This window comes from Xylophilus sp. (assembly GCA_009914555.1).
Taxonomy (GTDB): domain Bacteria; phylum Pseudomonadota; class Gammaproteobacteria; order Burkholderiales; family Burkholderiaceae_C; genus WNDY01.
In genome coordinates this window covers 1-47,544 of sequence record WNDY01000035.1, presented here as the reverse complement: position 1 = coordinate 47,544, position 47,544 = coordinate 1, and the positions used below count along the sequence as shown (strand labels likewise).

At 68.8% G+C, this 47,544-nt stretch carries 43 protein-coding genes, 2 rRNA genes and 2 pseudogenes; 31 read left to right on the top strand and 16 right to left on the bottom strand.

From position 1 onward, the window contains the following. From GAK38_RS15470 to GAK38_RS15445, 6 genes are all read left to right on the top strand, one after another. Positions 1-403: ribosomal RNA gene (locus GAK38_RS15470) — 23S ribosomal RNA — on the top strand; the annotation flags it as partial. A gap of 149 nt (positions 404-552) precedes the next feature. Then, positions 553-665: ribosomal RNA gene (rrf, locus tag GAK38_RS15465) — 5S ribosomal RNA — on the top strand. Between the two features lie 170 nt (positions 666-835). Continuing rightward, the gene (gene mutS, locus GAK38_RS15460) at positions 836-3,469 is read left to right on the top strand and encodes a DNA mismatch repair protein MutS (RefSeq protein WP_325345630.1); all 2,634 of its coding nucleotides are present in this window, start codon (positions 836-838) and stop codon (positions 3,467-3,469) included. Further along, on the top strand, positions 3,466-4,293 hold the full coding sequence (locus tag GAK38_RS15455) for a proteasome-type protease (RefSeq protein WP_325345618.1): 828 nt from the start codon (positions 3,466-3,468) through the stop codon (positions 4,291-4,293). Before mutS ends, GAK38_RS15455 begins: the two co-directional genes overlap by 4 nt. 81 nt (positions 4,294-4,374) lie before the next feature. Continuing rightward, positions 4,375-5,814, top strand: coding sequence for a 23S rRNA (uracil(1939)-C(5))-methyltransferase RlmD (gene rlmD / locus GAK38_RS15450; RefSeq protein ID WP_325345617.1), 1,440 nt, complete (start codon positions 4,375-4,377; stop codon positions 5,812-5,814). Positions 5,815-6,165: 351 nt separating this feature from the next. Continuing rightward, positions 6,166-6,402 (top strand): hypothetical protein, encoded by a 237-nt coding sequence (locus tag GAK38_RS15445; protein WP_325345615.1) that lies wholly within the window; start codon positions 6,166-6,168, stop codon positions 6,400-6,402. A gap of 66 nt (positions 6,403-6,468) precedes the next feature. Here GAK38_RS15445 and GAK38_RS15440 read toward each other — a convergent pair whose 3' ends face one another. From GAK38_RS15440 to GAK38_RS15430, 3 genes are read right to left on the bottom strand one after another with little or no spacing between them, the layout of a single operon-like run. Continuing rightward, on the bottom strand, positions 6,469-6,870 hold the full coding sequence (locus GAK38_RS15440) for an RNA-binding S4 domain-containing protein (protein ID WP_325345613.1): 402 nt from the start codon (positions 6,868-6,870) through the stop codon (positions 6,469-6,471). 29 nt (positions 6,871-6,899) lie between these two features. Further along, complete coding sequence (locus tag GAK38_RS15435; protein ID WP_325345611.1) at positions 6,900-8,327, bottom strand: sensor histidine kinase; 1,428 nt, start codon at positions 8,325-8,327, stop codon at positions 6,900-6,902. Continuing rightward, positions 8,324-8,992, bottom strand: coding sequence for a response regulator transcription factor (locus GAK38_RS15430; protein ID WP_325345609.1), 669 nt, complete (start codon positions 8,990-8,992; stop codon positions 8,324-8,326). The genes GAK38_RS15435 and GAK38_RS15430 overlap by 4 nt, the downstream gene beginning before the upstream one ends. 131 nt (positions 8,993-9,123) lie before the next feature. Between GAK38_RS15430 and GAK38_RS15425 the strand changes: the two genes are divergently transcribed. The 8 genes and pseudogenes from GAK38_RS15425 (at position 9,124) to GAK38_RS15390 (ending at position 16,894) form a co-directional block, all read left to right on the top strand. Continuing rightward, positions 9,124-10,086 (top strand): Bug family tripartite tricarboxylate transporter substrate binding protein, encoded by a 963-nt coding sequence (locus tag GAK38_RS15425; RefSeq protein ID WP_325345628.1) that lies wholly within the window; start codon positions 9,124-9,126, stop codon positions 10,084-10,086. Positions 10,087-10,162: 76 nt separating this feature from the next. Continuing rightward, positions 10,163-10,705, top strand: coding sequence for a tripartite tricarboxylate transporter TctB family protein (locus GAK38_RS15420; RefSeq protein WP_325345607.1), 543 nt, complete (start codon positions 10,163-10,165; stop codon positions 10,703-10,705). Positions 10,706-10,721: 16 nt separating this feature from the next. Then, complete coding sequence (locus GAK38_RS15415; RefSeq protein ID WP_325345626.1) at positions 10,722-12,236, top strand: tripartite tricarboxylate transporter permease; 1,515 nt, start codon at positions 10,722-10,724, stop codon at positions 12,234-12,236. Positions 12,237-12,558: 322 nt separating this feature from the next. After that, a complete protein-coding gene (gene fabI, locus GAK38_RS15410; protein WP_325345605.1) occupies positions 12,559-13,335 on the top strand; it encodes an enoyl-ACP reductase FabI in 777 nt (258 codons plus the stop codon). Positions 13,336-13,533: 198 nt separating this feature from the next. Then, positions 13,534-13,740 (top strand): annotated as a pseudogene (locus GAK38_RS15405) (hypothetical protein); the annotation flags it as partial. A 67-nt stretch (positions 13,741-13,807) separates the two neighbouring features. Further along, positions 13,808-14,314, top strand: a complete 507-nt coding sequence (locus GAK38_RS15400; RefSeq protein ID WP_325345601.1) for a hypothetical protein — start codon at positions 13,808-13,810, stop codon at positions 14,312-14,314. After that, positions 14,268-15,662, top strand: a complete 1,395-nt coding sequence (locus GAK38_RS15395) for a bifunctional enoyl-CoA hydratase/phosphate acetyltransferase (RefSeq protein ID WP_325345624.1) — start codon at positions 14,268-14,270, stop codon at positions 15,660-15,662. Before GAK38_RS15400 ends, GAK38_RS15395 begins: the two co-directional genes overlap by 47 nt. Continuing rightward, the gene (locus GAK38_RS15390; protein ID WP_325345600.1) at positions 15,659-16,894 is read left to right on the top strand and encodes an acetate/propionate family kinase; all 1,236 of its coding nucleotides are present in this window, start codon (positions 15,659-15,661) and stop codon (positions 16,892-16,894) included. Before GAK38_RS15395 ends, GAK38_RS15390 begins: the two co-directional genes overlap by 4 nt. A 33-nt stretch (positions 16,895-16,927) precedes the next feature. On the opposite strand, the gene GAK38_RS15385 is transcribed toward GAK38_RS15390, so the two are convergent. Continuing rightward, entirely contained in the window at positions 16,928-17,395 is a 468-nt protein-coding gene (locus tag GAK38_RS15385; protein WP_325345598.1) for an Lrp/AsnC ligand binding domain-containing protein, read from the bottom strand. Between the two features lie 127 nt (positions 17,396-17,522). On the opposite strand from GAK38_RS15385, the gene GAK38_RS15380 reads away from it, so the two are divergent. The 8 genes from GAK38_RS15380 (at position 17,523) to GAK38_RS15345 (ending at position 25,254) form a co-directional block, all read left to right on the top strand. Beyond that, positions 17,523-18,818 carry a D-amino acid dehydrogenase gene (locus tag GAK38_RS15380; RefSeq protein ID WP_325345596.1) on the top strand — a complete coding sequence of 432 codons (1,296 nt, stop codon included), beginning with the start codon at positions 17,523-17,525 and terminating at the stop codon, positions 18,816-18,818. Next, positions 18,815-19,885 (top strand): alanine racemase, encoded by a 1,071-nt coding sequence (alr, locus tag GAK38_RS15375; RefSeq protein ID WP_325345594.1) that lies wholly within the window; start codon positions 18,815-18,817, stop codon positions 19,883-19,885. Before GAK38_RS15380 ends, alr begins: the two co-directional genes overlap by 4 nt. A 59-nt stretch (positions 19,886-19,944) precedes the next feature. Next, positions 19,945-20,874, top strand: coding sequence for a LysR family transcriptional regulator (locus GAK38_RS15370; protein ID WP_325345592.1), 930 nt, complete (start codon positions 19,945-19,947; stop codon positions 20,872-20,874). 91 nt (positions 20,875-20,965) lie between these two features. Next, positions 20,966-21,913, top strand: coding sequence for a Bug family tripartite tricarboxylate transporter substrate binding protein (locus GAK38_RS15365; protein ID WP_325345590.1), 948 nt, complete (start codon positions 20,966-20,968; stop codon positions 21,911-21,913). 91 nt (positions 21,914-22,004) lie between these two features. Then, positions 22,005-23,141, top strand: coding sequence for an NAD(P)/FAD-dependent oxidoreductase (locus tag GAK38_RS15360; protein ID WP_325345588.1), 1,137 nt, complete (start codon positions 22,005-22,007; stop codon positions 23,139-23,141). After that, on the top strand, positions 23,131-23,475 hold the full coding sequence (locus GAK38_RS15355) for a (2Fe-2S)-binding protein (protein ID WP_325345586.1): 345 nt from the start codon (positions 23,131-23,133) through the stop codon (positions 23,473-23,475). The genes GAK38_RS15360 and GAK38_RS15355 overlap by 11 nt, the downstream gene beginning before the upstream one ends. A gap of 1 nt (position 23,476) precedes the next feature. Continuing rightward, positions 23,477-24,868, top strand: coding sequence for an NAD(P)/FAD-dependent oxidoreductase (locus tag GAK38_RS15350; RefSeq protein WP_325345584.1), 1,392 nt, complete (start codon positions 23,477-23,479; stop codon positions 24,866-24,868). A 32-nt stretch (positions 24,869-24,900) separates the two neighbouring features. Then, positions 24,901-25,254: a RidA family protein gene (locus GAK38_RS15345; RefSeq protein ID WP_325345582.1), complete on the top strand. Its 354-nt coding sequence runs from the start codon at positions 24,901-24,903 to the stop codon at positions 25,252-25,254. Positions 25,255-25,277: 23 nt separating this feature from the next. On the opposite strand, the gene clsB is transcribed toward GAK38_RS15345, so the two are convergent. The 3 genes from clsB to GAK38_RS15330 form a co-directional block, all read right to left on the bottom strand. Then, positions 25,278-26,492 (bottom strand): cardiolipin synthase ClsB, encoded by a 1,215-nt coding sequence (gene clsB / locus GAK38_RS15340; protein WP_325345580.1) that lies wholly within the window; start codon positions 26,490-26,492, stop codon positions 25,278-25,280. Positions 26,493-26,511: 19 nt separating this feature from the next. Then, entirely contained in the window at positions 26,512-27,297 is a 786-nt protein-coding gene (locus GAK38_RS15335) for an endonuclease/exonuclease/phosphatase family protein (protein ID WP_443089228.1), read from the bottom strand. Positions 27,298-27,583: 286 nt separating this feature from the next. Then, positions 27,584-28,417: an IclR family transcriptional regulator gene (locus tag GAK38_RS15330; RefSeq protein ID WP_325345578.1), complete on the bottom strand. Its 834-nt coding sequence runs from the start codon at positions 28,415-28,417 to the stop codon at positions 27,584-27,586. A 213-nt stretch (positions 28,418-28,630) separates the two neighbouring features. Here GAK38_RS15330 and GAK38_RS15325 point away from each other — a divergent pair, with 213 nt between their 5' ends. The 8 genes from GAK38_RS15325 to maiA all read left to right on the top strand — a co-directional run bounded on the left by GAK38_RS15325 (position 28,631) and on the right by maiA (position 36,983). After that, on the top strand, positions 28,631-29,599 hold the full coding sequence (locus tag GAK38_RS15325; protein ID WP_325345577.1) for an MBL fold metallo-hydrolase: 969 nt from the start codon (positions 28,631-28,633) through the stop codon (positions 29,597-29,599). Positions 29,600-29,633: 34 nt separating this feature from the next. Next, positions 29,634-31,295 (top strand): FAD-dependent oxidoreductase, encoded by a 1,662-nt coding sequence (locus GAK38_RS15320; RefSeq protein WP_325345576.1) that lies wholly within the window; start codon positions 29,634-29,636, stop codon positions 31,293-31,295. After that, on the top strand, positions 31,292-31,507 hold the full coding sequence (locus GAK38_RS15315) for a DUF2783 domain-containing protein (protein ID WP_325345574.1): 216 nt from the start codon (positions 31,292-31,294) through the stop codon (positions 31,505-31,507). The genes GAK38_RS15320 and GAK38_RS15315 overlap by 4 nt, the downstream gene beginning before the upstream one ends. Before the next feature lie 49 nt (positions 31,508-31,556). Then, positions 31,557-32,531 (top strand): Bug family tripartite tricarboxylate transporter substrate binding protein, encoded by a 975-nt coding sequence (locus GAK38_RS15310; RefSeq protein WP_325345572.1) that lies wholly within the window; start codon positions 31,557-31,559, stop codon positions 32,529-32,531. A 102-nt stretch (positions 32,532-32,633) separates the two neighbouring features. Then, positions 32,634-33,968, top strand: coding sequence for a homogentisate 1,2-dioxygenase (gene hmgA, locus GAK38_RS15305; protein ID WP_325345570.1), 1,335 nt, complete (start codon positions 32,634-32,636; stop codon positions 33,966-33,968). 27 nt (positions 33,969-33,995) lie between these two features. Further along, positions 33,996-34,979, top strand: a complete 984-nt coding sequence (locus tag GAK38_RS15300; protein WP_443089227.1) for a Bug family tripartite tricarboxylate transporter substrate binding protein — start codon at positions 33,996-33,998, stop codon at positions 34,977-34,979. Between the two features lie 28 nt (positions 34,980-35,007). Beyond that, entirely contained in the window at positions 35,008-36,330 is a 1,323-nt protein-coding gene (fahA, locus tag GAK38_RS15295; protein ID WP_325345568.1) for a fumarylacetoacetase, read from the top strand. Then, positions 36,327-36,983, top strand: coding sequence for a maleylacetoacetate isomerase (gene maiA, locus GAK38_RS15290; RefSeq protein ID WP_325345566.1), 657 nt, complete (start codon positions 36,327-36,329; stop codon positions 36,981-36,983). Before fahA ends, maiA begins: the two co-directional genes overlap by 4 nt. Here maiA and nhaA read toward each other — a convergent pair whose 3' ends face one another. The 5 genes from nhaA to GAK38_RS15265 form a co-directional block, all read right to left on the bottom strand. After that, positions 36,984-38,108, bottom strand: coding sequence for a Na+/H+ antiporter NhaA (gene nhaA, locus GAK38_RS15285; RefSeq protein WP_325345564.1), 1,125 nt, complete (start codon positions 38,106-38,108; stop codon positions 36,984-36,986). Between the two features lie 120 nt (positions 38,109-38,228). After that, a complete protein-coding gene (locus GAK38_RS15280) occupies positions 38,229-39,020 on the bottom strand; it encodes an SDR family oxidoreductase (protein WP_325345562.1) in 792 nt (263 codons plus the stop codon). Between the two features lie 10 nt (positions 39,021-39,030). Further along, positions 39,031-39,771, bottom strand: a complete 741-nt coding sequence (locus GAK38_RS15275) for a beta-ketoacyl-ACP reductase (RefSeq protein WP_325345560.1) — start codon at positions 39,769-39,771, stop codon at positions 39,031-39,033. Positions 39,772-39,775: 4 nt separating this feature from the next. Then, positions 39,776-41,122, bottom strand: a complete 1,347-nt coding sequence (locus tag GAK38_RS15270) for an MFS transporter (RefSeq protein WP_325345558.1) — start codon at positions 41,120-41,122, stop codon at positions 39,776-39,778. A 101-nt stretch (positions 41,123-41,223) separates the two neighbouring features. Then, positions 41,224-42,162: a 3-keto-5-aminohexanoate cleavage protein gene (locus tag GAK38_RS15265; RefSeq protein ID WP_325345557.1), complete on the bottom strand. Its 939-nt coding sequence runs from the start codon at positions 42,160-42,162 to the stop codon at positions 41,224-41,226. 141 nt (positions 42,163-42,303) lie between these two features. On the opposite strand from GAK38_RS15265, the gene GAK38_RS15260 reads away from it, so the two are divergent. After that, a complete protein-coding gene (locus GAK38_RS15260; RefSeq protein WP_325345555.1) occupies positions 42,304-43,332 on the top strand; it encodes an AraC family transcriptional regulator in 1,029 nt (342 codons plus the stop codon). Between the two features lie 81 nt (positions 43,333-43,413). Here GAK38_RS15260 and GAK38_RS15255 read toward each other — a convergent pair whose 3' ends face one another. From GAK38_RS15255 to GAK38_RS15240, 4 genes and pseudogenes are all read right to left on the bottom strand, one after another. Then, the gene (locus GAK38_RS15255) at positions 43,414-44,520 is read right to left on the bottom strand and encodes an NAD(P)H-dependent flavin oxidoreductase (protein WP_325345554.1); all 1,107 of its coding nucleotides are present in this window, start codon (positions 44,518-44,520) and stop codon (positions 43,414-43,416) included. A gap of 121 nt (positions 44,521-44,641) precedes the next feature. Next, a complete protein-coding gene (locus tag GAK38_RS15250) occupies positions 44,642-45,673 on the bottom strand; it encodes a diguanylate cyclase domain-containing protein (RefSeq protein WP_325345552.1) in 1,032 nt (343 codons plus the stop codon). A 290-nt stretch (positions 45,674-45,963) separates the two neighbouring features. Further along, on the bottom strand, positions 45,964-47,259 hold the full coding sequence (locus tag GAK38_RS15245; RefSeq protein ID WP_325345550.1) for an acyltransferase family protein: 1,296 nt from the start codon (positions 47,257-47,259) through the stop codon (positions 45,964-45,966). 89 nt (positions 47,260-47,348) lie between these two features. Further along, positions 47,349-47,544, bottom strand: a pseudogene (locus tag GAK38_RS15240) (IS481 family transposase); the annotation flags it as partial.

Here is a 47,544-nt window from a genome sequence, read left to right as displayed (position 1 = left end):
CGATGTCGGCTCATCTCATCCTGGGGCTGTAGCCGGTCCCAAGGGTATGGCTGTTCGCCATTTAAAGAGGTACGTGAGCTGGGTTTAAAACGTCGTGAGACAGTTTGGTCCCTATCTTCCGTGGGCGTTGCAGATTTGAGGAAGCCTGCTCCTAGTACGAGAGGACCGGAGTGGACGCACCTCTGGTGTACCGGTTGTCACGCCAGTGGCATCGCCGGGTAGCTAAGTGCGGAAGAGATAACCGCTGAAAGCATCTAAGCGGGAAACTCGTTCCAAGATGAGATCTGCCGGGGCCCCGAGCCCCCTGAAGAGTCGTTCAAGACCAGGACGTTGATAGGCTGGGTGTGCAAGCGCAGCAATGCGTTGAGCTGACCAGTACTAATTGCTCGTGCGGCTTGACCCTATAACTTTGATCACAGCATCAGTCCACAACGATTGATCGATCAAGGTGTTATGCCAACACAGGCGACACAATCAAAAATACTCACCACGCTGACCAGACTCTATGAATTCGCCTCGCTGTCCCCAACGACAGCGAAGCAACCCTTTACGCCTGACGACCATAGCGAGTCGGTCCCACTCCTTCCCATCCCGAACAGGACAGTGAAACGTCTCCGCGCCAATGATAGTGCGGCCTCCCGTGTGAAAGTAGGTCATCGTCAGGCTCCTTCAGCCCAGCTAACCCCCTCATGTCCATGCATGAGGGGGTTTTCTGCTTCGCAGGGCAACAGATGCTTTCCTCGCTTTTGGAAGAGCAAGTACAGTGAAAGGCTGGGCCTTGTCGATACGGTTCTGTATCGCAGTGGCAAGACCATTTGATCCGTGGTTCGCGCAGATGCCGAAAAATCAAGCAACTTCCAAACTCGCCGAGTCGGGCCACACGCCGATGATGGTCCAATATCTGACGCTCAAGGCGGACTATCCTGGCACCCTGCTGTTCTATCGGATGGGCGACTTCTATGAATTGTTCTACGAAGATGCGGAGAAGGCGGCACGGCTCCTCAATATTACGCTGACCCAGCGGGGGCAATCGGCAGGCCAGCCTGTGGTGATGGCAGGCGTGCCGTTCCATTCCGTGGAAAGCTATCTGGCCCGTTTGATCAAGCTGGGTGAATCGGTTGCCATCTGCGAGCAGGTCGGCGATGCGTCCGCGGGCAAGGGGCCGGTGGAGCGCAAGGTGGTGCGTGTCGTCACGCCGGGCACGCTGACCGACACGGCTTTGTTGGGGGACAAGACCGAGTCGATCCTCCTGGCTGTGCATCAGGCTCCGCGCGACCGTGTGGGGTTGGCTTGGCTCGCGGTGACGCAAGGCACCTTGCATCTGGCCGAGTGCGACGGCGATGCGCTGGCTGGCTGGCTGGCGCGTGTTGTGCCGAGCGAAGTGCTCTACAGCGCCGGCGTCACCGAGCGCTTCGAGCAGCGGCTGCAGCTACTGCGCTCCGAAGGCGTGGTCGGCAGCACGCTGACGCCGCGGCCGGACTGGCAGTTCGACGCAGCCCTCGGCAAGCGCAAGGTGCTGGAGCAGCTGCGCGCCGCCAGCCTGGATGCCTGGGGGGCGGACACCTTGGAACTGGCACAGGCGGCGGCCGCAGCGCTGTTGGCCTATGCGGAGCACACCCAGGGTTGCGCGCTGTCGCATTTGCAGAGCGTGCGCGCGGAGCGGCCCGGCGAACTGATTGATCTGCCTCCGACGACGCGCCGCAACCTGGAGTTGGTGAGAACATTGCGTGGCGAGGATGCACCCACGTTGTTCTCGCTGCTGGACAGTTGCATGACCGGCATGGGCAGCCGGCGCCTCCGGTCTTGGCTGCTGGAGCCGCGGCGCGACCGTGCCGAAGCCTCGTCGCGGCTGGATGCGATCGAGGCTTTGCGCGGCACGCATGGGCACGGCGCATGGCAGCGGCTGCGCGAGCAACTCCAGGGGATGAGCGACGTGGAGCGCATCACCGCCCGCATCGCGCTGCGCCAAGTCCGACCGCGCGAACTGGTTGCACTGCGATTGACGCTGGCGCGGGCATGCGAACTGGCGCCGCTGCTGCCGGGGACGGCAGGCGCGCTGGCCGACATCGCTGCCGGTCTGGTGGCGCCTCCCGAATGCTCCGACCTCCTGTTGCGCTCAATGCTTCCCGAGCCTGCTGCACAGGTGCGGGACGGCGGCGTGATCGCCTCGGGCTTCGATGCCGAACTGGCCGAACTGCGGGCCATCCAGGAGAACTGCGACGGATTCCTGCTCGATCTGGAGACGCGCGAACGCGCCCGCTCGGGCATTTCGAACCTGCGGGTGCAGTTCAACAGGGTGCATGGTTTTTACATCGAGGTGACCACCAGCAACCTGGACCGGGTGCCGGATGACTACCGCCGCCGCCAGACGCTCAAGAACGCCGAGCGCTTCATTACGCCGGAGCTGAAGGCTTTCGAGGACAAGGCGCTGTCGGCCCAGGAGCGTGCGTTGGCCCGTGAGAAATGGCTCTACGACCAGGTGCTCGACCAGTTGCAGCCGGCAGTGCAGGTTCTGGGCCGCCTTGCGCAGTCGCTGGCCGCGCTCGATGCCCTGTGTGCATTGGCCGAGCGCTCGCTCACGCTGAACTGGTGCCGTCCCGTGTTTGCGCAGGAGCCGTGCATCGATATCGAACGCGGCCGCCATCCAGTGGTCGAAGCGCGCCTGGCCGAGACCGGCGGCGGCAGCTTCATTGCCAATGGTACGCGGCTGTCGGGCCGCCAGCGCATGCAGATCATCACCGGCCCCAACATGGGCGGCAAGTCCACCTACATGCGGCAGGTGGCCATCATCGTGCTGCTGGCGTCGATCGGCAGCTACGTGCCCGCTTCAGCCTGCCGGCGCGGGCCGATCGACGCTATCCATACGCGCATCGGCGCGGCCGACGATCTGGCCAATGCCCAGTCCACCTTCATGCTGGAAATGACCGAGGCGGCACAGATCCTGCATACCAGCACGCCGCAGTCGCTCGTGCTGATGGACGAGATTGGCCGTGGCACGTCGACGTTCGATGGCCTCGCACTGGCGTCCGGCATCGCGGCTTATCTGCACGATCGCGCCCAGGCATTCACCTTGTTCGCCACGCACTACTTCGAGCTCACTGACTTTCCGGCCAAGCACCACGGCGCGGTCAACATGCACGTGAGCGCAGCCGAGTCCGGCTCCGACATCGTTTTCCTGCACGAGATTCAGCCGGGGCCCGCCAACCGCAGCTATGGCATCCAGGTCGCCCGACTCGCCGGCATGCCGCAGGCCGTGGTGGCCCATGCGCGCCATACGCTGACGGCGCTGGAGGACCAAGCGGGCGAATCCCGCCTGCAGGTGGACCTGTTCGCGCCGCCGCCTGCCTCCGAAGCGCCCACGACCAGCGCTCTGGAATCGCGGTTTTCCGAGATCGATCCGGACACGCTCACGCCGCGCGAGGCGCTCGATCTTCTTTACTCCCTCAAGAAACTGGCGGACAGGACATGACCTACTGCGTCGACATCAAACTCAACGCCGGGCTGGTGTTTCTCTCGGATTCGCGTACCAACGCAGGTCTCGACCAGATCAGCGTCTTCCGCAAGATGATCGTCTACGAGAAGCCGGGCGAACGTTTCATGGTGCTGCTGTCCGCCGGCAACCTGTCGATTTCGCAGTCCGTGCGCGAGATCCTCCAGACCGAGCACATCGAGGACCCGGACACGGGCCGGCCGATCACGATCTGGAACGCCGCCAGCATGTTCGATGCGACACGCGTCCTCGGTGCGGCCGTGCGCCGTGTGTACGAGCGCGACGGGCAGGAGCTCAAGGCGGCCGGCGTGGAGTTCAACGTGTCGCTGATCTTCGGCGGCCAGATCCGCGGCGAAGGCATGCGTCTGTTCCAGGTCTATTCGGCCGGCAACTTCATCGAGGCGACCTCGGAAACGCCGTACTGCCAGATCGGTGAATCCAAGTACGGCAAACCGGTGCTCGACCGGGTGCTGACGCTGGCGACGCCCCTGTCCGAAGCCGCCAAGTGTGCCTTGGTGTCGATGGATTCCACGCTCAAGTCCAACCTCTCCGTCGGCCTGCCGCTGGATTTGGTGGTGTATGAAGCCGATGCACTGCGCAGCGACCGTATCGCCTGCATCGAGCACAACAATCCGTACTTCCGTATGCTGCACGAAAGCTGGGGCCAGCGGCTGCGCGAGGTATTCGACAGCATCGAGGATCCGATGTGGAACGGTGGCGAGACGGCCGTGCCGCTGCTGGTGCAGGGCGGTCGCAGCCAGCCGCTGCGCAAGATCACCCATCCCTCCGAGAAGCTGATCTGAACGGAGTCCGCGGCCGCGCGGGCCGCATTCCGCACCAGCCTCGTCTGGGACCGTATTGCCTGGCCTGAGACAATCGGGCCCATGAGCGATATGACGACAACGATGGAACAGCAGAGCGGGGTGCCCCCCGACTGGCTGGAGGTGGAATCGCTGGACCTGGAGGCGCAGGGCGTGGCGCGCCGGCTCGACGGCAAGGTGGTGTTCATCGACGGTGCGCTGCCGTCCGAACTGGTGAGCGCCACGGTGCACCGCCGCAAGAACAATTGGGAGCAGGCCACGCTCACGGCCATCCACCGCGAATCGGCCCAGCGCGTCAAGCCCGGCTGCCCCCACTTTGGCCTGCACACAGGCGCCTGCGGCGGCTGCAAGATGCAGCACATGCACGTCGGCGCCCAGGTGGCGGTGAAGCAGCGAGTGCTCGAAGACAACCTCTGGCACCTGGGCAAAGTGCGTGCCGAGACGTTGCTGCGGCCGATCGAAGGCCCGGCCTGGGGCTACCGCTACCGCGCCCGGCTGGCCGTTCGCCATGTGGTCAAGAAGAGCACGGTGCTGGTGGGCTTTCACGAGCGCAAGAGCCGCTACATCGCCGACATGGGCGTCTGCCCGGTGCTGCCGCCGCATGTGAGCGCCATGCTGGTGCCGTTGCGCGAGCTGGTCGCGTCGCTCGATGCGCGCGATACCTGTCCGCAGATCGAACTGGCCTGCGGCGATGCGGTGACGGCGCTGGTGCTGCGGCACCTGGGGCCGCTGTCGGCCGCCGACCAGAACCGCCTGCGCGCCTTCGCGGCCCGGCATGCGGACGTTCAGTGGTGGCTGCAGCCCAAGGGCCCGGACACGGTGCACCTGCTCGAGGCCGGCGGCGCGCAGCTGGCCTATGCGCTGCCGGAGTTCGGCATCGAGATGCCGTTCAAGCCGACCGACTTCACCCAGGTGAACCCCCACATCAACCGCGTGCTCGTCGGCCGTGCCTTGCGGCTGCTGGACGCGCGGCGTGACGAGCGTGTGATCGACTGGTTCTGCGGCCTGGGCAACTTCACGCTGCCGATCGCCACCCAGGCCCGCGAGGTGCTGGGGATCGAAGGCAGCGAGGCGCTGGTGGCCCGCTCGCGCACCAACTACGACCGCAACCAGACGCCCGACCGCGTGAGCGGGCCGCTGGCGCCCACGCAGTTCGTGGCCCGCAACCTGTTCGACATGACGCCCGAATTGCTGGTGGCCGACGGCGCCGCCGACAAGTGGCTGGTCGATCCGCCGCGCGAAGGCGCCTTCGCGCTGTCGAAGGCGCTGGCCGACCTGCACCAGGCCCGCATCGGCGCCGAGGAGGCCCCGCCGCTGCCCGCCGCCGGCTGGACGCCGCCGCGTCGTATCGTCTACGTGAGCTGCAACCCGGCCACACTGGCGCGCGACGCCGGCCTGCTGGTGCACCAGGCCGGCTACCGCTGCGCGGCCGCGGGTGTGGTCAACATGTTCCCGCATACGGCCCACGTGGAAAGCATCGCGGTGTTCGAGCGAGCCGGCTGATCCGTCCGGCATGCAGGAAGGGGGCTCCGGTCGCCCTTTTCTGCCGCCGGGCCGCCCCCAGGCAAAAGCGTCCCCGGAGGGGACCACCGGGCAAGCGCGAAGCGCTTGACGAGGGCCTTGTTGGCGGGCGTTGCTCTGCCGCACCGTCCGGCGCGTTCGTGCTGGATGCGGTCGCTCACCTGGTGCTGCCCGATGCCTTTGTGCCAGAGGACGGTGAGAAGCTGCCGGACCATGCGCCGGCGTTGATCGACGACTATGCCGAACGGGCGGCGGCCGACGCGGCTGGCGCATTCCGCCGCTGCCCTCGGCGCTGTTCGGCGTGGATGCGGCGGGCCAGGGCGGGTCGACGCCATGCCCACGCCGCAGCCGGCCAGCAGCTGTTTCACCCCCGCCCGTCTGCTCCCGGCGCCGCCGGGGCAGCGCAGCGGCTACGTGCGATGCCTGCGGGCGCCGGACGATCTGCTGGGGGTGTCAGAGGCGCGGGTTCGGTCGGATGCCCGCTGGAAGTGGCAGGGGCTGGACGCCGGCCATGGCACCATGCTGAGCGCACCGCAGGCATTGGCGGATCTGCTGCCGGGGATCGCTTGACAGGGAGTATAGGCCTGCAGCGGTTGATATACGGGCGCCACAGAGCTTAAGAGTGGGGAGTATATTTCAGTCCACCGACGCCGTCCAGCGGTCGCCCCAGTCGCGCCGGGTGCGCTCGATCTCGCGGCGGTCGCGCTTGGTCGGGCGGCCCTCGTGCAGGCTCAGGGCCGGCTCGGGCGCCAGCCGGCGCTGCTCGGCGGCGCGGGCGCGCGCGGCGATGCTCTCGGCCGTTTCCTCGTACAGCCGCTGGGCGACCGGCGCCGGGCCGCGCGCGCCCGAGAGGCCGCGCACGACGACGGTGCGCGCGACCGGGCCCTGGCGCAGCGCGACCGCGTCGCCCACGCGCAGCTCGCGCGCCGGCTTGGCGTCCTGGCCGTTGACCTGCACGCGGCCGCGGCCGATCTCCTCGACGGCCAGCGCACGGGTCTTGTAGAAGCGGGCGCACCAGAGCCATTTGTCCAGGCGCATCGCGGCAAGGGGGAGTTTCTCCATCCCCATCATTGTGAACCCGCGCCAGGCGCCAGCGGCAGGCGCACCACCGCGTCCAGACCGTCGGTGCGGCCATGCACCATGCGATTGTCCAGCGTGACCTGGCCGCCGATGGCCTGCACGATCTCGCGGCAGATGGCCAGGCCCAGCCCGGAGCCGGTGCGGTCGTCGCCGGCCGAGAAGGGTTGGAACAGGCGGGCGGCCAGCGCCGGCGCGATGCCGGGGCCGTGGTCGGCGATGGTCAGCACGGCCCAGCGGCCCTCGACATGCAGCGCCAGGGTCAGCTCGCTGCCCGCGGGCGCATGGCGGATGGCGTTGTGCAGCAGGTTGCGCACCAGCTCGCGCAGCATCCAGGCGTGCGCGCGCACCGGCAGGCGCAGGCCGTCGCCCTCGATCCCGAAGTCGAGGTCGCGCGCGGCCATCAGCGGCGCCAGCTCCAGCGCCATGGCGCGCACGATGGGCGCCCAGTCGGTGGCCGGTGGTTCGCCCTGCTGGCGCAGCTGTTCGACCTTGGTCAGCGCCAGCATCTGGTTGGCCAGCTGTGTGGCGCGGTCCACGGTCTGCGCGATCTCGCGCAGCGCCTGCCGGGGTTCCATGTCGCCGCGCTGGGCCGACTGCACCTGCGTCTTGAGCACGGCCAGCGGCGTGCGCAGCTGGTGCGAGGCATCGCGCACGAAGCGCTGCTGGTGCGCCAGCAGGTGGCTCAGCCGCTGCATGACGGCGTTGGTGGCCTCCACCAGCGGGCGCAGCTCGCGCGGAGCATCGATGGCGGGCAGCGGCGTGAGTTCGCCTTCGGGCCGGTTCTGCAAGGCGGCGCTGAGCTGGCGCACCGGCCGCGTCGCGCGCTGCACCACCACCAGCACGACGAAGGCGATCACGGCCAGCAGCAGCTGCAGCCGTACCGTGTCCCAGAGGATGTCGCGCGCCAGCGTCTCGCGCAGCTCCAGCGTCTCGGCCACCTGAATCACGGCCATGCCGCGGCCCGCGGGCCCGGCCACGGGCTGCAGCAGCACGGCCACGCGCACGCGGTGGCCACGGAACACGTCGTCGTAGAAGTCCACCAGCGCCGCATAGGGCGGGCGCTGCGGGATGGTGCCGTGCCACGGCGGCAGCTCCTCGAAGCCCGACACCAGCCGGTCCCGGAGGTCGGACACGCGGTAGTACATGCGGCTCTGGTTGTCGGCCTCGAAGGCTTCGAGCGCGGAGTAGGGTACGGTAGCGCGCAGCACCGCCGCGTCGTCATAGCCGGCGACGTCGATCTGCTCGCTGATGGTCTTGGCCGATGCCAGCAGCGTGCGGTCGTAGGCCGTGTGCAGCGCGGCCAGGGTCTCGCGGTAGAGGCTGGCGGTGTTGAACGCGACGATTACGCCCACCGGCAGCAGGATGCCCAGCAGCAGGTAGAGCCGCAGCGACAGGCGCCTGGGGCCGGCCGTCATGCCGGGTCGGCCTTGAGCAGGGACCCCAGGCCGCGCAGCGTCACCAGCGTGACGCCGGTGCCGGCCAGTTTCTTGCGCAGGCGGTAGACGACGACTTCGACGGCCTCGTACTGCACTTGCGGCCCGTCGGGGAAGACCAGCTCGAACAGCCGTTCCTTGGACACGGCGCGGCCGGCCTGCTCCATCAGGGCCTGGAGCAGCGCGGCCTCGCGCGGCGTCAGGTCGAGCAGGCGGGCGCCGTTGTAGATGGCGCCGCTGCTGCGGTCGTGGCGCAGCGGGCCGACCACGACCTCCTGCGCGCCGGCGCCGCCGCGGCGCAGCAGGGCGTGCAGCCGGGCTTCGAGTTCGTCGAGGTCAAACGGCTTGGCCAGGTAGTCGTCGGCGCCGGTGTTCAGGCCCAGCACGCGGTCGCCCACGGTGGAACGCGCGGTCAGCACGATGACCGGCGTGCGCAGTCCCTGCCGGCGCGCCTGGGTCAGCACCTCCAGCCCGTCGAGGCCGGGCAGGCTCAGGTCGAGCACCACGGCATCGGGCGGCTGCGCGGTCCACTGCGCCAGGGCCGCGTGGCCGTCAGCGGCCGTGTCCACGTCCATGCCGCGGCTGCCGAGCGCGCGGCGCAGCGCGGTCTGCATGGCGGGATCGTCTTCGACGAGCAGGATGTTCATGGGACCGCGAACATAGCACTGCCCGGACCTCGGGTTTTCCCCAGCAGCACGGACAGCCGTTTGACAGGCTCGCGGCGCATCATCGCCCGGTCGAATTCTTTCCGAACCGCAAGGAGACATCCACCATGACGATGCGCCGTTCCACTTTCCTGCATTCCGTGGCCGCGCTGGCGGCCGCCGGCCTGCTGCCGCTGTCGGCCAAGGCCGCGGGCAACTTCAAGCTGATGCTGCCGGCCAACCCGGGCGGCGGCTGGGACACGACCGGCCGCGCGCTCGGCAAGGCACTGACCGAGGCCAAGGTGGCCGACACCGTCACCTACGACAACAAGGGCGGCGCGGCCGGCGCGATCGGCCTGGCCCAGTTCGTCAACGGCAGCAAGGGCGACCCGAACGCGCTGATGGTCATGGGCGCGGTGATGCTCGGCGGCATCATCACCGGCAAGCCGCTGGTCAAGCTGGAGCAGGCCACGCCGATCGCGCGCCTCACCAGTGAATACAACGTGTTCGTGCTGCCGGCCAACTCGCCGCTCAAGACCATCAAGGACGTGGTCGCCCAGCTCAAGAAGGACCCGGGCAGCGTCAAGTGGGGCGGCGGCTCGCGCGGCTCCACCGAGCACATCGCCGCGGCCATGATCGCGCAGAAGGTCGGCGTCGATCCCGCCAAGATCAACTACGTGGCCTTCCGCGGAGGCGGCGAGGCCACGGCGGCCATCCTCGGCGGCAACGTCACCGTGGGCGGCAGCGGCTACAGCGAGTTCGCCGAGTACATCGCCGCCGGCAAGATGCGCGCGATCGCGGTCACCTCGGCCGAGCGGCTGCCTGGCATCGACGTGCCCACACTCAAGGAGCAGGGCATCGACATCGAGATCGGCAACTGGCGCGGCGTCTACGGCGCGCCGGGCATCACGGCCGCGCAGCGCCAGGCGCTGATCGACGGCGTGACGGCCGCGCTCAAGACGCCGGCCTGGGCCGACGCGGTCAAGAAGAACGACTGGACGCCCGCGGTGCTGACCGGCGATGCGTTCACGAAGTTCGTCGAACACGAGTTCGCCGCGCTGCGCGACCCGATGACCAAGGCCGGCATGGTGTCCTGAGCGGCTGCCTCCCGCCGCCCGCGACGGCACGCCCTGCGGCGTGCCGTTCTCCGTTTCCCTTCTTTCCCGCCCGCGCATGACCACGATCCCGCCCCTCCATCCCGTCGCGCCGCCGCCGGCCTCCGCGCTCCCGCAGACGCTCGTCGGCATCGGCGTGCTGCTCACCGGCCTGGGCCTGGCGTGGGGCGCCACCGGCATCTCGTCCGACGCGGGCTACGGCGGCGTCGGCCCCAACTTCGTGCCGTGGCTCGTGTCGGTCGCGCTCACGCTGTGCGGCGGCTGGATCGTGTGGGAGCCGCGCACCGGCGGTTTTCGCGAGCTGGAGGAGCCCTCGGGCGCGGCCACCGGCTACTGGCCCGGCTTCGTCTGGGTCTCGGCCGGGCTGCTGCTCAACGCGGCGCTGATCACCACCGTCGGCTTCATCCTGAGCTGCACGCTGTGCTACCTGCTGGCGGTGCAGGGCCTGCGCCGCGCCGCGGGCCAGCCGTCGGCCAGCCGGGCCTCGACCTGGGTGAAGGACGCGTTGACCGGCGTGGTGATCGCGGCCCCGGTGTTCTGGGGCTTCACGCAATTCCTGGCGATTAATCTGCCGGGCCTGACGAACACCGGATGGCTGTGAAGGGAGCCCGGCCATGATGGACATCTTCAACGCCCTGCTGCAGGGCTTCGCCTCCGCGATCACGCCGGTCAACCTGCTGTGGGCGCTGTTCGGCTGCGCGCTCGGCACGGCCGTGGGCGTGCTGCCGGGCATCGGCCCGGCGGTGGCCGTGGCCATGCTGCTGCCGATCACGGCCAAGGTCGAGGTCACGGCCTCGATGATTTTCTTCGCCGGCATCTACTACGGCGCGATGTACGGCGGCTCCACCACCTCGATCCTGCTGAACACGCCCGGCGAGACGGCCAGCATGGTCACGGCGATGGAGGGCAACAGGATGGCCAAGAGCGGCCGTGCCGGCGCGGCGCTGGCCACGGCGGCGATCGGCTCGTTCGTCGCCGGCACGATCGCCACCGTGATCGTCACGCTGTTCGCGCCCTACGTGGCCGACTTCGCGGTCAAGCTCGGGCCGCCCGAATACTTTCTGCTGATGCTGCTGGCCTTCACCACGGTGAGCGCGGTGCTGGGCAAGAGCACGCTGCGCGGCCTGACGGCGCTGTTCCTCGGCCTTGCGGCCGGCTGCGTGGGCATGGACCAGATTTCGGGCCAGACGCGCTACACCGGCGGCGTGCCCGAACTGCTCGACGGCATCGAGATCGTGCTCGTGGCCGTGGGCCTGTTCGCCGTGGCCGAGGTGCTCTACGCGGTGCTCTACGAAGGCCGCGTGGTCGAGGGCCAGAACCGCATGAGCCGCGTGCACATGACTGCGCGCGACTGGAAGCGCTCCATCCCCGCCTGGCTGCGCGGCACCGCGATCGGCACGCCGTTCGGCTGCATCCCCGCGGGCGGCACCGAGATCCCGACCTTTCTGAGCTATGCGACCGAGAAGAAACTGGCCCAGGGCGAGGACCGCGCCGAGTTCGGAACGAAGGGCGCGATCAAAGGCGTGGCCGGCCCCGAGGCGGCCAACAACGCGACGGTGACGGCCGCGCTGATCCCGCTGCTCACACTGGGCATTCCCACGTCGAACACCACGGCGATCCTGCTCGGCGCGTTCCAGAACTACGGCATCCAGCCCGGGCCGCAGCTGTTCACGAGCTCGGCTGCGCTGGTGTGGGCGCTGATCGCCTCGCTCTACATCGGCAACGTGATGCTGCTGGTGCTCAACCTGCCGATGGTGGGCCTGTGGGTCAAGCTGCTGAAGGTGCCCAAGCCGCAGCTCTACGCCGGCATCCTGATCTTCGCAACGGTGGGCGCCTACGGCATGCGCCAGAGCGCGTTCGACCTGTTCCTGCTCTACGCCATCGGCGTGCTCGGCGTGGTGATGCGGCGCTTCGACTTCCCGACCGCGCCGGTCGTGGTCGGCATGATCCTGGGCCCGCTGGCCGAGGCGCAGATGCGCAACGCGATGTCCATCGGCGAGGGCAGCGCCGTGGTGTTCTTCCAGCGTCCGATGTCGATCGCGCTGATCGTGGTCGTGGTGGCAGTGCTGGTGCTGCCGCGCGCGCTGCGCTGGATCGGCCGCCGGCGCGGCGCAAGGGTGGCCCGGGCGTAGAGGGTACAGGCTCACGGCGCGCGGACTGTGCGCGCTGGGACGGTGCATGGCGCGGATCCGGCAGCCGTCACCGCGGCGCCGGCAATTCCAGCAGCAGCGCGGCGTGGTCGCGGCGGGCCGAGGAAACGGCCGGCCATGCCATGCCATGCGACTGCAACGGCGAGGATGTATTCTAGGAGCCGCTCCAATCTGCCGACCGGACGGTATCTACCGGAATGCGCTTGACGCAGGTCAAGGTTCGTCCGCCGCGCCGGTTGAACAATGGAAGGTGCCCTGGAGCATGGCGCGCCGGGCGCAGCCGCAGGAAGAGCAAGGGGAGTCCATGACGCATGTACCGTTGAACGGCAGGAAGGGGCTGGTCGTCGGCATCGCCAACGACCAGAGCATCGCGTGGGGCTGTGCCGCCGCGCTGCGCGAGGCGGGCGCGGAGGTCGCCGTGACCTGGCAGGGCGAGAAGGCGCGCCCCCATGTGGAGCCGCTGGCGCAGCGGCTCGGCGCGCCGATCGCACAGGCGCTCGACGTGACCCATTCCGGCGAGCTGCAGGCCCTGTTCGACGCCATCGCCGCGCGCTGGGGCCGGCTCGACTTCGTGCTGCATTCGGTCGCCTTCGCGCCGCGCGCCGACCTGCACGGCCGGGTGGTCGACAGCTCGGCCGAGGGCTTCGCGCAGGCGATGGACATCTCCTGCCATTCGTTCATCCGGCTCGCGCGTGCGGCCGAGCCGCTGATGGCGGCCGCCGGCGGCGGCACGCTCCTCACGATGAGCTACCTGGGCGCCGAGGAGGTCGTGAATCGCTACGGCGTCATGGGCCCGGTCAAGGCCGCGCTGGAGTCCTCGGTGCGCTACCTCGCCGCCGAGCTCGGGCCGCAGGGCATCCGCGTGCACGCGGTCTCGCCCGGCCCGCTGGCCACGCGCGCGGCCTCGGGCATTCCGGCCTTCGGCGAACTGCTGGAAGACAGCGCGCGCCGCGCGCCGCTGCGCCATCCGCTGGAGATCGCCGACGTGGGCGCGCTGTGCGTCTACCTCGTCGGCGCCGGCGCGCGCGCCATGACCGGCTGTACGCTGCACGTCGACGGCGGCATCCACATCCTCGCCTGAAAAAAGGCCCATGCGCCCTGTCCGGCGACGCGCCATCGCCATCCCGCTGCCCCCGGCCGCGCTGACCCTGCTGGCCGGCTGCCGGTCGCTCGCGCCGCAGGACCGCCTTCGGCTGCCCGTGGCTCCTGACCCATGCTGCGCGACCTGATCGCCCGCATGCCGGCCAAGGTCTGGTCGATGGCGCCCGTGGTGCAGGGGCCGGCGCGCAACATGCCGCAGACCTTGCAGATCCTCATGCAGGCGGCGCCCACCACCCATTTCGTCGAACTCGGCCAGGCCGCCCCCTACCGCTGCGCGGGGATCGCGGTGGTCTGGAAGCCGTTCGCGTTCCTGCCGGTGACCGGTGCGTTGCTGTTCGCGCTGTCGCTCGCCCGCTTCCGCAGGACCATCAGCCAGATGGCGTGATGGCCCTGCCGCCCGCCCCGGGGGTGTCCGGGTCACCCGGGTTCCCAGAAACAGAAGGAGTCTTCCCATGACCGCAGAGACCAACGTTTCCCTCGCCTTCTACAAGGCCAACCTCGCGCTGTGGCTGCGCGCGGCGCACCTGCTGCAGCACGAGCAGCAGCAGTGGCTGGAGCTGGGTGCCGACCTGGTGCGCGACGGCGTGCGCCGGCTCGACGACGAGGCGCGGCGGATCCACGAACGCCAGGGCTGGCAGGCGCTGTCCACGGCGCTGTCCGACGCCGGGCTGCATGCCGTGCACCACCAGGCCGTGGAGCTGCAGGCGGCCGCGCAGACCGCCGTAGCCCGCCAGGCGGAGCTGGCCGAAGGCCTGCGCCAGGCGGCCGCCGACTGGCAGCAGGAGGCCGCGCGGGGCCTGAGCGAGGGCGGCCGCATCCCCGTGGCCGTGCCCGACCTGCTCGGCGGCTGGCTGCGCGGCTGGAGCCGGCCGCCGCACGACGCGGACGCGGCGCCCCGCCGCCGCGCAGGGCCTGCAGCTGCTGCGCAACCGCACCTTCGACGAGATCGCCATCGGTGACAGCGCCGAGATCGCGCGCACGCTCACGGCCGAGGACATCCAGCTGTTCGCCATCCTCTCGGGCGACGTCAACCCGCAGCACCTCGATGCCGAGTTCGCCGCCTCCACCCGCTTCCACGGCGTGATCGCGCACGGCATGTGGGGCGGCGCGCTGATATCGGCCGTGCTCGGCACGCGGCTGCCCGGGCCCGGCACCGTCTACCTGGGCCAGACGCTGCGCTTTCGCGGACCGGTGCGCGTGGGCGACACGCTCGCGATCCGCGTGACCGTGAGCGCGCGCGACGCAGCGAAGAAGCGGGTGACGCTGGCCTGCAGCTGCACCAACCAGGCGGGCCAGGTCGTCATCGAAGGCGAGGCCGACGTGATCGCGCCCACCGAGCGCATCGAGCGCGCCAGCGCCACGCTGCCCGAGGTGCGGCTGCGCACCGGCGGCAACGGGCAGCAGCGGCTGCTCGACCGCGTGCGGACGCTGGGCGCGGTGCGCACGGCCGTCGTCCATCCCTGCGACGCGCTGAGCCTGTCGGCCGCGCTCGACGCGCGCGCCGCCGGCCTCATCGAGCCGGTGCTCGTCGCGCCGCGCGCCCGGCTCGACGCGGTCGCCGCCGAGGCCGGCCTCGACCTCGCAGGCATCGCCATCGAGGACGTGCCGCACAGCCATGCCGCCGCCGCGCGCGCCGTGGCGCTGGTGCATGCCGGCGCGGCCGAGGCCCTCATGAAGGGCAGCCTGCACACCGACGAGCTGATGGCCGCCGTGGTCGCGCGCGAGGGCGGGCTGCGCACCAAGCGGCGCATCAGCCACTGCTTCCTCATGCAGACGGCGGCCTATCCGCGGCCCTTCATCATCACCGACGCGGCGATCAACATCTCCCCCACGCTCGACGACAAGGCTGACATCGTGCGCAATGCGGTCGAGCTCGCCCACATCATCGGCGTGGAGCGCCCGCGCGTGGCCATCCTCGCGGCGGTGGAGACGGTCAACCCGCACATGCCGGCCACGCTCGACGCCGCGGCGCTGTGCAAGATGGCCGACCGCGGCCAGATCGCCGGCGCAGTGCTCGACGGCCCGCTCGCGTTCGACAACGCCGTCTCGGCCGCCGCGGCGCGCATCAAGGGCATCGAATCGCCGGTGGCGGGGCAGGCCGACGTGCTCGTCGTGCCCGACCTGGAAAGCGGCAACATGCTGGCCAAGCAGCTCGAATACATGGGCGACGCCGAAAGCGCGGGCATCGTGCTCGGCGCGCGCGTGCCGATCGTGCTCACCAGCCGCGCCGATTCGCGCGACGCGCGCATCGCCTCCTGCGCCATTGCGGTGCTGGTCGCCCACCACTACCGGACTTCGCCGCCATGACCTCGCAGTTCGATCGCTATGCCACGCAGGGCGACCTCGTTCTGGTGCTCAACTGCGGCTCGTCGAGCATCAAGTTCGCGCTGTTCGATGCCGGCCGCTCGCCGCTGCCGCGCACGCCGGTCTGGAACGGCAAGGTGCAGGACATCGGCGGCCCGGCGCCCACGATCGGCGAGACCGGCGTGGCCCCCGAGCCGGTCGCGCTCGATGCTGCGCGGCCCTACCACGCGGCGCTCGACCGCATCCGCGAGCGCGTGCGCGCGCGCCTCGGCGGCCGCCGGCTCGCGGCCGTGGCCCACCGCGTGGTGCACGGCGGCGCCAAGTACGCGGCGCCGGTGCGCGTCGATGCCGCAGTGCTCGCGGACCTCCAGGGCTACATCCCGCTCGCGCCGCTGCACCAGCCGTTCGCGCTCGAAGCGATCGAGGAACTGCTGCGCACGCGGCCCGGCCTGCCGCAGGTCGCCTGCTTCGACACCGCGTTCCACCGCACGCTGCCCGAGGTCGAGCAGATGCTCGCGCTACCCTGGAGCGCCTGGGAGCGCGGCCTGCGCCGCTATGGCTTCCACGGCCTCTCCTACGACTACCTGTCGGTCGCGCTGCCCGAACGCCACGGCGACGCGGCGCGCGGGCGCACGCTCGCGGCGCACCTCGGCAGCGGCGCGAGCCTCTGCGCGCTGCAGGGGCTCCAGAGCGTGGCGACCACGATGGGCTTCTCGGCGCTCGACGGGCTCATGATGGGCACGCGCTGCGGCGCGCTCGACCCCGGCGCGGTGATCTATTTGATGGAGATCGAGAAGCTCACGCTGGAGCAGGTCGGCCACCTGCTGTACCACGAGTCGGGGCTGCTCGGCGTCTCGGGCATCTCGGCCGACCCGCGCGTGCTGCTCGCCCGCGAGGCCGACAATGAACGCGCGCGCGCCGCGCTCGCGCTCTACGTGCGGCGCATCGTGCGCGAGGCCGGCGCGCTCGCGGCCGTGCTCGGCGGGCTCGACCTGCTCGCGTTCACCGCCGGCATCGGCGAGCACAACGCGGCGGTTCGCGCGCGCGTCTGCGAGGGCCTGGCCTTCCTCGGCGTGGCGATCGACGCCGAGGCCAACGCGGCCGACGCGTTCGACATCGGCGCCAAGGGCTCGCGCGTGCGCGTGGTGGTGGAGCCGACCAACGAGGAATGGGTCGCGGCGCGGCAGGCGGTCGCGCTCGTGGGAACGCTGGCAACGCAGAGGGCAGGGCTTTGACCGTGCCATCCTTGTCCTGAAAGTCTGTGCAGATCAGCGGTCGAGCGGAAGGAGAAGTGTTTCCTTCACCTCTTCCATGACCACAAAGCTGCGGGATTCCGCTGCCACGGGCAGCTTTTTCAGAATGCTGCCCAGCAGGTGCCGGTACTCGCTCATACCCCGGAGGCGGCACTTGACGAGGTAGTCGAAATCACCCGAGACGAGGTGGCAGTCCATGACCTCGGGCATCTGCGACAGCTCTTTCTTGATCTTGTCGAATACATCCCCGGATTTGGAGGAGAGCTTGATCTCAACGAATACCAGCAAGTTCCTGCCCAGCGCACCCGCCGAGACGCGGGCGTGGTAGCCCTCGATGACGCGTTCCCGCTCCATCCTGCGTACCCGCTCGGTGCAGGGCGAGGCGGAAAGGCCCACTTTCTCGGCCAGCTCGGTCATGGATATGCGTCCCTGACGCTGCAGCACGTCAAGGATGGCGAGGTCGATCCGGTCGGGTTGGAACATTCGCTTTCAGGCGCCACCTGGCAGTGCATGAGGCAGTGAGTTTCGAGGATGTTCGCCAAAAGATCAGTGAAATCCATGGCATCTATTTCAATAGAGTCGCGCATTCACTTGATCTGGCGAGTATTCCATGAAAGTTATCGTTGCGGGAAGCGGTGTCATAGGCACGGCCACTGCCTACTACCTCGCTCGGGCCGGCGCGCAGGTGACGGTCGTCGACCGCCGCGAGGGGCCGGCGCTGGAGACCAGCTTTGCCAACGCCGGCCAGGTATCGCCCGGCTACTCCACGCCATGGGCGGCGCCCGGCATTCCCCTCAAGGCGCTGAAGTGGCTGTTCCAGAAGCATGCGCCGCTCGCCGTGCGCCTGGACGGCAGCCTGTGGCAATTGCAGTGGATGGCGCACATGCTGGGCAACTGCACGCGGGAACGCTATGCGGTGAACAAGGAACGCATGATGCGGATCGCCGAGTACAGCCGCGATTGCCTGCGCGCGCTGCGTGCCGACACGGGCATCCAGTACGAGCAGCGCACCGGCGGGACGCTGCAGATTTTCCGCACGCAAGCCCAACTGGATGCGGTGCAGCGCGACATCGCCGTGCTCGGCGAATGCGGCGTCGCCTACGAACTGCTGGACCGCGATGGCCTCGCAAAGGTCGAGCCGGCGCTGGCGCATGCGCAAGGCCGGCTCGCCGGAGGACTGCGCCTGCCGCAGGACGAAACCGGCGACTGCCAACGGTTCACCGCGGAGCTGGCGCGCAAGGCCGAGGCGCTGGGCGTGAAATTCCTCTTCGGAAAGAACATCGAGGCCGTCGAAGTGCAGTCCGGATACGTGTCGGGCTTGCGCGTGGGCGGCGAACTCTTGCGGGCGGATGCCTGCGTCATCGCGCTCGGCAGCTTCTCGCGCGACATGCTTCTTCCCCTCGGATTGCGTCTGCCGGTCTATCCGGTCAAGGGCTACTCGCTGACCATCCCGCTCGTGGACGAAGCCCTCGCGCCGCGCTCCACCGTGCTCGACGAGACGTACAAGATCGCCATCACGCGGTTCGATGAACGCATCCGCGTGGGCGGCATGGCGGAACTGTGCGGCTTCGACGTGCGGCTGGACCCGCGCCGGCGGGCCACGCTGGAGAGGGTGACCCGCGATCTGTTCCCGGGCGGCGACCTCGCGCGCGCATCGTTCTGGACGGGGCTGCGCCCCATGACGCCGGACGGCACGCCGATCGTGGGAGCCACGCGCCATCCGAACCTGTTCCTGAACACCGGGCACGGAACGCTCGGCTGGACGATGGCTTGCGGCTGCGGCCGCGTGATGGCCGACCTGGTGACGGGGCAATGTCCCGAGATCGACATCGGCGACCTGGGTCTGGACAGGTATGCCGCATCGGCCCGCAGGACGCACGCAGCCCAGACAGCGGTCGCCGCATGAGCCGGCCGAGCCGGGCGCGCATCGATCTCGATGCCCTGCGCCGCAACTATGCAGTCGCGCGGCATATGCACGGCCAGAAGGTGCTTGCCGTCCTCAAGGCCAATGCCTACGGCCACGGCGCACGGGAATGCGCGCAAGCCCTCGCCGGCACGGCGGACGGGTTCGCGGTCGCCTTCCTGGACGAAGCGCTGGAACTGCGTGAATCCGGCATCGCCTTGCCGATCCTGCTGCTCGAAGGGGTGTTCGACGCTGCCGAACTGCGCACGGCAGCACGACATGCGCTGTGGTGCGTGGTGCACCACGAGCCGCAGCTCCGGATGTTCGAGGCAGCCGACGACCTCGAAGCGCCGGTGAACGTCTGGCTCAAGATGGACTCCGGCATGGGCCGGGCCGGGTTCGCGCCCGGCGCCGTGGCCGCCGGCTTCGCCCGGCTCACGGTCTGCAGGTCGGTGGGCGAGGTCGTGCTCATGAGCCACTTCGCCCGCGCCGACGAGCCCGGCGTGCCAGCTACCGGGGCGCAGATCGCATGTTTCGACCGGGCGTGCGCCGGTCTGGAGGCGCCGGCCAGCCTGGCCAACTCCGCCGGCATCATGGCGTGGGGGCCCGCCCACCGAGGTTGGGGCCGCGCGGGCATCATGCTCTACGGCGTCGATCCGCTTCCCGCCACCCACCGCCAGGGTCGGCTGCGGCCGGTGATGACGCTGGAGAGCGAAGTGTTCGCCGAGCGCCTGCTGGAGCCGCATGCCGCGCTCGGATACGGTGGAGGCTTCGTTGCGCAGCGGCGCATGCGCGTAGGGCTGGTGGCGGTGGGCTACGCCGACGGCTACCCTCGCGCCGCCCCCGCCGGAACCCCCGTCACAGTGCACGGCAAGCCGTCGCGGATCATCGGGAGGGTCTCGATGGACATGCTCACCATCGACCTCACCGACCTGCCGGAGGCCGGCGTCGGCAGCAGGGTGGAACTGTGGGGCGCAAGCATCGACGTGAACCAGGTCGCGGCCGGGGCGGGCACCATTGCCTACGAGCTGCTGTGCAACGTCAAGCGCGTGCCGCGCGTCTATGCATGAGGGCATTGCGGCATGATTGTTGCTCAGGCCGACAGCTAAATAACAAAGCGAGACAACCCATGAGCAACCGCAACGTGACCTATCGCATGGTCGAAGCGTTCCGGGCGGCGATGCTGCACAACGGCATCAGCGCCGGCGCGGAGGCCCTGGGGATCACCCAGCCTGCCATGAGCAGGTTGATCGCCGACCTGCAGAAATCCGTGGGATTTCCGCTCTTCGCGAAAAGCGGCCGCAGCGTCAAGCCGACGGACGAGGCTACCGCGCTCATGGCCAAGGTGCAGCAGGCATTTCTCGGGCTTGAGCAGATCGTCGATTTCTCCGCCCAGTTGCGCAAGCAGAAACTCGGCCAGCTTTCCGTCAGCGCCATCCCCTCGATCGGCCACTCCATCATGCCCCGGGTTGTCCGGCAGTTGAGGGAAAAGTTTCCCGATGTGCTCGTCGTTCTTCGCGTCACCTCGTATATCGAAGTCGCGCGCCACGTCAGAACGCGCCAGGCGGATATCGGTTTGACCGCAGACACGCTGTCCCTTGGCGATCTGGAAACCGTGGCGGAGTTTTCCTCGGAATGCATGTGCATCGGGACAGCGCAATGGCTGGACGCCGGCGCGAGCCACCTGAATGCGAAGGAACTGGAGGGAAAACCTTTCATCGGATCCACCGGCACCTTTCAGACACGCCTGAATGCATGGCTGAGCGCCAACGGCGTGCGGGTGGATGCGATGATCGAAGCCTCGCTTTTCCAATCCATCAGCGATCTCTGCCTCGAAGGTTTGGGAATAGCCGTCGTGGACCCGATGACCGCCGCGAAGCATCAGAGCCGCGGTGGCGTGGCGCTACCGCTGCGGCCGTCCATTGGCTATACGGTCTACGCTACCGCCATGAGCGATGCACGGCTCTCGGCCCCTGGCCGCGAACTCATCCGCCTCGTGGCAGCGGAGACGGACACTCACATAACATCGATGCATGGGTTGATGACCTGGCATCCATAGATGTCCGAATGACGAATCCATAGCATGAAGCCTCGCCATTTGTTGATTGACGGAGGTTTTCATGTTGTCTCGGATCGCACGCCGTTGCTGGATGGCTGCCGCAATTTCCGCAGGATTTCTCATTGCGGCCACTGGGGCGAAAGCCGAATGGCCTGAAAAACCGATCCGCTTCATTGTGAATGCAGGCGCGGGCGGTGCAGCAGACAGCACCGCCCGCATATTGGCCGATGCGCTGAGCAAGCGGCTGGGTCAGCCGATCGTCATAGATAACAAGCCCGGCGCGTCAGGCGTGATCGGCCTCGATACGGTGGCGAAATCTCCTCTGGACGGCTACACGATCGGGAATTCGAATCTCGCGACGTATACCGTGACCGCGGCGAAGTCGCTGCCGTACAAGCCGGAAAAGGACTTCACTCCCATTGCCAAGCAATGGACCCAGCCGAACCTGCTGGGCGTGAACCCTGCGGTGCCCGTCAGGACTGTGGCGGAACTGGTGTCCTATACCAAGGCCCGTCCGGGCGAAGTGTTCTATGGATCGACGGGCAGCGGCACTGCGCTGCATGTGCTCGGCGTCCTGTTCGCAAACCTCTCCGGGGCGGAGTTGACTCATGTGCCTTACAAGAGCGCGCCGGCAGCGGAGCTCGATCTGGCCGCGGGGCAAATCCAGATGCTGTTCAGCAATTTCACGTCGATGGAGCCGCAGGTGCGGGCGGGCCGCATTCGCGCGCTGGCCATTACCGGGCCCAGCCGGTCACCCCTGCTGCCGGACGTGCCCACCATCCGCGAGGCGGGCTTCCCGGCGCTCGAAATGGAGACCTGGGGCGGCGTCGTAGGGCCTGCCAACATGCCGCCGGCGATCGTAGAGCGGCTCCATCGTGAAATCAACGCGGTGCTTGCCGACCCGGAAATCATCAGGAAGCACGAGCGCGTCGGCGCCAAAGTGGCGCCGGTGTCCATCGCCGAGTTCAGGAAGATGCTCGCCGGCGACAGCACACGCTGGGGCGAGGTGGTCAAGCGCAACAACATTACGCTGGATTAGGCGTTCTTAAAAGAAAAGACAAAAAGCCGCATGCCGCCATCGTCGCGGAAGGAAGAGGCGGCCGTCTGAAAAATATATCCAGAGATGATTTATGTCTTCGAATGAAATAGTGGTCGTCGGCGGAGGGCTGGTGGGCGCGGCCATCGCCTACGGAGCTGCCAGAGGCGGTGCCGCCGTGACGCTGCTGGACCAGGGCGATATCGCCCACCGCGCGTCGCGCGGAAATTTCGGCCTGGTCTGGCTGCAAAGCAAGGGAGCAGGTTTTCGTCGCTATGCCCGCTGGAGCCGCGATGCGGTCGATCACTGGAAGCCGCTGGCCAGGGAACTGCTGGAACTCACCGGTATCGACGTGGACCTGCAGCAAAACGGCGGCTTCTGGTTGGGTGTCAGCGAAAAGGAAATGGTCGAGCGCGAAGCGATGCTGTCCGCCATCAACGCCGCGGACGGCCGCACGCCGTTCCAGATGCTCGACCAGCAGGAACTGAAGGCCCGCCTGCCGGCCATTGGCCCGGAGGTCGTCGGAGGCAGCTGGTGCGCATTGGACGGGCACGTCAATCCGCTGAAATCGCTCCACGCGCTCCATGCCGGTCTGAAGCTGCGCGGCGGGCGCATCTGCAACGGCGTCGATATATGCGAGGTCGGCCCGCTGGGCAAAGGCAAGGGATTCCGGGCCATGAGCCGCAATGGCCGGCAGTGGACCGGGGAGAAAATCGTGCTGGCAGCGGGACTGAGCAACGATTTTCTCGCTCCGCAATTGGGGCTGCATGCGCCGGTGGCGGCCAACCGGGGGCAGGTGCTCATCACAGAGCGGCTGAAGAAGTTTCTGCTCTGTCCTACGAATAAGGCGCGGCAGACGGCCGAGGGCACGGTGCAGCTGGGCTTTTCGGTGGAAGACGTAGGCCTCGACGACGGGACGACGGTCTCCGCCATCGAATGGATCGCCAGGCGCGCCGTCGCCACATTCCCCACGCTGGCTTCGGCCAAGCTCGTCCGCGCCTGGGGCGCGCTTCGCGTGATGACGCCGGACGGTTCGCCGATTTACCAGGAATCCGCGAAATATCCGGGCGCATTCGCGGCGACGAGCCATAGCGGCGTTTCACTCGCCGGCTCCCATGCCTACGAAATCGGTCCGTGGGTCGCCGGCATCCAGCCGGCTCCCGACTCCATCGAGGAGTTTGCGGGCGAGCGGTTCCTGGACACCCATAGGACATTCGGCAATGCACACTGAGTTTGAAGAAAAAGGCGTTTCTCTTTTCGTGGCGGAGGCGGGCTCCGGCGGCGAGAAGGTCCGCATCTATTTCGATGGACAGCCTCTGGATGTTCCTGCCGGCACCAGTGTGGCATCGGCACTTCTGATGTCGGGCGTGCGCACATTCAGGTCGACGCCCGTGTCGGCATCGCCGCGCGCGCCCTATTGCATGATGGGCGTGTGTTTTGAATGCCTCGTGGAAATCGACGGCCGTCCGAGTCGCCAGTCGTGCCTGACACAGGTGCGCGACGGCATGGCCATCAAGCGGCAGAAGGGCGCGTCCGCGTTGAATGTCGCGAGCGCGGAAGGCTGATATGGAAACGGGTATTCAATTGTTTGACGTGGTGGTCGTCGGCGCGGGCCCCGCAGGGCTTTCCGCGGCCGTCCAGGCGCGCAGGTGCGGACTGTCGGTGGCGGTTCTCGACGAGCAGCGGCGGGTGGGCGGGCAGATCTACCGTGCCATCGAAGAGGCCACGCGACGCCGGCGCGAGGTGCTGGGACCGGATTACGCGGCGGGCGCCGCGTTGGCCGAGGCGTTCGCCGCCAGCGGCGCCGTCCACGTGGCGGACGCGGCGGTGTGGAACGTCGGCAGGGACAGGACGGTCTCCTACCTCCAGGACGGCGGCAGCCGCACGATCCGCGGGCGCAGCCTCGTGCTGGCGAGCGGCGCGATGGAGCGGCCTTTTCCCATTCCAGGTTGGACGCTGCCCGGCGTCATGGGCGCGGGCGCGGGCCAGATTCTCTACAAGGCCGCCGGCGCCATACCTCGCGAGCCCGTGGTGCTGGCCGGCTGCGGCCCCTTGCTCCTGCTGCTGGCGCAGCAGTATCTGGATGCGGGAGTCAGGATCTCCGCGCTGGTCCACACGACGGGCGCTGGCGATTACTGGCGGGCCGTGCCCCACCTGTTCGGTGCCCTGCGCGGATGGAAGGACCTTCGCAAGGGCGCGGGCATGCTGCGCAAGATTCGCGCGCACGGCGTGCGGACTTACGCCGGGGCGCATTCGTTCGCCATCGAAGGCCAGGAGCGGGCGCAGGCGATCACCTTCGTGCGCAACGGGCGCAGCGAGCGCATCGAGGCTTCCCTGGTGCTGCTGCACCAGGGGGTCGTCGTGCCCAATACCCAGCTGAGCTGGGCGCTGCAGGCCGAGCATCGCTGGGACGAGCGGCAGCTGTGCTGGGTTCCGGTGACCGACAGCCACGGCCAGATCGAACAGACCGGCATCTACATTGCCGGAGACAGCCGGGGCATCGTCGGGGCCAAGGCATCGGCTCAGCAAGGGAGGCTGGCCGCGCTGGCCATCGCGGTCCGGCTGGACGGGGCGTCCGCGGCGGCCCGCAAGGTCGACGAGGATGCGGTGTGGAGTGACCTGCGGAAAAACACCCGCATCAGGTCCTTCCTGGACGCCCTCTACCGCCCGAAGGACGAACACCGCATACCGGCCGACGACAAGGTCACGGTGTGCCGCTGCGAAGAAGTCACCGCTGGGCAGATCAGGAAGTACGTGGAAGTCGGCTGCCTGGGTCCGAACCAGACCAAGGCATTCGGCCGCTGCGGCATGGGCCCCTGCCAGGGGCGCCTGTGCGGCCTGACGGTCACCGAGGTGATCGCGAGCGAGCGGCGCGTGGGCCCGCAGGAAGTCGGCTACTACCGGATCCGGCCGCCCATCAAGCCCGTCACGCTGGGTGAACTCGCCAGTATCGAATAACGCCTTCCGCCATCCACCTGGAGAAATCAATCATGGAAATCCAACGCATCGCAACCGACGCCCGCCGCTCGCGGGCCGTGGTCTACAACAACATGGTGTTCGTCGGGGGCCAGACGGCCGACGACCGCGGCCAGGACATTCAGGGCCAGACCCGGCAGACGCTGGCCAAGATCGAAAAATTCCTGGCCGAAGCGGGTACCGACAAGAGCCGCCTCCTGACCGCCCAGATCTGGATCAAGAATCTGGAGCGCGACTTCGCCGGGATGAACGCTGTGTGGGACGCGTGGACGGCGCCGGGTGCCGCTCCCACACGCGCCACGGCGCAGTGCGACATGGGAGCCGAGGACATTCTGGTGGAAATCATCGTGACGGCTGCCGTCGCGTAACGCGCGAACCCGGCGCCGGTTCGTCAGTAGCGGTTGCCGGTCACGAACAGCGCCAGCCGCACGCAGGCCCAGGCGATGCGGTCGCGGGCGCGCTGGCGCCAGGGGCGGCCGGCGAGGGCGGCGGGCTCCATGCGCACGCCCTCGGCCTCGATCGCATGCTGCAGCCGCGCGCGCAGGTCGGCGGCGAAGCCCGCGTCGCGCACCACCACGTTGGCCTCGCGCGCCAGCAGCAGGCTCAGCGGATCGAGGTTGGAGGAGCCCACGGTCGCCCAGCGGCCGTCCACCACCGCCACCTTGGCATGCAGGAAGCTCGGCGCGTATTCGTGGATCTCGACCCCGGCGGCCAGCAGCGCGCCATAGGCAGGCCGCGCCGCATGGTACTGGAGGAAGTATTCGTAGCGGCCCTGGAGCAGCAGCCGCACCCGCACGCCGCGCCGCGCGGCGGCCACGAGCGCGCGCAGCAGCCTGCCGCCGGGGATGAAGTAGGCGTTGGCGATGGTGACTTCCGCGCGCGCGCGGCCGATGGCGCGCAGGTAGACGCGCTCGATACGGCGGCGGTTGCGCACGTTGTCGCGCAGCACCAGCGCGGCATGCACACCCTGGTCCTCGCGCGGCAGGGCCGCGCGCAGCGCGGCGGTGGCCTCGCGGGCCTCGCGCAGCGCGGCCAGCGCCCGGCGCATCTGCCGGCGGCCCGCGAGCCGGGCGGCCTGCATGCGCCACCAGAGCTGGTCCATCGCGTCGCATGCCTCGGCCACGGCCGGGCCGGCCGCGACCTCGACGGCGAAGTCCAGCCGCGGCGCGGCCAGCGCGCCGTGGTTCGGGTCGTGGAAGTCGTCGAGCACGTTGATGCCGCCGCAGAACAGCACGCAGCCGTCGACCACGCAGAGCTTGCGGTGCAGCCGCCGCCAGCGCCGCGGCAGCAGCAGCCCGAGCGGTCCCGGCGGCGAGTAGACGCGGCACTGCACGCCGGCTGCGGCCAGCCGCGTGCGCCATGGTTCGGGCAGCGGGCCGGTGCCCACGCCGTCGACCACCAGCCGCACCTGCACGCCGCGCCGGGCCGCGCGCATCAGCGCCTCGGCGATGGCGGCGGCGCTGCCGGTGCAGTCGAAGATATAGGTCTCCAAGGCGATGTCCACCTTGGCCGCATCCATCGCGGCGACGAGGGCGGCGAAGTATTCGGCCGAGCCCTGCAGCAGCCGCATGCGGTGGCCGCCGCGCAGCGCTTGGGAGGACGCCATCAGTCTTTCGCGGGGGACGTCACAGCCGGAATTCCGCGATCAGCGGCAGGTGGTCGGACATGCGCCACCAGGGGCGCCCGCGCGGCACCTCAACGCCGACCGGCTCCAGCCCGCGCGCATAGACGTGGTCCAGCTGCACCACCGGCAGCCGGGCCGGGAAGGTGCGGCCCTGCGCCGGCGCGTCGAACTCCACCAGCCGGTGCGCGGCCAGCGTCTGGCGGATCTGCGGGCCCCAGGCGTTGAAGTCGCCGGCGACGACCAGCCGTGCGTCGGCCGGCACCTCGCGCGCGATGAAGCGCTGCAGCTGCGCCACCTGCCGCACGCGGCTGCCCGGGATCAGCCCCAGGTGCACCACGATCACGTGCACCGGCCGGCCTTCCACGGACACCTCGGCATGCAGCAGGCCGCGCTGCTCGAAGCGGTGGTCCGACATGTCCTCGTGCGTGTGGCGCAGCACCGGCCAGCGCGAGAGCAGGGCGTTGCCGTGCTCGCCGTGGCGAGTGAAGGCGTTGGTGCGGTAGACGGCCTCGTAGCCTTCGGGCGCGAGGTAGTCGGCCTGCGGCGACTGCGGCCAGCGGTCGAAGTGCAGCGCCTCGCGGCGGTGCAGACGGCGCACCTCCTGCAGGCAGACGATGTCGGCATCGAACTGCTCGACGGCCAGGCCCAGGTTGTGGATCTCCAGCCGGCGCGCGGGGCCCATGCCCTGCACGCCCTTGTGGATGTTGTAGGTTGCCACCCGCAGGATGCCGCCGGCAACAGGGAGCGGGGGCTTGGCGGGGGAGACGGGCGAATGGCGGATCATCATGGTGGCCAGGCCGATTGTGCGCCTGCCGTGCGGCGTGGCGGATGACGGATCCGAGGCGGATCCGGCCGCGCTCAAGACGGCCGGCCGGTCGCTCGACCCGTTGCTCTCTGCACAGGGCAGGGAGGTCGAGGGGATCGTCGCCGACTTCAAGCGGCCCGCGGGAAGAAAGCCAGGGCCACATGAGCAGCGGCACGGCGGTCGTCCTGGAAGGGATACAGGCGCCTGTGTCGTAATCTGAGAGTATGGTCTCCTTGCGCCCGTAGAAAGAGCGCTGGAGCGTTGCAGATCAGGGGGTATGTGCAGCAGGCTGGTAGCCCAGCTGGTGCGACACCTGTGCGGCGCAGCGCTTGAGCGCGGTGGCGATCGGTCCGTCCCACGCGGTGTCGAAGGTGGCTGTGGGGCCCAGCGCCAGCACGCCCAGCACCAGGTGACCGGCGCTGTCGAACACCGGCGCGCACAGCGCGTCGATGCCGGGGATCGGCTGGCTCCGGGTGCGCGAGAGACCGTGCCGGCGGATCTCTTCGAGCGCCGCGGCCTGCAGCGCCGGCGTGGCGCGGCGGCCGGATTTGCGGGCCGGATGCACGCTGGGGCTGTCGTCCAGCGCCAGCGCATCGGCGATCTGCGCCGGCGCCATATAGGCCGCGAACAACCGGCCGGTGGCGGTATGGACCAGCGACATCACCGTGCCGATGCGCATGTTCACGTGCAGCGGCTGGCCGGGCTCCTCCATGCGCACGATGGTCGGGCCGAAGGTGCCCCACACGGCCAGGGCCACGCCCTGGCGGATCTCGGCGGCCAGGTCGGCGATCAGCGGCGACGCCTCCTTCACCGGGTCGAGCCGCTGCAGCCGCGCCAGACCCAGCTGCAGCGCCAGCGGCCCGAGTTCGTAACGCCCGGTGCCCGGCTGCTGGGTGACGAAGCCGACCTTGGCGAAGCTCACCATGTACGGATGCGCCTTGCCCGCGGTGATGCCGACGGCGCGCGCCAGCTCGCCCAGGGCCATCGGCTGCGGATGGCGCGCCAGGGCCGAGAGGAGCTGGCTCGAGGTCTCGACCGACTGGATGCCGCGGGCGGCCTTCTCTTCTTTGCCGCCGGGGCCGGAGATGTCTTCGTCGTCCAAGGTGATTCGTGCGAGGTGGAGAGGGAGCAAAGGTGCCGCCGCGGCAGTGTAGCCGCGGGGTCGCGGCTGCCGCGCGCCGCGCAGGGCGCGGGCCTGCCCGGCCGGCAGCGTCGGTGGCCGCGGGTTTCTCCCAGGGTGCGCCGGCCAGGCCGGTGCTTCAGAATTTATCTGACTAAATCAGATGCATTAGATATTGTCGAATTGGAGCGCTGCATGGCCACACCCAAGACATTCGTCTCCCACGCGGATACCGAAGAGAAGAAGGTCAGCTTCGTGCAGCTGACCGAGAACGCCTGGGCCTATACGGCCGAGGGCGACCCGAACACCGGCGTCTTCATCGGCGACGACGCGGTCATGGTGGTCGACACCCAGGCCACGCCGGCGATGGCGCAGGACCTGATCCGCCGCATCCGCGCGGTGACCGACAAGCCGATCAAGTACGTGCTGCTGAGCCACTACCACGCAGTGCGGGTGCTGGGCGCCGCGGCCTACTTCAGGGAGGGCGCCGAGCAGGTCATCGCCAGCCGCGACACCTACGACCTGATCGTCGAGCGCGGCGAGCAGGACAAGGCCAGCGAGATCGGCCGCTTCCCGCGGCTGTTCCGCAACGTCGAATCGGTGCCCGGCGGCCTGACCTGGCCGACCCTCACCTTCGAGGGCCGGATGAGCCTCTGGCTCGGCAAGGTGGAGGTCAGGATCGCCCAGGTCGGCCGCGGCCACACCAAGGGCGACACGATCGCGTACATCGAGGACCAGAAGGTCTGCTTCGCCGGCGACCTGGTCGAGTACGAGAGCACCGCCTACGCCGGCGACTGCTACTTTAGGGACTGGCCGGCCACGCTGGACCGCCTGGCTGCTTTCGGCTTCGAGAAGCTGGTGCCGGGCCGCGGTGATGCGCTGCAGACGAAGGCCAAGGTGGCCGAGGCCATCGCCTACACCCGCGCCTTCGTGAGCGACGTCTACACCACGGTCAACAACGGCGTGGCGCGCGGGCTGGACCTGAAGGCGATTTACCAGGAGACCTATGCCGCGCTCAAGCCGCGCTACGGCCACTGGGTGATCTTCGACCACTGCATGCCGTTCGACGTGACGCGCGCCTACGATGAAGCCACCGGCCATGTGCACCCCCGCATCTGGACCGCGGAGCGCGACCTGGAAATGTGGCACGCCCTCGAAGGCTGAAAGCCAGATCAAGCGCAACGGAGGAGACAAACCCGTGCATCTGAAAGATCTGCCTGCGCTCGGACCCGACGTGGATTTCCAGTCCCTGGAGTTCGACTACGCGCGCCCGGCCGACTTCGACCTGCCTGCGCCGGCACACCACCCCGTCGTCGTGGTCGGCGCCGGCCCGGTGGGGCTCGCTCTGGCCATCGACCTGGCCCAGCGTGGGCAGGCCGTCGTGCTGCTCGACAACGACAGCCGCCTGTCGACCGGCTCGCGCGCCATCTGCTTTGCCAAGCGCACGCTGGAGGTGTTCGACCGCCTGGGCTGCGGCCAGCCGATGGTGGACAAGGGCGTGTCCTGGCAGACCGGCCGTGTGTTCTGCGGCGAGCAGCAGGTCTACAGTTTCGACCTGCTGGCCGAGGGCGGCCACGAGCGCCCGGCCTTCATCAACCTGCAGCAGTACTACGTCGAAGGCCAGCTCGCGGCCCGCGCCGCGCAGCTGCCGAACCTGGAGGTCCGCTGGAAGAGCAAGGTCGTCGGCCTGGTGCAGGACGCAGGCGCGGCCACGCTCACGGTCGAGACGCCCGAAGGCCGCTACGACCTGCGCGCCGGCTACGTGGCCGCCTGCGACGGGTCGCGCTCGGCGCTGCGCCAGCTGCTGGGCCTGGAGAGCAGGGGGCAGACCTTCCGCGACCGATTCCTGATTGCCGACGTGCGCATGAAAGCCAGCTTCCCGGCCGAACGCTGGTTCTGGTTCGACCCGCCGTTCCACCCGGGCCAGAGTGTGCTGCTGCACAAGCAGGCCGACAACGTCTGGCGCATCGACTTCCAGCTCGGCTGGGACGCCGACCCCGATGCCGAGAAGCGGCCCGAGCGCATCCTGCCGCGCGTGCGGGCGCTGCTCGGCCGCGGGGCGGACTTCGAACTCGTCTGGGCCAGCGTCTACACCTTCGCCTGCCAGCGGATGGACCGTTTCCGCCACGGCCGCGTGCTGTTCGCAGGCGATGCGGCGCACGGCGTGTCGCCGTTCGGCGCGCGCGGCGCCAACTCGGGCGTGCAGGACGCCGACAACCTCGGCGGAAAGCTCGCCGCCGTGCTGCGCGGCGACGCGCCCGCGGCGCTGCTCGATACCTACGCCACCGAGCGCGAGGAGGCGGCCGACGAGAACATCCGCCACTCCACCCGCGCCACCGACTTCATCACGCCCAAGAGCCCGGTGAGCCGGCTGTTCCGCGACGCGGTGCTGCACCTGGCGCGCGACCATGCCTTCGCCCGCGCGCTGGTCAACAGCGGCCGGCTGTCCACGCCCACGGTGCATGCGGGCTCGCCGCTGGCCACGCCCGACGGCGAGCACTTCGCCGGCCGGGCCGTGCCGGGCGCGCCGGCGCTCGACGCGCCGCTGGCGGGCGGCCGGTGGCTGCTGGGCACACTGCGCGGCGGCGGCTTCACCGCCCTGGTGTTCGGCGGCGGCGCGGCGGCCGATGCGGCGGCCCGCGCTGCGGAGGAGGCCGGCGTCGCGGTGCTGCGCGTGCCGCAGCGCGCCGAGACCGCCCTGGCCTGGCAGCGCTACGACGCGCAGGACGGCACCGCCTACCTGCTGCGCCCCGACCAGCATGTGGCTGCCCGCTGGCGCCGCCCCACGGCCGATGCCATCACCGCCGCGCGCGACCGCGCGCTGGCCCGTGCCGTCGAACCCGCCCTGGAGGCCGCATGACCGCAGCCGCCCAGCTGATCACCGAGCCGCACCTCGACGTGCCCGACGACTTCTACCAGGCGCTGATCGAAACCCACCAGTCGCTCTCCGAAGCCGAAAGCCATGCGCTCAACGCCCGCCTGGTGCTGCTGCTGGCCAACCACATCGGCGCGCTGCCGGTGCTGCGCGAAGCCTTCGCCGCCGCCCGCGCCGCGCTGCCGCGCACGGCTTGAAACACCGCTCTTCATCCGCCAGACCATCCCTAGCCGCAGGAGACAAGACATGGCCCCCTCCCTCCACCGCCGCACTGCCCTGGCCGGCATCGCGCTCGCATGCGCCGCCGCTGGCGGCAGAGCCCTGGCGCAACCGAAGCCGCTCGAATGGGTCGTCGGCTACGCGGCCGGCGGCGGCTCCGACACGCTGGCCCGCGCCACGGCCGACACGCTGGGCCAGAAGCTCGGCCACGCAGTCATCATCAACAACAAGCCCGGCGCCGCCACCAACATCGCCGCCGAGTACGCCGCGCGGTCCAAGGACTACGGCAACATCGTCTTCACCGCCGACTTCGCCACGCTCGCGGCCAACCCGTTCCTGTTCTCCCGGCTCGGCTACGACGCCGAGCGCGACCTGGCGCCGGTCGGCCTGATCGCGCGCTTTCCGCTGGTGCTGGTGGTCGGCCCCCAGGTGCCGGCGAAGAACTGGACCGAATTCCTGGCCTGGGCCAGAAGCCAGCCCGGCGGCGTGAGCTACGCCTCGGCCGGCATCGGCAGCCCGCACCACCTGGCGGGCGAGCTGCTGCGCGAGCAGGCCGGCATCAAGGCCACGCACGTGGCCTACCGCGGCGCGGCCCCGGCCCTCCAGGACCTGCTGGGCGGCAACGTGCCCTGGATGCTGGTCGACACCGCCAGCGGCAACCAGTTCGTGCAGGCCGGCAAGCTGCGCGCCATCGGCGTGGCCAGCGCCCGGCGCACGCCCACGCTGCCGGACGTGCCGACCCTGCAGGAGCAGGGCTTCAAGGGCTACGAGGCCTATGCCTGGCAGGGCCTGTCGGTGCCCGCGGGCACGCCGCACGACGTGATCGTCAAGCTCAACGTCGCGCTGGTCGAGTCGCTCAATTCGACCGCGGTGAAGGCGCGCTTCCAGGCCCTGGGCGTGGATGCGCTGCCTGGCACGCCCGAGGACATGGCGCGCTACGTGAAGGCCGAGCGCGAGCGCTGGGGCCGCCTGATCCGCGACAACCACATCCGTCTGGATTAAGGGGGTATGGTCCCCTGGCGAGCGAAAATAGCACGCTAGAAGATGGTTGGTGCGGGGGTATCCGGCCGCCGGCCCGAACGACAACCCAGGAAGGAAATGCAGATGACCGATGCACCCACCACCGCCGCCGCCGGGACGCGCGCCTACCAGAGCGGCTTCGGCAACCAGTTCGCCACCGAGTCGGTGCCGGGCGCGCTGCCGCGGGGCCGCAACAGCCCGCAGCGCGCGCCGCTGGCGCTGTACCCGGAACTGGTCTCGGGCAGCGCCTTCACCGCGCCGCGCCACAAGAACCGCCGCAGCTGGCTCTACCGCCGCCAGCCGTCGGTGGTGACCGGCCGCTACGCGCCCTATGCCCACGCGGGCTGGACGACCGGCGCCGCCGGCGGCGCGATCATGCCGCCCGACCCGCTGCGCTGGAGCCCTTTCCCGATTCCCGACACCCCGGCCGACTTCGTCGACGGCCTGCACACCGTCGCCGCCAACGGCGATGCCGAGTCGCAGACCGGCATGGGCGCGCTGGTCTACCTGGCCAACCGGTCGATGGAGCGCCGCGCGCTGGTCGATGCCGATGGCGAACTGCTGCTCGTGCCCCAGCAGGGCCGCCTGGTGCTGACCACCGAGTTCGGCGTGCTCGACGTGAAGCCCGGCGAGATCGCGCTGGTCCCGCGCGGCACGGCCTTCAAGGTCGGCTTGCCCGACGGCGCCTCGCGCGGCTACGTCTGCGAGAACTACGGCGCCGCCTTCCGCCTGCCCGAGCTGGGCCCGATCGGCTCCAACGGCCTGGCCAATCCGCGTGACTTCCTCGCGCCGGTGGCCTTTGCCGAGGACGGCGAAGGCCGCTACGAGATCGTCAGGAAGTTCGGCGGCCGGCTCTGGCGCGCCAGCCAGACGCACACGCCGTTCAACGTCGTGGCCTGGCACGGTAACCTCACGGCCTGCAAGTACGACACGGCCACCTTCATGACCATCGGCTCGATCAGCTTCGACCATCCGGACCCGTCGATCTTCACCGTGCTGACCTCGCCGAGCGACACGCCGGGCACGGCCAACTGCGACTTCGTGATCTTCCCGCCGCGCTGGCTGGTGATGGAGGACACCTTCCGCCCGCCGTGGTACCACCGCAACCTCATGAGCGAGTTCATGGGCCTGGTCTACGGCCAGTACGACGCCAAGCCCGAAGGCTTCAAGCCCGGCGGCGCCAGCCTGCACAACTGCATGGTGCCGCACGGCCCGGACGAGGACAGCTTCGAGCGCGCGACCAGCGGCGACCTGAAGCCCCACAAGCTCGACGGCACGCTGGCTTTCATGTTCGAGAGCCGCTACCGCTTCGTGCCCACGGCCTTCGCATTGCGCGGCAGGGCCGAGGGCGGCACCATCGACGGCGACTACACCGATTGCTGGCAGGGCTTGCAGGACCGCTTCCCGGGCCACCGCTGAGAGAGATTGCACAGGAGACACCCCACGATGACCGCAACGACCGTTTCGCGCCGGACCTGGGTGCTGGGCACCGCCGCCATGGCCCTGGCCGGCCCGGCAGCCGTGCTGGCCCAGTCCTCGGCCGCCAAGCCCATTCGCTTCATCGTGCCGTATGCCGCCGGCGGCACCACCGACCTGGTCGCGCGCACCGTGGGCGTCCACATGGCGCAGACGCTGGGCCAGCCGGTCATCATCGACAACCGCGGCGGCGCGGGTGGCAACATCGGCATGGACGCGGTCGCCAAGGCCGCGCCGGACGGCCTGACCGTGGGCATGGGCGCCATCTCGACCAATGCGCTCAACCCGCACATCTACCGCGCCATCGCGTTCGATCCGCGCAAGGACTTCACCGCCATCGGCCTGCTCGGCAACTCCACCATCGTGCTGGAGGTCCACCCCGCGCTGCCGGTGAAGACCATCGCCGAGCTGATCGCCTGGGGCCGCAGGCAGCCGGGCCAGGCCTATGCGACCGCGGGCGCCGGCACCTCCATGCACCTGGCCGGCGTGCTGTTCGCCCAGCTCAGCAAGAGCGAGTGGACGCACGTGGCCTACAAGGGCAGCGCGCCGCTCCTCAACGACCTGCTCGGCGGCCAGGTGAACGTGGCCTTCGACAACCTGCCGGCATCGCTGCCGCACATCCAGGCCGGCAAACTGCGCGCGCTGGCCGTGGCCGGCGCCCAGCGCTCGCCCGCGCTGCCCGGCGTGCCGACCATCGCCGAGGCCGGGCTGCCCGGCTATGCGGTCGAGCCGTGGTTCGGCGTCTACGGCCCGGCCGGGCTGCCGGCCCACGAGGTGCAGCGGCTCAACACGGCGCTCGTGGCGGCGCTGGACGATCCGGCCGTCCGGGACAAGCTCGTCGCCGCCGGCTTCACGCCGCGCAGCTCCAGTGCGGCCGGGCTCGACGCGCTGACCCGCCGCGAATACGACCGCCTGGGCGCCGTCGCCCGCGCGGCCCACATGACCACCGATTGATCTTCTTTCAGTCCACAGGACCATCTTCATGACCGATCGCATCGACGCCACCCACGACGCCAGCCTGCAGAGCTGGGTCGCCTCGGCCAACGCGGCCGGTACCGACTTCCCCGTCCAGAACCTGCCGCTGGCCATCTTCCGCCGCGCAGGCAGCGATGAAGCCTGGCGCCCGGGCGCGGCCATCGGCGACCAGGTCGTCGACCTGCTGACCCTGCGCGACGCGGGCCTGCTGCCGCGGGACGCGGCCGACGCCCTGGCCGGCACCGAGGTCGGCACGCTCAACGCCCTGATGGGCCGCGGCCGCGCCGCCCGCGTCGCGCTGCGCCAGGCGCTGTCGCAGGGCCTGCGCGAAGGCGCCGCCGACCGGGCGCAGTGGCAGGCCGCGCTGGTGCCGCAGGCCGGGGCCGAACACGGCCTGCCCGCGCGCATCGGCGACTACACCGACTTCTACATCGGCATCCACCACGCCACGGCCGTCGGCAGGCTGTTCCGCCCCGACAGCCCGCTGCTGCCCAACTACAAATGGGTGCCCATCGGTTACCACGGCCGCGCCTCGTCCATCGTGGCCAGCGGCACCGCCTTGCGCCGCCCGCTGGGCCAGGGCAAGGGCCCGGACGACGCCGCGCCGCAGCTGCGCCCGTCGCAGCGGCTCGATTACGAGCTGGAACTCGGCATCTTCGTCGGCCCCGGCAACGCGCAGGGTGCGCCGGTGCCGATCGCCGAGGCGGAAGACCACCTCTTCGGCATCGGCCTGTTCAACGACTGGTCCGCGCGCGACGTCCAGGCGTGGGAATACCAGCCGCTCGGACCTTTCCTGTCGAAGAACTTCGCCTCCACGCTGGCGCCCTGGGTCGTCACGCTGGAAGCGCTGGAACCGTTCCGCATTCCCTTCACCCGCCCCGAGGGCGACCCGCAGCCGCTGGCCTACCTCGACAGCGCCGAGACGCGCGCCCGCGGCGGGCTCGACCTGCAACTCGAAGTCTGGATCCAGACCGCGCAGATGCGCGCCGCCGGCCAGCCGCACGAGCAGCTGGCCCGGGCCGGCTCGCGCCATGCGTACTGGACCATCGGCCAGCTGGTGTCGCACCACACCATCGGCGGCTGCAACCTGCAGCCGGGCGACCTGTTCGGCTCGGGCACGCTGTCGGGCCCGGGGGAAGGGCAGGGCGGCTCGCTGCTCGAACTCAGCCACGGCGGCCGCCAGCCGCTGGTGCTGGCCAACGGCGAGAAGCGCGTCTTCCTGCAGGACAGCGACAGCATCCAGCTGCGCGCCTACGGCGTGCGCGAAGGCTTCCGCCGCATCGGCTTCGGTGTCTGCGAAGGCACGGTCCTGCCAGCGCCCGCGCCATGACCGCGCGGCTGCACACCTACTTCCGCAGTTCGGCCGCATACCGGGTGCGGATCGCGCTCCACCTCAAGGGCCTGCCATACGAGGCCGTGCCAGTGCACCTGCTGCGCGGCGGTGGCGAACAGCACCTGCCGGCCTTCGCCGCGCTCAACCCGCACGAACTGGTGCCGGTCTACCAGGACGGCCGCGGCGCGGTGCTGCGCCAGTCGCTGGCCATCGTCGAATACCTCGACGAGGTGCATCCGCAGCCCGCGCTGCTGCCGGCCGACCCGGTCGGCCGCGCCCAGGTGCGCGCGCTGGCGCTCGACGTGGCCTGCGAGATCCACCCGGTCAACAACCTGCGCGTGCTGGCCTACCTGACCGGCACGCTGGGCCAGCCCGAGGAGGCCCGGCTCGCCTGGATCCGCCACTGGGTCGGCGTCGGCTTCGACGCGCTGGAGGCCACGCTGCGCAATGCGCCCACGCGCGGGCGCTTCAGCTGGGGCGACACGCCCACGCTGGCCGACCTGTGCCTGGTGCCGCAGATCTTCAATGCGCGGCGCTTCGGCGTGGAGATCGAGTCGCGCTATCCGACGCTGGCCGCCATCGACGCCGCCTGCGCCGCGCTGCCGGCCTTCCGGGCCGCGCATCCGCAGGCGCAGCCCGACGCGGCCTGATCAGCCCAGGCGCCGCAGCGCCAGGGCGCCCCAGGCCAGGCCCAGCAGCGCCGACACCAGCGAGCCCAGCAGCACGCCGAGCTTCGCCGCAGCCTGCAGCGCCGGGTCGGCAAAGGCCAGTGCGGCGATGAAGATCGCCATGGTGAAGCCGATGCCCGCCAGCAGCCCGACCAGCGCGACGCCGCGCCAGCCGACGCCGGCTGGCAGCCGGCAGCCGCCGAAGCGCACCGCCAGCCAGGTCGCGAAGAACACGCCGATCGGCTTGCCCAGCGCCAGCGCCAGCATCACCGCCGCCAGCACGCCGCCGCCGTGCGTGCCGCTGCCGACCGCCACGCCCGCGTTGGCCAGCGCGAAGAGCGGCATCACGCCCCAGGCCACCCACGGCTGCAAGGCGCGCTGGATGCGCGCGGCCGGCGCGGCGGGCGTGAGCAGGCCGAGCGCCACGCCGGCCAGGCCCGGATGGATGCCGGCCCGGTGCAGCCCCGCCCACAGCACCGCAGCGGGCAGCACGGAGGCCCAGGCCGTGCCGGCGCCCAGGCGCTGGAGGCCGAGCGCCATCGCCACGCCGAGTGCGGCCAGCGCCAGGCCCGCCGGATCGAAGCCGCCGGCATAGAAGAGGACGATGACCAGCACCGCCGCGATGTCGTCGATCACCGCCAGCGCCAGCAGCAGGATGCGCAGCCCGGCCGGCACCCGCCGGCCCAGCAGTGCCAGCACGCCAACGGCGAAGGCGATGTCGGTGGCCGTCGGCACCGCCCAGCCACGCGGCAGCGCGGGCGCGCAGGCCAGGTAGACCAGCGCCGGCGTCACCACGCCGCCAGCCGCCGCGGCCAGCGGCAGCGCCGCGCGCCGCAGGCTGGACAGCGCGCCGCCTTCGATCTCGCGGCGGATCTCCAGCCCGGCGGCGAGGAAGAAGACGGCCATCAGCCCGTCGTTGACGCCGAAGTGTAGGTCGATCCCGCTCGCCGGCAGCGGCGTGTGCCAGAGCGCGCGGTAGCCGGCGGCCCAGGGCGAGTTGGCCCAGAGCAGTGCCAGCGCGGCGGCGGCCAGCAGCGCGAGGCCGGCGGCGGATTCGTCATGGAGGATGCGCGCGAGGCGCGCGCCGGATGCGGACGCAAAGGACATGGTTGCGAGGCCACCGCGCGGCGGCCCGACCTGCGCTGGTTCCTGCTGCGGCGACATGCCGCGCACCCTGCACCCATTGTAGGGCGCCGCGCAGGGTCCGGCCCTCGAGGCGCTGCTGCTTCAGAGATACTCCACGTTGCCATCCACACTGATGGCTTGCCCGGAAATGTTCCGGCCGGCCGGGGAGCTCAGGAAGAGCGCCAGCGCGGCGATGTCTTCGACAGTCACCATCCGGCGCAGCGAAATCTTGTGAAGATAATCTTCTTTCATCGCCTCGAACGTCACGCCGGTCGATTCGGCGCGGGCGGCGATCACGCGATCCATGCGCTCGCCTTGCACGACACCCGGCAGAATGGCATTGACGCGGATATTGCTCGGGCCGAGTTCGATGGCGAGCGATTTCACGAGGCCGACGATCGCCCATTTGGTCGACGCATACGGGGTCCGAAAGGCGTAGCCGAGCCGGCCCGCGACCGACGACATGGCGATGATCGCGGGGCTGGCGGAAGTGTCCTTCAGCACGGGAACCGCCTTGCGCAGGAAATAGTATTGGCTATGGAGATTGGTCGAGATGGTGCGCTCCCACGCATCCGGCTCGATGGCCTCGACCCCGCCCGTCGGCCCGGCAATGCCGGCATTGTTGACGAGCACATCCAGCCCGCCGAGCCTGGCATACGCGTCATCGACGACGGCGTCGACCTGCTCGCGCTGGCTGACGTCGGCGATGCGCGCATGCAGCGGGGGGTGGCGGCGCTTCGCTTCGTCGACGGCCGACGGATCGACGTCGCAGATATAGACCTCGGCGTCGACCTGCAGGAATGCGTCCGCGATGGCCGCACCGATACCGGCGGCGCCGCCGGAAACCAATACCCGCAGGCCGGCCTGCGGCTTGAGCAGCTCAAGAATGGCCATCTCATCTTTCCTATAAAGTCATACCGCCCGATGCTTCGATGACGGCGCCGTTGATATAGCTCGCCTCGTCGCTGGCCAGAAAGGCATAGATATTGGCGATTTCCTCCGGTTTCCCGATGCGGCGCAGCGGCACCTGATCGCGCATCCTGTGCAGCACCTCTTCCGGTACGGTGGAGAGGATGGGAGTTTCGATGAAGCCCGGCGCCACGGCATTGACGCGGATGCCTTTCGGGCCGAGTTCGCGGCTCCAGGTCTTGGTGAAGCCGATGACGCCGAATTTTGCCGCGGCATAATTTGTCTGGCCGTAATTGCCGTAGATACCGACCACCGAACTCGCATTCAGAATGACGCCGCGGGCGCGCTGGACCATGGAGTCCACGACCGCCTGGGACATGTGAAAGACTCCGCGCAGGTTCACGTCGATGACGGCGTCGAACTGCGCAAGCGTCATTTTCTGCAGGCGTGCGTCGCGCGTGATGCCCGCATTGTTGACGAGTACGTCGATCCGGTCGAACTGCCTCAGCAGTTTGCCGACGACGCCGTCGATGGCTCCGCGGTCGCAGACGTCGAGTTCAAACCCGACGGCCTTGCCTCCGGCTGCCTCGCAGGCGCCGACGACGGCCGCCACGGTATCCGGATTCCTGTCACACACGGCGACCACAGCGCCTTCGCGCGCGAATTTCAAGGCGGTCGCCGCGCCGATGCCTTGGCCGGCTCCCGTGACGATGGCTATCCGATCCTGCAGTCTCATGGATTCAGACCTTTATGACAGATGCGGGGCCTGCTGCGGCAGGCCGGTCCGCGGCGCGAATGGTTCTGGCGAGCAAGGGCACGAGAAGCAGGCCGATGATCGAGGCCCCGACGATGACGTTGAAACCGGCATCGCTCCGGCCGCTCCAAGTCTCCGCCATTCCGAAAAGATAGGGACCGACGAAGCCGCCCAGCAGCCCGACCGTGTTGATGAACGCCAGACCGGCGGCGGCCTGGATGCCCTGGAGCCGTTTCATGGCGACCGCCCAGTAGGAAGGCAGGATGCCGCCCGCAAAGAAGCCGGTCACGCAGAGCAGGGCGATCTGAATGGCTTGGCTGCCTCCGGCCGCGATGAACGCATAGCCGCTGAGGACCAAGCCCGCCGTCAGGACGCCGAGAAAGGCGCAGTCGTTGTCCACGCGACGGTGAATGCGGGGAAGGATGAGCACCCCCGACAGGAAGCCGAACCCGACACTGCTCGACAGCATGCCCACGAGCAGCGGCGACTGGATGTGCATCGGGGAGACGATGGACGGGGTGAAAAAGTACAGGCCGACGAACGCTACCTGGTTCAGGAAGTAAATCAGGCCGATGAGCAGGGTGGTCGGCCGTTTGATGGCGGCGAACCAGTCCGTCGAGAAGAGCCCGGCATGCCCGTGGGTGTCGATGACGGCGTGCGCTTCCAGCGAGTGCGCCTCCTCGGGCGTCAGCCATGGGACCGCGGCCGGCCGGTCCGGCAGCTTGAAGTACAGGACGATGCCCGCGACGATGGTCGGCATGCCTTCCAACATGAACATCCATTGCCAGCCGTGCAGTCCGCCGAGACCGTCCAGCTGCATCAGCGACGCGCCGAGCGGGTTGCCGAGGATGAGGGCGATCGACGGCGCGGTGTAGATCCAGCCGACGGCGACCGCCCGGTCCTTCGGCGCGAACCACAGCGTCACCATGTACATCAGCGCCGGGAAAAGTCCGGCCTCGGCAACGCCGAGGAGCACGCGCAGGGCGTAGAACGACCACTCGCCCTGCACGAACATCATGGCCGTGGACAGCGCGCCCCAGGTGACTGCGATGCGCGATATCCATCTGCGCGGCCCGAACCGATGGGCCGCCAGATTGCTCGGCACTTCGAGCAACGCATAGCCGATGAAGAAAATGCCGGCCCCCAGGCCATACGCGGCGGCGCTGATGCCCAGGTCGGCCGCGAGCGCGGCCTTGGCGAGCGCGACGTTCGTGCGGTCGATAAACGACAGGAAATAGATGATGCACATCAAGGGAATCAGCTTGGCCATGGCCTTGCGGGTCGCAATGCGATGGACGGATTCCAGGGTTTCTTGGACGGTAGCGGTACGCATGGTGTCTCCAGAAGTTGGCCTGCTGTTGTGGTTCTGTGTCCGGCGCGGGAAGTCGGCCTGTGTCGGCGGCGGCAGGTTTCGCAGGGCGGGGCAGCCGCCGCTTACAGCGAAACCTTGTCCCGGCCCTTCAGCCCGAGCATGCGGCGCGCGTCGTCCGGCGTTGCGATCTCGAATGACAGTTCTTCGAGAATCCGGCGGATCTTGCGGACCTGTTCGGCATTCGTCCTGGCCTTCACGCCTCTGGACAGATAGACGCTGTCTTCCAGGCCGACGCGGACATTGCCGCCCAGGATCGCGCCCATGGTCACCAGCGGCATCTGGTGCCGGCCGGCGCCGAGTACCGAAAAGTGGTAGTTGTCGCGGCCGAACAGGCGGTCCGCCGTCGCGCGCATGACCTGGAGATTTTCCGGGTCGGCGCCGATGCCACCGAGGATGCCGATGACCGACTGGATGAAGAACGGCGGCTTGATGAGCCCCCGATCGACGAAATAAGCCAGGCTGTACAGGTGCCCGACGTCATAGCACTCGAATTCGAACCGCGTGCCGTAGTCGCGGAATTCGGTCAGGATGTTCCTGATGTCGCGAAAGGTGTTGCGGAAGATCATGTCTTCCATGCCTTCGAGATACGCCTTTTCCCAATCGAACCGCCACGCCTGTATCCGGGCCGCGGCGGGGTGCAGCGAGAAATTCATCGATCCCATGTTGAGCGAGCACATCTCGGGCTTCGCGGCGCGTGCGTACGCCAGCCGTTCATCGAGCGTCATGCGCGTACTGCCGCCCGTCGAGATGTTGATGACCGCGTCGGTCCGTTCCGCGATGGCTGGGACGAACTGCCTGAAAACGTCGGGGGAGGGCGTCGGGCGGCCGTCTTCGGGATGGCGCGCGTGCAGGTGCAGGATGGCGGCGCCGGCTTGCGCGGCCTCGATGGCCTGGTCCCTGATGTCCCCGGGGGTGATCGGCAGGTATTCCGACATCGACGGGACGTGCGCGGATCCGGTCACGGCACAGGTGATGATGACTTTGCGGCGGGTATTGCTCATGCGTGTCTCCGGTCTGCCGAGGGGCGCTCAACCACGAGCCGCCGCCTCTCTTGTGGTGCGGATGGTAGTGAGATAGGGTGCCCCGCGTAAGGTCAATTTCGGACAATGTGATGTCCCCAAAGGACATGCCGGAGCGTCGTGGTGTCTGTCAAATATCCGCTGCCGAACGAGCGCATCTACGCGCCGTACAAAATCGCGGCCCTGGTCGAAGTACTCGCGGAACAGGGCATTGCCCCGGAAGACAGCCTGGCGGGAAGTGGCATCACGCCCGGCCAGATATCCGATGTGTCGGTGTTGACGTCGGTTCGCCAGTACGCTGCGGTGTGCGGCAATGCGGTCGCCCTGTCGGCCGACCCCGCCACGCCTTTCAAGACGGGTTCCCGGCTTCATCTCGCCGCGTATGGCATGTATGGATACGCGCTGATGTCGTGCCTTTCGCTGCGCGATTACTTCCGGCTCGGGGTGAAATACCACCGTCTGGCAACACCGACGCTCATGATCGAATGGGCCGAATACCCGGACAGGTCCGTCTGGACATTTCCGGATGCCTTGGCGACCAACCTGCCGCATGACGTACGGCAGTTTCTGCTCGAACAGCAATACACGCAGCACGTCACGCATCTGCAGGACGTCGCGGGCCGGAACTGCCCGCCTATCCAGGCGCGCTTTGCCTATCCGGCTCCGCCGCACGCGGCCATTTACCCGGAGTACCTGGGTTGCCCCTGCGAGTTCGACGCGGAGCAGTGCGAACTCATTTACGACAGCGCCATCCTCGGGTTCAGGCCGCAACTGGCCCACCGGCATTCGGCCGCGCTGTTGCAGGCAACGTGCGATCGGCTGATCGGGCAAACCAAGACGTCGTCCGGCGCATCCGGCGAGGTCTACCAGGTGCTGATGCGCAAGCCCGGCGAATTTCCGGATATGGAAACCGTTGCCGCGGTTCTGAAAATGACCGGCCGGACGCTTCGGCGGCGGCTCGATGCGGAGGGCACGTCATTTCTGGCCATCGTCGATGACGTGCGCTGCTCCCTGGCGAGCGAGTATCTGAAGACGACGCAGATGAGCACCGAAGACGTTGCCATGCTGGTCGGCTTCAGCGACACGGCCAACTTTCGCCGGGCGCTGAAACGCTGGACGGGCAAAGGGCCGGGCGAAATCCGGAGGCGTTGAGCCAGCGCCTGTGCAAGTTGCGGGAGTATACCGTGCTATCGCTTGGTGGACGCCCGGTAGCGCGGTAGTGGGCTGGGAGTATCAGAACCAGGCATTGGGCCCTGGCGCGGGCAGGCCCGCCGCGAGCGCGCGCGTGATCTCGGCCGCCGGGGCGGCCTGCAGCACGCTTGCGTTCTGGCCGCTCCAGAGCGGCGAGAAGTCGCCGCTGCCGGTCTTTTCTGCCGCCGCACGCAGCGGCGCGATGCCTGCCGTGGCGCGCGGAAAGGGCGGCGCCGCATTGTCGAGCGCGCCGAGCTCGCGGATCGCGCGGTTGACGATGCCGCGCGCTGTGCCGCCGGTGAAGAGTGTGGTCAGCACTGTCTGGCGCGCGGCATCGCTTTGCAGCGCGGCGCGGTGGACGGCGCTGGTCGTGGCCTCGTCGGCCAGCAGGTAGGCCGTGCCGGCCTGCACGCCCGCGGCGCCGAGCGCGAAGGCGGCGGCCACGCCGGCCGCGTCGGCGATGCCGCCGGCGGCGATCACCGGCACGTCGACCGCGCGCACCACCTGCGGCACCAGCGCGAAGGTGCCGATCTGCGTGGCCGGGTCGCGCTCGCCCAGGAACCAGCCCCGATGCCCGCCGGCCTCCAGGCCCTGGGCGATCACGGCGTCCACGCCGCGGCGCTCCAGCCAGAGGGCTTCCTCCACCGTGGTGGCGCTGGCGATGATCTTCGTGCCCCAGGCGTGCAGCGGCGCGAGCAGGGTTTCGTCGGGCAGACCGAAGTGGAAGCTCACCACGGGGGGGCGCACCGCGTCGAGCAGCGGCAGGTGCCCGGGGCCGAACGGCTGGCGGCCGGCACCGGCGGGCACGGCGGCGATGTCGATGCCGAACCCGGCGTAGTACGGCGCGAGCGTGGTGCGCCAGGCGGCCTCCTGCGCGTCGTCGGCCGGCGGCGTGGTGTGAGCGAAGAAGTTGACGTTGAATGGATGGCCGTCGGCCGCTTCGCGCAGCACGGCCAGTTCCTGGCGCAGGGCGTCGGCCGTCAGCGCCGCCGCGGGCAGCGAGCCGAGCGCACCGGCGCGGCTGACGGCTGCGGCCAGCGCCACGCCCTGCACGCCGGCCATGGGCGCCTGGACGATGGGCAGCCGCGTGCCGAACAGCGCGGCGATGGTGGGGCGGACGAAGATCGGTGCGGACGTGGCGTGGCTCATGGCGGCAGGTCGATGGAGCGTTGCGCGCATGCTAATCCGCGGCGGCGCGGCTGACCACCGAGGATTCGAGAACCCGGCGATCTCCGGGGGCGAACCCTCGGCCTGAGAACGTGAATACGTTCTAAGCCAGCCGCTGCTCCACGGTATCCATCTGCATCTCGAAGCTGAAGAACCGGTTGCGGCCCTGGGCCTTGACGGCGTAGAGCGTCTCGTCGGCGCGCATGACCATGCTTTCGGCGCTGGTGCCCTCGTCGGGGACGCAGGTGGTGATGCCGCCGGAGACGGTGATGGTGCCGCCCAGCGGTGAGTCGGGATGCGGGATCGCGCGGCCCTGCAGCACGCGGCCGAGCGCGCGGGCGAAGGTCATGGCGCCCGAGCGCGGCGTGTTGGGCAGGATCAGCGCGAATTCCTCGCCGCCGTAGCGCGAGGCCACGTCGTGCGGGCGTATGCAGACCTCGCGCAGCAGCTGGCCGATCTGGCGCAGGCAGGCGTCGCCCTGCACGTGGCCGAGCGCGTCGTTGTAGCGCTTGAAGTGGTCGATGTCGCAGAGCATCAGCGTCAGCGGCGTGGCGTCGCGGCGCGCGGCCAGGATCTCGCTGTGCAGCAGCCGGTCGAAGCCGCGGCGGTTGACCAGCTGGGTGAGCGCGTCGGCCTCGACCATGTCGTTGAGCAGCCGGTTGGTGCGGTGCAGTTCGTCGCTGAGCACCACCAGACGGCGGCGCATGTCGAGCAGGCGGCGCATCGCGCGCAGCTTGGCCACGAGCACGATGGGCTTGACCGGCTTGACGAGGTAGTCGTCGCCGCCGGACTCGATGCCGCGCCAGACGTCGAGTTCGCTGTCGAGGCCCGAGAGGAAGATGATCGGCGTCCAGTCGCCGGGCTCGGCCTCGCGCATCTGCTGGGCGACCCAGTAGCCGTCGTGGCCGGGCAGGCGGATGTCGAGCAGCACCATGTCGGGCCGGCGGCGGCGGAAGATCTCCAGCGCGGGAAGGCCCGATTCGGCCTCGATGATGTCGTGCACGCCGGCCGCGTGCAGCTCGGCCACGAGCGCCTGGCGCACCGACGGCTGGTCCTCGACGACGAGCACCGAGAACGGCGCGCCGCCGGCTCCGCCGTGGTCGGCGGCCGGCGTGAGGACGGCAGGGTGCGGCATGGGAGAACTCCGGGTGTCAGGTCACGAGCCGCAGGATTATCCGGGCCGCGGGTGACGTCATCTTGACGCACCACAGTGCGAGCACGATCTGCGCGAAGTCGTCAACGCGCTGCGCTGGCTGGTTCGAGCAGGCGCATTCCGGCGCAGACGGGCGGGAGCGCACGCAGGTGAAAACGCTGCGTGAGGCGCTACAGGTTTCTAGGCGCACTTGGAATATGTGCCTGGTGCGGGAGGGATGCCGCAGCATTGGCTGGCGTTCGAGCCCAGGCGCCGCCCGGCCGTGCCGCCCGCTACCTCGCGCAGGGCAGGGACAGGTCCGCATCCCGCGCGGATGTGCCGGACTCCGGCGAGTCCTTGATTCCAAACATGTGTCGGAAAAGGCGGAACCGCTTGAACGCCGTGTAAATCATGATCGGCACCACCAGCCCTGCTGTCGCAATGATCAGGAAATACTGCCAGCTTTCCCACTGCTGGTCGTAGAGCATGTGGTTCGCAAGGCCGATGATCGGATAGTGGAGGATATACGTCACCAGCGCCGACCGTATGACGAAGTCAACGCTTCCGCCGAGTTTCTCGATGCGCGAATCGTTCATGCTCTTGGCGGTGTCGAACAAAAGCAAGGAAATGCAGATGGCGTTTGCCAGAAATACGATCTGTTCAGAAGTGTGCCGTGCTGCTTTGTAAACGAAAGGCAGGTCGCCAAGAACGCCTTGGTATTTATAGACCAGATATTGATAGGCGAGCAGCAGCGGTGTGCAGACGAGGGTCGTCAGCAAAAGCCATTTCTTGCTGTTTCTTGGGAGCCCAATCTTCTTTGCGTATAGCAAATGCCCCACGGCGAAGAATATGATATGGTGCATCACGCTGGCGGCGAGGCCGGAAAGAAAAGCGAGATCAGGAATCTTCCCGAGCGCGCTGACGGCTTTCGACCCGATGCCGAGAACCAGCGCGAGCACGATCAGCTGGCCGGCGGACCATCGTTCCAGCCTCCTGAAGAACGGCATGTAGAAAACATAGACGATACTAATGACGAGCAGGGACTGCAGAAACCACAGATGCAGCACCAAATATGCGCTGGCTGGTGCGTTGGGATCGACTGTCTTAACGAAGAAATACAGCGGAACGTTCACCAGCAGAATGCCCCACAGCAGCGGCTCGAAGAGCCGCCTTCTCCTGTTTTCCAGAAAGTATTCCGTTCCCTTCCGCTCCATGATCAAGGCCGAGAAAAAGCCGGAGATCAGGAAGAAAAGCTCCATCCTGAAAAGATGGAAGAAGCGGAAGGTCAGCGCGATCGAATAGCTGTTGTAATGGGGATTGCTGAAGAAGCTGGCAGGCGTCGGCGCGACGATTTCGCTCGTGTGAAAGAAAACGCCCTCCAGGATGAGGAGCGCCCTCAGCAGGTCAAGCCCTGCATGTTGCGTGGCTCGTGGCTCGTGGCTCGTGGCTCGTGGCTCGTGGCTCGTGGCTCGTGGCTCGTGGCTCGTGGCTCGTGGCTCGTGGCTCGTGGCTCGTGGCTCGTGGCTCGTGGCTCGTGGCTCGTGGCTCGTGGCTCGTGGCTCGTGGCTCGTGGCTCGTGATTTTATCATTTTCTCTGCTGGCCAATCTATTTCTCCTGTATTTTTGTGATTATTATTATTTATAAATATCATCCAAGGCTGTGTCATTAACTCGTTGGCTATTTGTCGCATCCCGGACGATCATATAGCCGCTTATGGAACAGATGCGGGTGAGTCTGATACCAGTTCTTCATGGCCTGCATGGGCGTCTTGCTGCCCAGCGCTGACTGCGGCAGTTGCTGGTTGTACAAGGCCACATAGCGCAGCAAGGTCTGCTCGAGGTCCTCTCGGCCGTTGAACCGATGCGTCTTGAGT

Bases quoted from the DNA above. Each gene is read 5' to 3' on its own strand.
- GAK38_RS15280 (WP_325345562.1), bottom strand. From the start codon at position 39,020: ATGGCCATTCTTGAGCTGCTCAAGCCGCAGGCCGGCCTGCGGGTATTG.
- fabI (WP_325345605.1), top strand. From the start codon at position 12,559: ATGACGCATGTACCGTTGAACGGCAGGAAGGGGCTGGTCGTCGGCATC.
- GAK38_RS15420 (WP_325345607.1), top strand. From the start codon at position 10,163: ATGACCACGATCCCGCCCCTCCATCCCGTCGCGCCGCCGCCGGCCTCC.
- GAK38_RS15415 (WP_325345626.1), top strand. From the start codon at position 10,722: ATGGACATCTTCAACGCCCTGCTGCAGGGCTTCGCCTCCGCGATCACG.
- GAK38_RS15400 (WP_325345601.1), top strand. From the start codon at position 13,808: ATGACCGCAGAGACCAACGTTTCCCTCGCCTTCTACAAGGCCAACCTC.
- alr (WP_325345594.1), top strand. From the start codon at position 18,815: ATGAGCCGGCCGAGCCGGGCGCGCATCGATCTCGATGCCCTGCGCCGC.
- GAK38_RS15455 (WP_325345618.1), top strand. From the start codon at position 3,466: ATGACCTACTGCGTCGACATCAAACTCAACGCCGGGCTGGTGTTTCTC.
- GAK38_RS15335 (WP_443089228.1), bottom strand. From the start codon at position 27,297: ATGATGATCCGCCATTCGCCCGTCTCCCCCGCCAAGCCCCCGCTCCCT.
- GAK38_RS15250 (WP_325345552.1), bottom strand. From the start codon at position 45,673: ATGCCGCACCCTGCCGTCCTCACGCCGGCCGCCGACCACGGCGGAGCC.
- hmgA (WP_325345570.1), top strand. From the start codon at position 32,634: ATGACCGATGCACCCACCACCGCCGCCGCCGGGACGCGCGCCTACCAG.
- GAK38_RS15385 (WP_325345598.1), bottom strand. From the start codon at position 17,395: ATGTTCCAACCCGACCGGATCGACCTCGCCATCCTTGACGTGCTGCAG.
- rlmD (WP_325345617.1), top strand. From the start codon at position 4,375: ATGAGCGATATGACGACAACGATGGAACAGCAGAGCGGGGTGCCCCCC.
- GAK38_RS15310 (WP_325345572.1), top strand. From the start codon at position 31,557: ATGGCCCCCTCCCTCCACCGCCGCACTGCCCTGGCCGGCATCGCGCTC.
- GAK38_RS15350 (WP_325345584.1), top strand. From the start codon at position 23,477: ATGGAAACGGGTATTCAATTGTTTGACGTGGTGGTCGTCGGCGCGGGC.
- GAK38_RS15425 (WP_325345628.1), top strand. From the start codon at position 9,124: ATGCGCCGTTCCACTTTCCTGCATTCCGTGGCCGCGCTGGCGGCCGCC.
- GAK38_RS15380 (WP_325345596.1), top strand. From the start codon at position 17,523: ATGAAAGTTATCGTTGCGGGAAGCGGTGTCATAGGCACGGCCACTGCC.
- GAK38_RS15300 (WP_443089227.1), top strand. From the start codon at position 33,996: ATGACCGCAACGACCGTTTCGCGCCGGACCTGGGTGCTGGGCACCGCC.
- GAK38_RS15360 (WP_325345588.1), top strand. From the start codon at position 22,005: ATGTCTTCGAATGAAATAGTGGTCGTCGGCGGAGGGCTGGTGGGCGCG.
- nhaA (WP_325345564.1), bottom strand. From the start codon at position 38,108: ATGTCCTTTGCGTCCGCATCCGGCGCGCGCCTCGCGCGCATCCTCCAT.
- mutS (WP_325345630.1), top strand. From the start codon at position 836: ATGCCGAAAAATCAAGCAACTTCCAAACTCGCCGAGTCGGGCCACACG.
- GAK38_RS15355 (WP_325345586.1), top strand. From the start codon at position 23,131: ATGCACACTGAGTTTGAAGAAAAAGGCGTTTCTCTTTTCGTGGCGGAG.
- GAK38_RS15370 (WP_325345592.1), top strand. From the start codon at position 19,945: ATGAGCAACCGCAACGTGACCTATCGCATGGTCGAAGCGTTCCGGGCG.
- GAK38_RS15245 (WP_325345550.1), bottom strand. From the start codon at position 47,259: ATGATAAAATCACGAGCCACGAGCCACGAGCCACGAGCCACGAGCCAC.
- GAK38_RS15345 (WP_325345582.1), top strand. From the start codon at position 24,901: ATGGAAATCCAACGCATCGCAACCGACGCCCGCCGCTCGCGGGCCGTG.
- maiA (WP_325345566.1), top strand. From the start codon at position 36,327: ATGACCGCGCGGCTGCACACCTACTTCCGCAGTTCGGCCGCATACCGG.
- GAK38_RS15435 (WP_325345611.1), bottom strand. From the start codon at position 8,327: ATGACGGCCGGCCCCAGGCGCCTGTCGCTGCGGCTCTACCTGCTGCTG.
- GAK38_RS15365 (WP_325345590.1), top strand. From the start codon at position 20,966: ATGGCTGCCGCAATTTCCGCAGGATTTCTCATTGCGGCCACTGGGGCG.
- GAK38_RS15390 (WP_325345600.1), top strand. From the start codon at position 15,659: ATGACCTCGCAGTTCGATCGCTATGCCACGCAGGGCGACCTCGTTCTG.
- GAK38_RS15255 (WP_325345554.1), bottom strand. From the start codon at position 44,520: ATGAGCCACGCCACGTCCGCACCGATCTTCGTCCGCCCCACCATCGCC.
- GAK38_RS15275 (WP_325345560.1), bottom strand. From the start codon at position 39,771: ATGAGACTGCAGGATCGGATAGCCATCGTCACGGGAGCCGGCCAAGGC.
- GAK38_RS15445 (WP_325345615.1), top strand. From the start codon at position 6,166: ATGCCCACGCCGCAGCCGGCCAGCAGCTGTTTCACCCCCGCCCGTCTG.
- GAK38_RS15315 (WP_325345574.1), top strand. From the start codon at position 31,292: ATGACCGCAGCCGCCCAGCTGATCACCGAGCCGCACCTCGACGTGCCC.
- GAK38_RS15440 (WP_325345613.1), bottom strand. From the start codon at position 6,870: ATGCGCCTGGACAAATGGCTCTGGTGCGCCCGCTTCTACAAGACCCGT.
- GAK38_RS15265 (WP_325345557.1), bottom strand. From the start codon at position 42,162: ATGAGCAATACCCGCCGCAAAGTCATCATCACCTGTGCCGTGACCGGA.
- clsB (WP_325345580.1), bottom strand. From the start codon at position 26,492: ATGGCGTCCTCCCAAGCGCTGCGCGGCGGCCACCGCATGCGGCTGCTG.
- GAK38_RS15430 (WP_325345609.1), bottom strand. From the start codon at position 8,992: ATGAACATCCTGCTCGTCGAAGACGATCCCGCCATGCAGACCGCGCTG.
- GAK38_RS15325 (WP_325345577.1), top strand. From the start codon at position 28,631: ATGGCCACACCCAAGACATTCGTCTCCCACGCGGATACCGAAGAGAAG.
- GAK38_RS15270 (WP_325345558.1), bottom strand. From the start codon at position 41,122: ATGCGTACCGCTACCGTCCAAGAAACCCTGGAATCCGTCCATCGCATT.
- fahA (WP_325345568.1), top strand. From the start codon at position 35,008: ATGACCGATCGCATCGACGCCACCCACGACGCCAGCCTGCAGAGCTGG.